The following is a 55,736-nucleotide window of genomic DNA, read 5'->3' as shown; positions in this document are numbered from 1 at the left end:
CTGTATTTCACAGTCAGGAGTGGTTTTGGGATTGTTTGAAACGGGTTGTGTCGTATTCGAATGCAGATGACGGCGCACGGCCTGCGCGTCGTCTCGGCCGCAACGGCCAGCGTCATATTCGCCAAATCGGCATAATCAAATCAATCATTTCGTCATCCTCAAAATTGCATGCGGAGAAGCACCGCGCATCTCGACCTGTCCGGCACTCTTTCGATCAGAACAATCGCGGCGTCCCCACCTGGACCAAAGCCGCTTCCTTGCTTCCGTTGTCGCTCCAGCCCTACGGCACCGTGGATCGAGAATGTGCCGAGTCGCCTGTTTGCTGCATCAATACCTTGCCTTCCAGCTCCGGCGAAACTTCACCGTCGATCACGCGAAGAAACTTGCCCCCTGCGCGGTGATTTCCGGGCGCGCCTTGGCCACGAGCACGCACTAGAGGATTCATTCGAACTGACGTCCTCCCGCCGTATTCATGATCCGGCGAACCGATGTGCCGAATCTGCGAAGCCGGACAACTCGAGCGGATCACCGCGCTCAGCCGAACCTTCCCCGATGGCATTTCGGAGCAGTCCGGCGTCGTCACGTCCAGCGCCCGTGCAATGCCTGCGAGCAAGGTCGGCGATGACGAAACCGGACCACGCTCCACCTGCTGCAAAAGACCGTCTGGACGTACCGGCCGCCATTGCAGGTTGCGTGAGCGTCCGGTTCAACCGCTGGCGAAGTACGCGAACCTAATCGCCGAGCACCAACGTGGCCGGATCGCGCTTAGCGAGTGCGAAAGACCATATCAGGAACATAATTTTGCGTCAAAAATTGTTTGATATAAGTTAATCTGGTTTGATAACGTTGCGCCATGCCGGACTTACCCTTATAGGAACTGGCCCGAGGACACCGCGTCAGCAAGATCCGCGCCGTGACGCTGATCCACGATCAGACGAAAACCCGGTGTCGAACGGGAGCGCTTACGCGCTGACGGCAGACGCTCCCTATCCGACGTCGGGCCGGGGCCAAAATGGCAGCGGTAAGCGAGGTATCCTGGCTCGCATCGCAGGGCACCAACCCGTTGAGACTGAAGCAGCGCGCCGTTCTCTCGAAGTGCTCGTTGCCGTCGAGGTTTCCGTCGCTTCCGCATCTGCTGCCCGGGCCTTGATGATTCCGTGACCGCGTACGACTCCTTTCCAGAAATGCGCCCCGCTGCTTCCGGTACCTGAATGAATTCATGCCCCGTTCGACTCCGTGAGCACGTGCCGTCCGACATCGAGCGATTTTGCGAATTGCAGATGAGCTCGCAAGTGGCCCGCTACGTGTCGTGGCTCCCGCGAACGAGAGCGCAATGTGAACATGCGTTGGCGGACGCGATCGCACAGCAACGATCGGCGACTCGGTTTCGGCTGATTGTGGCTGGTTTTTGTTGCCTGACTTTTGGGAAAAGGGCTACGCGGCTCATGCGATTCGTGCGCTGCTCGTTCTCGCGTTCGGCTCGGGCAGGATGACGAGCTTGACGGCGTCATGCGCTATCGAGAATCGAGCCTCTCTTCGCGTCGCCGAAAAATGCGGGTTTCGCCTGATAGCCGCGACAGGTGATCGATGCACCTTCGAAATCCACAAGGAAGAAGTCAATCGCCACAGCGTGAAGATGTGAACCTCTTGGTGACTTTGTAACCGCCAATCACGTGGCATCCGTGCTTACGATGAAATATCAAATAATTCCACAGTCGATTGATATTGATTCTGCACGCAATGAATTTATTCATACTTTCCCCGCATTCAAGGATGCAATTTTCATGTGCAAGCTTTACTCATTGAATAATCTTCCCTAAAAGAGACGGTATAAGACAGAATCGACGGCTCGCGACTGCGGACGTTGGAAATTTGTCAAAGCAGCGACCTTCTCGGTGCACATGGTTCACGTCACATTTGGTCTTTTGAGGGCGACATGGATGGAATAGCCAAGGCACTTGTACTGGCCGTGAGGCACATCGATCAACAGAGTAACTTGCATGCCGAGGACGACGACGTCAACGCACTTGAGGAGATCGCAACGGCACTTGCAGTTGCATCGACGACAGAGCAGGATGCCTTTGCCAGGATGGCAACGTCGCTTGGCTTCCCTGAGCTGGTGGAGCAACTCGGCCTGGATTCGCCGCGATGACCGCCTTGCAAGCCCGACGTTTCGTCTGAGCCAACGTTAAAGGCTGCGTGGTTTGGAGCATTCCTACTGACCGCATCGGGCGCCAGCCGGCCAAAAAGAGTCGACCATTGTGTCAAGATTGATAACACTGCGAACCATTCCAACCAAGGCAAAACAATGATGACTTCCGGCGACGGCCTGACCAGTCCCGCGCGGCTCCTGCGACTCGCCTCATGGGTAATCGCGATCATCTTCGCCGTCTTTCTGAACATGCTCGGCAGTCTCGTGATCCGCGACATGGCGTTTGCCCCGACGGGCGGCCCGCCCGTCATCGAGCAATTCGCCGATGCGCCGACGAAAGCGCGGCTGGACACAGCGCGGCGCAATCTGCAGGCGCAGCACAACGCGCTTGCCGACAAGGCCGACACCATGGAGGTCGCGCGTGGCCGCGCCGCGAAGGAGTATGCGGCCGAGAAGGAAAGCTTCCGCAACTGGCTGGCAACGCGCTCGGTGACCGGCGACAGTGCGCGGGACCCCGACATTCTCGCGAGAACTCGCAAGCTGGATTCGCTCCAGGCCGTGGTGGTCAACTGGCAGCATCAGATCGATGCGATCAACGACCAGCAACGGGCGCTGGCATCGCAGCAGACTCAAGTGGACACGCAAATCGCCGAAGCGGACGCGGCAGCCGAACGGCGCTTCGACGAAGCGACACGGCACTATGAGCTGCAAGTGTTCGGACTGCGGCTTGCGCTGACGCTGCCGATACTGCTGGTCGCGATCTGGTTGTTCATACGCTACCGCAAGATACGCTACTGGCCTTTCGTGTACGGTTTTGGCCTGTTTGCACTGAGCGCGTTCTTCATCGAACTGGTCCCGTACTTGCCGAATTTCGGCGGTTATGTCCGGGTCCTGGTGGGCATTGCGCTCACGGTGTTCGCCGGCCTTTACATGATGAAGGCCTTTCAGCGCTATGCCGAACGCAAACGGCTCGAATTGCAGCAGGATCAGGGAGAACGCGCGCGCACGATCGGCTACGAAAAAGCCGTTCGTTCGCTCGAAAAAAAGCGCTGCCCGTCATGCGACAAACAATGGAATCTCGGCGGCGACGACTCCACGTTCTGCGTGCATTGCGGATTACGACTCTTCAATGTCTGCGAATGCGGCGGCCGGAATTTTTTCTTCTTCCCGCATTGCCATCAATGCGGTGCGGCTCAGGGAAATGAGGTGCCGGCGTCATCCGATTGACGGGCGGCGTGTTTGCAACACGCACTGGTGTCGATAGCCTTTAGCGAACCGGGTCAGGTCAATCGCGGATTGTCGGAGCAGGCAGTGACCGGGTTCGGCGGCGAATTCAATCGGTAGTTCGGCACGAGCCGCTCGATCGTTCACAATCCTCGGCCCGTCGCCCCCGGCGCGTCGAATCCGCAACCATCCGCGAACGCCGCCGATGCCGTCACGCGAGCGTTTCAGCGACAGCTTCGCCCGGCTTCACTGCCATTCGCCGGGATGACAGACCACCCAACCCGGATGATAGCTGTCCATGTCCGTGTGCCCCCAGCACCAGCCGTGCTGGCGAATGGTTTTCATCATCAGCTCGCGTTGTGCGCACGCACTGCCCGGAGCATATTGCCCGTCAGGCAATAGTTTCGGTGCCGCGCCGTTCCTGCATTGGCCATCGACCACCTCTTCCTGACGCATCAGCTCCTGGACAGCGGGTGGAACGGTGCGGGCCAGCGTGGCCTTGTATTCGATGCAGGCGGCCGCCTTGGGGTCGTTGGATTTGCCGGCACATCGGGACTGGAGCTTGTCGATGTTTCTCGACACTTCCGGCGGATACGTCTCGGCGTGCGCCGCGGCAATACATCCCGCCAGCAACAGGCAGGCGGCGGCAAGAGATCTGATCAAAATCATTTCGTGAAGGACACGATGCGTCGGGTAGCCCAGGAACCGGCGAATTATGGCACGTGCGCGTTTTCAACGACTCGCCGGGCAACGGTGTCCGGACATCCACCGGCGACGCAACGGGACACTCACGAACACGGCCGGCGCCCCGCGGATTGCTCCAGTCGCGCGAGGTAAGCGTCGCCCCATTGCTTCATCGCGTCGAGCACCGGGGCGAGCGTTCTGCCGAATTCGGTCAACGTGTATTCGACGCGGGGCGGGACCTCGGCGAAAACCGTACGGGTCACGATGCCGTCCGATTCGAGCTCGCGAAGCTGCAACGTCAACGAGCGCTGGGTCACCGCTCCGATCAAGCCGCGCAACTCGCCGAACCTTTTGGTACCACCCAGCAGATAGTGCACGATCAGCGGCTTCCATTTCCCTCCCGCGACATCGACCGTCGCGGCGACCGAGCACGGATACGTGCTAACCGAAGATGTCATGCCGGCTCCCAATAGGATAATTTCTTTCCCTATATATCAAAGACGTGCCTTCTTGTGCAAAAGCGGCCGACCGCCGATAGTCGCGGCATCGTTACATCGGCCGCCGATAACCGGCGACCGGACTCATTCAAGGGACCAGATCGATGAAGGCCGCTTATTACGAACGTCAGGGCAATGCTTCGGAAGTGTTGAGGCTCGGAGATTTTCCGGTTCCGCAACCGGGTCCGGGCGAAGTCCGGGTGCGCATCCACGCATCGGGCCTGAATCCCAGCGATATCAAGGCGCGTACCGGCTTCTCCGGCCATTCCGCATTTCCGATGGTCATTCCGCATCAAGACGGCACGGGCGTGATCGACGCGGTCGGTGCCGGCGTTGCGCCGACACGGACAGGCGAACGGGTGTGGCTGTTCGAAGCGCAATATCGCCGCCCCTTCGGCACGGCCGCGGAATATACGGTCGTTCCGGAAGCACAGGCCGTTCCTTTGCCCGGCAACGTTTCGTTCGAGGTCGGCGCCTGCCTGGGCATTCCGGCACTCACGGCCCATCGATGTCTCTTCTCGGACGGCGACATCAACGGTCGCGCGATACTCGTCCAGGGCGGCGCGGGAGCAGTCGGAACCGCGGCAATCCTGCTTGCAAAATGGGCCGGCGCGTGGGTCGCGACCACCGTTTCAACGCCCGCGCAGGCAGACGCCGCACGGCGTGCGGGTGCAGACCTCGTGATCAATCGACGGCTGCAGGATGTGGTCGCGATCGTGAAATCGGCAACACGGCAGCGGGGAGTCGATCGTATCGTGGAAGTCAGTCTGCAAGACAACCTCGGCATCGATATGCGTTGCCTCGCCAACGGCGGCATCATCAGTTCGTATGCCGTAGGATCCGCTGCCGATCAGGTGCCGCTTCCCCTGCTCGACGCAATGATCGCAGGCTGTACATTCCGGTTCGTTTACATTTACACCGTCCCGGCGGCCGCCAAGTCCGCAGCCGTTTCGGCGATCTGCCGATGCCTCGAGGACGGCGCCTATGTGCCGACCATAGGCATGCAGGTCGCGCTCGACGCCATCGTTGAAGCCCACCAGGCTCAGGAATCTGGCCAGGTTATCGGCAAGATCATCGTCAGGCCACCGCTCGTCCGGTCGCATGAGCCGACGGACGTTCAGCCGAATGATTGATCACCGCAAGGACGTGTCGGCAAGCCAGCGTCCCCGCATTCGCAATGCCGGGCACTTCCGGCGAAGGACGGCCGGGATTCGTGAGGCCCCCTGCCGCGAGATCGAACCGACGACGCTCATGTTCGAACGTGTCGTGGTCAGCGTCACGAAGCCCCCTCGAGAATGACGAAGGTTCCGGTTGCCGCGCCGGCGCGGAGTGCCCTGGCCGTCTGGTATTCGGGGCTCTCATAAAAACGCCTGGCCTCGGCGAACGAATCGAACTCGAGGACCACATGCCGCTCATGGGCCTCGCCTTCGAGGTTTTCATACTGCCCCCAGGCCGCTATGACCTTGGGGCCGAAAGCCTTGATTGCATCACCCGCCGCTTCTGCATAAGCAGCATAGGCGGCCGGGTCCGAAACGCTGACGTGTGCGACTAGATAACCCTTCGGCATGTCGGTCTCTCTTTGGTAACGGGAACACGCGATTCAACGCGGGGTGGCGATCTTCAACGACTTGCGTCGCCTGGATTGAGGTGCGATAGCCGGTTCTATTCCGACGCGACACGCCGGAAAGGTTGAGGGCGCCTGCCCGCCTCCTGACGCTCGATCATCCAGCCGGGATAGCTGGCCGGCAAAGCGCTCACGGCATCGAGACGCGCAAGCTCGGTCTCGGTCAGGACGACATCGACCGCGCCGAGATTGTCTTCGAGCTGTTCGATCCGCTTGGCGCCGACAATCACGCTCGTGACGTGCGGCCTCGCAAGTAGCCACGCGAGCGCGATCCGGGCGACCGAGACATCGTGCGCATCGGCGATGGTGCGCATCTCTGCAACGCACGGCCAGGCTCGATCAAGATCGACCGGCGGAAAATCGAAATGGTTGCGCCGCGAACCGCTGTCGGTCGACGTACCGGGGCCGAACTTCCCCGACAGCAACCCGCCGGCGAGGGGCGACCAGACGAGCAGCCCCATCTGCTCCTCGACGACGAGTGGCACCAGCTCGCGCTCGACGTCACGTCCGACGATCGAATAGTAGGCCTGGAGCGTCTCGAAGCGCGTGGCGCGAAGCGCCGCACTCAGCCCGAGCGCCTTGCCGATCCTGCCCGCGCGCCAATTCGACACGCCGACATATCGGACCAGCCCCTGCCGCGTGAGATCGTCGAGAGCGCGCAGCGTCTCTTCGATCGGCGTGACAGGATCGTTGGCGTGAATCTGGTACAGATCGATATGGTCGACCTGAAGCCGTTCCAGGCTTCTCTGCACGGAATCCATGATGTGGCCGCGCGACGCCCCCTGTTCGTTGGGCTTCCGGCCCATCACGCCGGCCGTCTTGGTCGCGAGCACGATCTCGCTGCGCGGCACGCCGATGTCCCGGAGGGCCTGCCCGACGATGCGTTCGGACTGGCCAAAGGAGTAAATGTCGGCGGTATCGATGAAATTGATTCCGTCGGCAAGCGCGCGGGCGATCAGCTGGTTCGCCTCGTCCTGTTCGACGGCGCCGATCGCCTTCCACATGCCGGCATCGGCGTTGCCGCCCAGCGTCATCGTGCCGAGGCACAACTCGGAAACGTACAGGCCGGTGCGGCCCAGTTGCTTGTATTTCATCACCCTTCCCTTCAAACGTGGCTGGATGGCATGCGGCGGCGTCCGTTGCGTTGCGTCACGTCCCGTCGCGCATGCCGGGATTTCAGTTGCCTCGAGGTGTTCCGGACCGGAACTGTCCGGCGATCGTTGCGACACGCATGCCATGGCGGCGTGCCGTCTCGAGATCCCCCGATGACATTTCCTCGGGCGACGCATCGGCAGGCGTTTGCGCCATCGGCCCGATATAGGCGCCCATGCGATTCAGGTCGTCACGCATCGAGGCTTTCACGTTCGCCGGCTTGATGTCCATGCTGACCCAGATGCCGCCGTGCTGCCCGGCGAGCAGGAAGAAGTATTCGAGCGTGTTGAGCTTGTCGCCGTTGATGCTTGCGCTGTTGGTGAAGCCGCCAAAGATCTTGTTCCGCCATCCGCCTTCGAACCAGACCTTCGAGGATGCGTCGGCAAACTTCTTGAACTGCCATCTCGGGCCGCCCATGTAGGTCGGCGAGCCGAACAGGATCGCGTCCGCGCCGGCGAGCGTTTCCCAGGCATCCGCTGGAATGTTTCCCTCGCTGTCGATCGCGACGAGCACGGCGCGGGCACCTTCGGCGACAGCGTTAGCCATGCGCTCGGTATGCCCGTAGCCGGAATGGAATAAGACGACTGTGTTGACCAGAGAGGCGTGTGGTGTCATGGGTGCTTCCTTTCGTTCGCGTTGTCCGCCGTGGACGACATGGAAAGCCACTCTACCGAGCCACAACTGAGTTATAAACGATGACAAATTGAACGTTCTGTTACTCCCTGGGTGAACAATGCAAAACCTCGACGCGCTTTTGATCTTTGCCCGTGTCGCCGAAATGACGAGCTTCACGCGCGCGGCCGAAAGCCTCGGTATTCAGAAGGGACGTGTGTCGATGGTGATCCGTGAGCTGGAGCGGGATGTGGGCGTTGCACTCCTGCACCGGACCACGAGGCGCGTTCAGCTGACCGAAGACGGGCGCGCCTTTTATTCACGCGCGCGCGACCTGCTGGCCGAAGTACAGGAATTGCAATCGATGTTCTCCGGCAACGGCACACCGTTGCGGGGAAGGCTGCGCGTCGACATGCCCACCGAGCTCGCACGCAGCGTCGTGATTCCCGCACTCCCGCAACTGATGTCGGCGCATCCGGAACTGGAACTGGAACTTTCGAGCACCGATCGGCGTGTCGATCTCGTCCAGGAAGGATTCGATTGCGTGATCCGGCTCGGGCCGATCGTCGACGAGACGCTGATTGCCCGGCCGCTGGGAAAACTGCGGATGACCAATGCGGCGAGCCCGAGCTATCTGGCGCGGTACGGCACACCGCACACGCTCGATGATCTGCGCACGCAGGGACACCGGATGATCCACTACACGCTGACACTCGGTGCCAGGCATGCCGGATGGGAATACCCGGACGGCGACGGCTATGCGTCGCTTCCGTTGCCGAGCGCGATGCAGGTCAACAGTGTTCAGACCTATCATGCAGCCGGGCTGGCCGGCCTCGGGTTGATCCAGGCGGGATATCCGACGCTTGCGCATTACATCGAAAGCGGCGCGCTGGTGGAGGTGCTGCCCGACTTGCGTCCCGAGCCGCTCGCCGCGTCGCTTGTCGTGGCTCATCGGCGCAATCTGTCGCCTCGCGTCCGGGCCTTCATGGACTGGATCGAGGGGGTGTTGGAGCCTTATCTTGATTGAGCGGCGGGTGTGGTGGTTTATGTCCGGCGCGGGTCGTTCGGTCGTTCGGCGACACCTTCGTCGATCAGGTCTTGGATCGCGCTGGCGCTTGTGTGTTCGTCGAAGGTCGCTTACTGGAACGCAAGTCGAATGGTCGTGACAGATCGCAATGGCTTACCGTCCGCATCCCGCGGGCGAGAATCAGGACGCACCTTCGTCGTCGCTATCGACGCTGACAATGGCCTTGCCGAGATTGCCGCCCGAGAGCATCGCGAGAAACGCGTCGACGATGTTGTCGAAGCCCGTCGTGACGGTTTCGGGCGCAACGAGGTCGCGGCGCTGGAGGTGCGGGATCGCGAATGCCTCTAGTTCCTGCTGCAGGCTGGCGTAGTTCTTCACGAGAAAGCCCTGCAGCGTCAGGCTCTTGCCCACCGCGTCGAACAGATTGCGCGGCGCGGCGGGAGGCTGCAGCGCGCTGTACTGCGCGACCGCGCCGATCAGCGCCGCGCGCCCGTGGTCTTTCAGGACGGCGATGGCTGCCTCGAGCTGTTCGCCGCCGACGTTGTCCAGGTAGACGTCGACGCCTTCGGGAACCCTTTCGCGCAATTGCGCAGCGACTTGCCCGGGCCGGTAGACGAATGCGTCGGAATAGCCGAGGCCGTGCATCAGTTGCCGTGCCTTGCTTTCGTTGCTGGTGCTCCCGACGATCCGGCCCGCGCCGAGCAATTTCGCGAACTGGCCGGCCGCAGTGCCAACGCCGCCGGCCGCGGCGGACACATAAACGGATTCGCCGGGCTGCAGGCGGACGATGCGGGTCAGGGCGACCCAGGCAGTCAACCCGGTGCCGCCGAGGATGCTCAGCCACGCGGTGATCGGCACACACTCCGCGGGCCGGATCACCCGCAGCGCCTGCACCGGTACCTGGGCGTAGGTACGCCATCCCTGTCGATGGAATACCCAGTCGCCGGGCCGCAGCGCGGTGTCCGTGGAGCGCAGTACCCGGCCGATGGTCCGGCCTTCGAGCGGCGCATGCAGTGCCCAGTCGCCGTCCATACATTCGCGCATGTAGGGGTCGACTGAAAAATGCATGTTTCTCACCAGAGCTTCGCCGGGCGCCAATGGCGCCAGCGGCTGCCGGACGAAACGGAAATGCTCCCGCCGCGGTTCGCCGTGCGGACGTTCGACCTGATGAACCAGCGTATTGCGGGATGGAAGATATTCAAAATCCAATTCGCTCATTAACTATCCACGATGATTGATAAAGGCCGGGGTGTTGCCGTATTGAAGCAGCGATATTTACGCAATGGCGATCGAATCAATAATCCCGGGAATGGAAATTGACGTTCGATTCAGCTATTTTTTTACAAATCCACACAAATCGACAAAACGATGCATACCCGCTTCTGGCAAGGCTAGTTTGAATCGACTTGTTTTATACGCGTGTACATTCTGCACAACGGCAAGCACAATAAAAAACGGCAAATTTCGATTTTTTTGTTTCCTCTTTTATGCGACTGATCGACCGGTTTCATCGACTTAGCGAGTTTCTCGAAGAGCAGGGGAATCAGCCCGGCCTGCCGGCGCTGGCGCGCGCCCTGAACTGCACCGAACGCAACGTGCGGGGCCTGCTGCGCAAGATGGAAGCGCAAGGCTGGCTGCGCTGGGAGTCGGCGCGCGGCCGTGGCCACTTTTCGCGCCTGACTATCCTGGTGCCGCCGCAGCACGCGGTGCTCGACCGCCTGTCGGCCTTGCTGGCGGAAGGGGAACTGGAGCAGGCGTTTGCCAGCCTGGCAGACGAGCAGCGCCGACAGTTGCTGAAACGGCTGCCAGATTTCCTGGGCATCGATACGGAGGGTTCGCACAGCCACCGTCTGCGCATTCTCCTTTATCGGGCGGTGGATGAACTCGATCCCTATCGGGTGATCAGCCGGCTGGAAGCGCATCTGGTGCGGCAGATCTTTTCGCGACTGACCGAGTTCGACCGGCACACGCAGCGCGTCGCGCCGGCACTGGCGCATCACTGGGAATCGGAAGAGGACGGACTGGTTTGGCACTTCTGGCTCCGGCCGAACATCGTCTTCCACGACGGCACGCCGCTGGAACCGGAAGACGTGCGGTACACGCTGCTGCGCATGCGTGACGAGCCGAGCTATTTCCAGCGGCTATACCGTCATCTGCTCGACGTGGAAATCGGCGACGGCCGGCGAATCGTGTGCCGTCTGAGCGACGTCGATCATCTGTGGCCGCAGCGCCTCGCGGCGGCCAATGCCTCGATCGTGCCGCGGCACCGGAAGCCCGACTTCGCACGCATGCCGATCGGAACGGGGCCGTTCAGGCTGACGCGTCACAGCGAATACTGCATTACCCTGTCGGCCTTCGGCCATCATTACCGCGAGCGGGCCCTGCTCGACGAACTGGATCTCTGGTTTCCTCCCTCGACCGGCCTGGCGGACGGCTTCGACCTCCGCTTCGGCCACTCCGTTTCCCGCACGCAAGCCAACAAGGGCATCGTGCGGGTGCAGGCGGGCTGCACCTACGTGGTCTGCAACGCCACGCGCGACGGTTTTCGCCAGCGCGAACAGCGGCTCGCGCTGGCGGACTGGCTTGCGCCCGGCCGCCTGTTCGGGGCCGACGATCCCGCGCGACGGCCCGCGGCCGGCCTGTTACCGGCCTGGCAGCATCGCGTCGCGGCATCGGGCCCCGTGCCCTCCTTGCCCGCTCAAACAGAACTCACCCTGGTGACGGGGGAAACCCATGACGAACTCGCGCTGGCGCGCATCATCGAAGCCCGGCTGCGCGAGGCGGATATCCGGCTGCAGGTGATGGCGCTGCCTTATGCCGAGTTGATCCGGCGCGACTGGCTGGATGCGGCCGACCTGGTGCTGGGCAGCGAGATACTGCATGACGACGAGGATTTCGGATGCTACGAATGGTTTGCCGCCGACAGCATTTTTCGGCAGTGGATGCCGGCCGATGCGGTGCTTGAGCTGGATCGCGTGCTGCACGGGCTGCAGGCGCAAGCCGATGCGCGCGTGCGCATGACGGGCTACGAGGAGATCGGCCGGCAACTGGTCGAAGCGGGCTGGCTGATCCCGATCTCGCACGAGCATCAGCATATCGAGCTGGAGTCGCATGTTGCCGGTGTAGAGGCCGCCCCCCTGGGCTTCGTGCCGTTCGCAAATCTCTGGGTGCGGTGACGGCCTCCCCACGCGTCGGAAGACACGCGTGCGTCGCCCGTCTCGAGTGACCGCGCGAACAACGAGCACGCCAGCACATGAAAGGCTTGACCCAAACCCGAATCTCCTCCCTCTACTCCGCATGCTCACGATCGAACGCACGATTACTCGCCTCGATCGTCGCGAGCGCATTCTCCGCCCATGCCTTGAGATCGATGACGAGCGGAAGCAGCGTACCGGCCAGAGAACTCAGCGCGTACTCGACACGCAGCGGCAGCTCGTCGTAGACATTGCGCACCACCAGTCCGTCGCGCTCCATCGCGCGCAGCGTCTGGGTCAGCATCTTCTGCGAGACACCTTCCAGGCGGCGCTTGATGTCGCCAAAACGCATCGGCCCATCCTTCATCGCGACCATGGCCAGCACGGTCCACTTCTGCCCGATACGCGCGAGCACCGCGCGTGACGGACAGACTTTCAGGAACGCATCGGGCGGCAACTCGATCTTCTTCGTCATGGTTACCCTCGGGTACCTAATTGATTGCAGAAACCGGAATTGAAAGAATGATGCCACCCAATCAATCGTGAGGTGCATGCCATGAAGATCGCATTCCTGGGCGGTGGAAACTTTGGCGGGAATCTGGCCGAATTGCTGGTCGCGGCGGGACATGATGTGGTAGTCGGCTTGCGCAATCCCGCGAGGGCGCGCCCGGGCGCCCGGTACCGAATCGCGTCGCTGGAAGAGGCTGCGGCGCATGGTGATGTTGTCGTCATCGCCGTCCTCTATCAGGCGTGCGCCGAGGTACTTCCCTCCCTTGCGCATCAGCTGGCCGGCAAGATCGTTGTTGACGCAACGAATGCACTACAGGACGACTGGTCGCCACTTCCGCTGGGGGCCGACGGATCGGCAGCCGAGGCGATCGGCCACCTGCTGCCGGGCGCGCGTCTGGTGAAGTGCTTCAACACGGTGTTCGCCGACATCATGACGCCGGATCGCATCGATCGCGGTGGCCATGCCGTTACGGCATTCATCGCGGGCAACGACGTCCAGGCCAACACGACGGTCGCCGAGATCGCGGAAAGCGCGGGGTTCGCGCCCGTCGTGACCGGCCCCTTGAACAACGCCCGTTATCTCGAGGCGATGGCACACCTCAATATTCAGATCGCCGTAGGTCGGGGCGGCGGAACGAATGCCGGCTTCGTGTACCACCGCGTGCTCGTTTAGAAACCCGGGTGTTCAACTTCGACGCGGTCGCCAATGGAATCCCGGCCGCGCAGAAATGGCGCGGCGCCAGCGGGCGGCGATCGCTTCGGCTCACAAGTGTCACGCACCCGCAACACGTCGCTTCCTGTCGACATTCGATTCGCCACGAATCCCCGATCGCTACCTGCGTTCGACTTCAACGCCCCGCACCATGCTCGATCAAATGCTCGACGAAACGAGTCAGCTTCGGCAATGGTCGCCGATCGTGCCGATACACGACATGAACCGGATGCGGCGCCGGCAAGTACGCTTGCAACACCGGCACCAGCGCGCCCCTCGCCAGGTCGTGCGCCACCAGAACTTCAGGCTGCAGCAACAATCCCGCGCCCGCGATGGCGGCCATGCGCAGCCCGTTCCCGTCGTCGCACGTGAAGGCCGGATCCTGCGAAACCTGCGGCCCGTCCCACCCGCCGATCTTCCACCCGTTACGGCCGTTCCACACCGAGTGAGACAGGCAGTGATGCACGCCCAGATCCTGCGGCGTCTCCGGACGTCCATGCCGCGCGAGGTAACCGGGCGATGCGCAAATCACCATGCGATACATGGTCAACGGCTTTGCGATCAGATCGACGTCACCCAGTTCGCCAATTCGAACGGCGAGATCGAAACCCTCGTCCACCAGGTCGACGACGCGATTGCTCAACGCCAGCTCGATGCGCACGAGCGGATGCATCTGCTGGAACGTCGCGGCCAGCGGCGCGACGACGCATGCACCGAAGGTAATCGGCGCGCTGATCCGCAACGTGCCGGACGGCGACGCACGCAATCGCTCGACCGACGTCTCGGCGATCCGCACCTGTTCAAGCGCGCGCTTGGCATCTTCGTAGAACACGCGCCCCGCATCCGTCAGGCTCTGCCGTCGCGTGGTGCGCTCCAGCATGCGCGCGCCGAGGCGCTCTTCAAGTTCGCGCACGTACTTGCCGACCATGACCGCCGACATGCCAAGCCGCTGCGCCGCCTCGGTGAAGTTGCCCCCTTCCACGACGGCAACGAAGGTTTCCATTGAACGCAGCTTGTCCATATTGCGAACTGGCGATTAGTAGTGTCGGAAATTAGAGCACATTTATCTCAATATTGGTTCGAAGAACAATGGCTGCTCCAACCTGAAACCGAAAAGGAGTGGTTCCATGAAGATCGTTGTAATCGGCGCCGGCGGAGACGTCGGACGTGCCGTGGCAGATGAGCTTGCCCGTGACGGAAAACACGAAGTCGTTCGCGTGGGTCGCACCTCCGGTGACCATCAGGTCGACATCACCCGTGACGAGAGCGTGAGTGCGCTTTTCGAAAAGATCGGGCAAGTCGACGCAATCGTCGCCGCCGCGGGCAATGTCATCCTTGCCCCGATCGAGAAGATGACGGCGGCCGATTTCCACAAGGGATTGCAGGACAAGCTGCTGAGCCAGGTGCGTGTCGCACTGGTGGGCCAGCACTATCTGGTCGACGGCGGGTCGATCACGCTGACCTCGGGCATCGCGGTCGATGATCCGATGGCGCAAGGCGCCCATGCCGCCGCATCGAATGCCGGGATTGAAGGATTCGTGCGCGCAGCCGCGTGCGATTTTCCGCGCGGCATCCGGATCAACGTCGTGAGCCCGACGGTGCTGACGGAATCCATGGATCGGTTCGGTCCGTTTTTTCCCGGCTGCGAGAGCGTGCCGGCGGCACGTGTGGCCATGGCCTATCGACGCAGCGTGGAAGGCGTGCATAGCGGTCGCGTCTATCGGGTCGGTCATTGACGTTGAGGGCTCGCCCCGCGAGCCCGGATTCCTCGCGCCCCTGCCTGCCCCAGATTCCGCCACGCCATCACCGCACCGGCCACCAGCAACAGAACCGAAACGATCAACGCCCGCGCCATCCCGTGAACGAACGTCGCGCCGTCTGCCGCCCGAACGAAGAAACCAAACAGCGCGACGCCCAACACGCCGCCCACCTGCCGGGCCGTATTCAACAACCCGGACGCCACCCCTGACTGCGCGGCGCTCACCGCCGCGAGCGCCGCGTCCGTGATGGTCGGTATCGTCAGCGCGATGCCGCTGCCTGCCAGCAGCATCGGTATCGCGAGCAGCGCGTTGGAGTGCACGGCGATCGCCGGCCACATCGCGAGATACCCGACCGCGGAAATCGACAGGCCGGCCGTCGCCAGCGTGCGCGCACCGAGCCTGCCGGTGAGTCTGCCGGAAGCGATGCTCGTGGCCATCAGCACACCCATCGCCAGTGTTCATGGGCGACAACGATCCCGGGTTGCAGCGCCTGCCGTTCGACGGGGAACCGTACGCCCGGGATCTCTGGCTGGTCGTGCATGCCGACCTCAGACATGCACCGACGATTCGCGCGGCAATCGACTTCATCGTGGACGTGACGGGCAGGACGTTCGCGCCGGACGCCCGACCGTAGCGACGGCGACCACGGTCGCCCGATCGCGCTGGCCGAGCCGGCTGTCAGCGCGCCGCTTCAACGTCGGAAGCAGCCGGTCTCGCTCATCGTCGACCGCCCGTCCCCGGCATCCGCGCGCCGATCAGGCCACCGCCCTCAACCACGCAAGCACATCCGCCTGCGCACGGCCTGCCACCACCGGCTCCGGCGTCAATAGACAGTAATGCGAACCATCCTCGACGAACCCCATCGGCGCGACCAGCACGCCGCTTTCGATATCGTCGCGAACGAGATGCCACGGGCCGATGGCGACACCCAGCCCCGCAACCGCCGCCTGCAGGCTGAAGTAGAAATGGTCGAACACCTGCCCGCGCCCGCTCACGGCCGGCTGATGCGCGGCAACCGCCCATTCCTTCCATGCGTCCGGCCGTGTCCGCGTATGCAACTGCGGAACGTCCGTCTTCAACGAACGCTCGCCGCGACGAGCGGAAAACCACGCATCGACCTTGTCCGGCCGGCAAACCGGTCCCACCCGCTCCGCGAACAGACGCTCCGCGTGGTAACCCGCCGGCCACGCAAAGTCGTTGCGTCGAATCGCCATGTCGATGCCGCTGTCGAATGAAAACGGGCCACCCGCGGCCGCCAGGTGAACGTCGACGCCCGCATGTCGCGCCTGAAAATCCGGCCAGCGCGGAATCAGCCAGCGCATCAGAAGCGTCGGCTCGCACGACAGGACCCAGCGCCGCGCCCGGGCGGCCTCGGCGCGCAATTCCTGCGCGGCGTGACGCATCAGCCCCAGCCCGTCGTGGACCGCCTGCGCCAGCTTGCGGCCCGCGTCGGTCAGGAACACGCGCCGGCTGCGCCGCTGGAACAGCGCCACGCCCAGGTCGTCCTCGAGCAGCCGCACCGCGCGGCTGACCGCGCCATGGGTCAGGCACAGCTCGTCGGCAGCGCGGCTGAAATTTTCGTGACGCGCCGCCGCCTCGAAGCAACGCAGGGCCATCAGCGAAGGCAGGTTCGCACGTATCGATTGTGAATCCAGCTCACCATTCTGGTCAGAAATCATCGCTTTTCCGGCTGAAACATGACCCATAAGATTGCGCCATCAAGCCATCAATCGCAAGGACAGGACGATGACCGAATTGATAGTCGTAGTCACCATCACGTTGCTGGCCGTGATCAGCCCGGGCCCGGACTTCGCGATGGTCACGCGCAACAGCCTGATGCTGTCGCGCCGCTCGGGCGTGCTCACCGCGCTGGGTATCGGGCTGGGTGTGACGGTTCACGTGAGCTACACGCTGCTGGGCGTCGGCCTGCTGATCCGGCAATCGTTGTGGCTCTTCAATGCCGTCAAGCTGATCGGCGCAATCTATCTGGTCTACCTCGGCGTGAAGATGCTCATGACGAAGGCCGGCAACGGGCAGGCCGACGCGCCGGCCGCGCCGCTGTCGGACCTGGCCGCGCTGCGCACCGGCTTCCTGACCAATGCGCTGAACCCCAAGACCACGGTGTTCATCGTCAGCCTGTTCATGCAGGCCGTGCGGCCCGACACACCGTTGATCGTGCAGATCGGCTACGGTGCATTCATCGCGCTGGCGCACGCCGGCTGGTTCAGTCTGGTGGCCGTGTGCTTCTCCGCGACGGCCGTCCGCGATCGCCTGCTGTCGCTGCGGCACTGGATCGACCGCACCTTCGGATGCCTGCTCGTCGGCTTCGGCGTCGCGCTCGCCATCGCGCGCGGCGGGCGCTGATCCGGGCGTCCGCGCCGCACGCCGACACAAGCGCCGGGAGCACACCGCCGACGCGCCGGCGCACCGGATACGCTGCGCGGCAGCGTCAGAACCCGCGCGCGATCGATCGGGCTTCGTCGATCGCGCGGCTGCGATCGACCTTTCCGTCGGCACCGAACAACGTACGCTCGACGACGATGCCCGTGACGTCCGTCACGCCCACGAACCTGAGCCAGGTTTCCATGTACGGGCGCTGAAGATCGAACTCGGCGGCCGGCGTAAACGAACCCGGCGACTGATAACCGAGCCCGCGCGCGTAGACCACGGCCGCCTTTTTCCCGGCCAGCTTGCCGGTAAAGCCCGCGTCGTCGAACGTGAACAGCACGTCCTTCTGCGAGATCGCATCGATCAGGTGCTTGAGCTTGTACGGAATGCTGAAATTCCACAGCGGCACGCCGAACAGGAACTTGTCCGCTGCGTGGAACGGCGCTGCGAGCTGCTCGATCCGCTGCCATGCCGCCGCCTGCGACGGTGCCAACGCGGTACCGCTCAGCCCCGCATATTTCGCGGCCAGCGCGTCTTCGTCGAATTCGGGCATCGCCAGATCCCACACGTCGAGCTTCCGTATTTCATGATCGGGATGCGCGTGCCGGTACGCGTCGAGAAACGCATTGCACACTTCGATGGATGCGGAATATGCCTTGTTGGGTGAACCTTCGATATAGAGCACGCACGTCATGGAGCCGGTCCTTGCCAGGAGTGACGGCGACGCGCCGGATGCGCGGTCGCCCACTACGGTTCGCAGCGTATCGAGCCCGCTTATAATTTGGAAACGATATTAATTGATTGAATTAACCCGGATTTGTGATCAATGGAGAATCCTCTCGACACGGCGCTGCTTCAGACGTTCGTCGCCGTCGCCGACGTGCGGAGTTTCACCGGCGCCGGTCGCAGGCTGAATCTCAGCCAGTCCGCGGTCAGCGCCCAGATCGTTCGTCTCGAAGAACAGGTCGGCCAGGCGCTGCTCGTGCGCAATACGCGCAGCGTCACGCTCACCGCGCATGGCCAGACGCTGCTCGGTTACGCGCGCGCGATGCTCAATCTGAGTGGGGAAGCGAGGGCGCGGCTGGGAGCCGGCGACGCAGCCGATACCCGGCTGCGCATCGGCGCATCGGAGGATTTCGCGGAAGGCTGGCTGCCGGACGCGATGCGTCGCCACTCGGTCACGCGGCGCGGCTTGCGGCTGGATCTGACGGTCGACATCGGCGACAGCCTGTTTCGGCGGCATGCCGACGGCGAATTCGATCTCGTGATCGGCAGCCGGTGCGCGCACACGGATCAGGGCGCGACGCTGTGGCAAGAGCCGCTCGTCTGGGCATTTGCGCGCCACGAGCGGTTGCCGGAAGGCGAGGTGCCGCTCGCGTGCTTCCCCGATCCTTGCCCGTACCGGGGCGCCGCCCTCAAGGCACTCGCGCTGGCCGACCTGCGCTACCGGATCGCATGCGAAAGCCCGAGCGTCGCCGGCATCCGGACATGCGTGCGCGCCGGCATCGCCATCGCGCCGGTGCCGCGCAGCGCGATCGACGGCACGCTCCGGGAACTCGGCGTGGCCGACGGCTTGCCGGAACTGCCGGAAGTCGAATTCGTGCTGATGCATGACGCGCGGGTGCCGGCCGCGGTCGAATTCGCCGCGACGATCTTCGACGAAGCCGCCGTTCGCACGGGAGCGGGCAAGCGCACTACGCCCTAGCAGGCATCGTGCGGCCGCGTTCAGCGCTTGGCGCTCAATCCCGCGCGCACGCCCACCGGTTCCCGGCTCCGCCCGAGCAGCGCCGCCAGCGAGAGATCCGCGAGCTTGCCGAACGGCGCGCGCAGCAGGCTCGGCAGGTTCCAGCGCCCCTGCACGAACACGCCCTTCGCGTGGCTCATCGCGCGGAATCCCTCGATGCCGTGATACGCGCCCATCCCGCTCGGACCAACGCCACCGAACGGCAAGTCTTCCTGCGCGACATGCAGGAGCGTGTTGTTGATGCCGACATTGCCCGACGTGGTGCGCTTGAGCAGCGACTCGCAGTCGCCGTCCTGCGCACCGAAGTAATACAGCACGAGCGGACGCGGACGCGCATTCACGTAGTCGACGACTTCGTCGATCGTGCGATACGTGCGCACCGCCAGGATCGGCCCGAAGATTTCTTCCTGCATGACGGCCGTATCGTCGCCGGCGCCGACGATCAGCGTGGGGGCGAGCGTCCGCTTGCGGGTCGCCGCCTGCTGCGGGCTCACGCCCGCCTCGATCACGCGCGCGCCCTTGCTGCGCGCTTCGTCGACGAGCCCCTTCAGGCGGTCGTAATGCCGGTCGCTGACGATCGACGTGTAATCCGGGCTCGTCGGCCCGTCCGGATAGAAGCGCGCGACGGCCGCATCGTATTGCGTGACGAACGCGTCCAGGTCGTCTTCATGCACCAGCGCATAGTCGGGCGCCACGCAGGTCTGTCCGCCGTTCGACAGCTTGCCGAACACGATGCTCGACATCGTCCGGCCATCGACATGCCCCCGCGCGACGATCGCCGGGCTCTTGCCGCCGAGTTCGAGCGTCACCGGCACCAGGTTCTCGCTGGCCGCCTTCATGACCTTGCGGCCCACCTGCGTGCTTCCGGTGAACAGCAGATGGTCGAACGGCAGGCCGCTGAAGGCCGCGCCGACTTCCGGGCCGCCGAGCACGACCGCGACTTCTTCGCTCGGGAAGGTCTCCGCGAGCATCCGGCGCATCACCTCGCTGGTGCGCGGCGTCAGTTCCGACGGCTTGAGCATCGCGCGATTGCCCGCGGCCAGCGCGGTCGCCAGCGGAATGAAGGTAAGCGAGAACGGGTAATTCCACGGCGCCATCACGCCGATCACACCCAACGGCTGGTACTCCACGTGAGCCTGCCCGGCCCGATAGAAAATCCCGACGTGCCGGCGCTGCGGCTTCGTGAAGCGGCGCAGGTTGCGCGTCAGGTAGTCGATCGCCTGGATCACGCCGACCAGTTCCATGATCGCGGTCTCGTGCCGCGAGCGATTCCCGAAATCGGCGCTGATCGCCTCCTCCACTTCGCGGCGATACGCCAGCACCACGGCGCGCAGCCGCGCGAGCCGGGCCTTGCGCTGCGGCAAGGTCGGCGGCCCCTCGCTGACGAACGCGTTGCGCTGACGGGCCAGCAGCACCGCCGGGTCGAAGCTCGAGATGGATTCTGCGGAAACGGCCATGGTGCACCTCACGAGGTTGCGTCGATGTAGACACTGTCAACTTGCATGCGGCGGATCATAGGACCACAATGTGTCCCCTGTCAACATAGGAGCAACACGATGTCGTCGGATGAGGATGCGGACGCCGGGCAAAAGGCTTATCATCACGGGGATCTGCGTCGCGCGATCATCGAAACGGCGCTCGACACGCTGCAGGAGCAGCAGGGCTGGCAGTTCACGCTGCGCGAAATCGCGCGGCGCGCGAACGTCAGCCACTCCGCGCCGTACCGGCATTTCCCGGACAAGGCCGCGTTGCTGCACGAGCTCGCACTGATCGGCTTCGACCGCCTGCGCGACGAGCTCGCCGCGTCCATCGATCCCTCGGCGAGCGCACCGGACGTGCTGCTGGCCCTCGCGTATGCCCATCTCGCATTCGGGCAGCGCAACCCGGATCTCTATCGACTGATGTTTGCCGCGGATGCCGGGGAGCCCTCGGACATCCATCTCGATCCGCGCGTGCAGGCGCCTTTCCTGCTGGTCGTCGACATCCTGGAACACGGCCAGCGCGCCGGCACGATCCGCCCGCGCCCGGCGCTCGGTCAGGCGACCGCCTGCTGGGCGCATCTGCATGGCCTGACGATGCTGGCGATCGACCGGCGGCTGGTGCGCGAGAAGGTCGGCGATCACGCGATCGAAGATGCGCTAACAACCTTGCTGGACGGACTCATACTGCCCGCCAGCCCTGCGCGGGCAGCGAAGACGAAAACAGAAGCGAAAACGAAAGGGTCTTGACCCTCAACTTTGCTTGAAGGTTATGGTTCGCCTCGGCAGCGTATCGAGGTCATGGGTATGTGTACTGCCATCCGACAATCCGGCGGCAGCCTCGCCGCCCTCCGCCGCATTCCCCGGCGGGAGCCGCGACAGCAATCGTTTCGCATGGGTTGCACAATCGACCGACGCCGGTTTCGCCGCGATTTCGGCGATCAGCGACAAGTCCTGCGCCTTGCTGCGCGCCAGCCGCGCCTCCAGTGCCTCGATGTCCCGCACCTTGCGGTGCAGCGCCTCCAGCAACGAATCGCACGGCCACTGCGCGAGGCCGGCCGGAATCAGCGTGCGAATCTCGTCGAGACTGAAATCCGCCTTCTGCGCGGCCGTGATCAGATCGAGCACCGTCAACGCTTCCTGCGGATAGGAGCGGTAGCCGTTCGCTTCGCGCGCGACGAGCGTCAACAGACCGATGCGCTCGTAGAAGCGGATGCGCGAAGGCGTAAGGCCGGTGCGTTCCGCCAGTTCCCCGATCTTCATGTTCCGATACTCCTTCGCCGGATCGCATCCGGCCATCCGTCCCGTCGTGACTGCAGGTTGTCTCCTGAAATTGATTCGTTATCCGAGCTTTATCGGCTTCCTGTCGCAGGGCGAACGGCACGCACCGTCAAATCACGTCGAAACGCAGCCCCGCGTGGCGAACCAGGCGCTCGATGTAGCGCTCGTCGAACATCGTCGCGGGCGTCCAGAAGCCGCCGCCGCGGCCGGTCTTGACGCCGTCTCCGCCGTAATCCAGCGCGAGACCGATCGCGGCCTGGCCGAGCATCTTGCCGGTGGAGCCATAGCCCGGATCGCGGTCGCCGGTGACTTTCACGCGCAAGGTCCGCCCGTCGTCGGCACGACCGAAGAAACGCAAATCGTAACGGCCGGCCAGCTGGGCGGCCGCACTCGGCCCCTCGCCGGGCTTCGGCAGCAGGAAACGCTCCATCAGGCTGCGCACCGGCTTGATGAGGACACCGACCATGAACGCGCCGAGGCCGGCCACCATCGTCAGCGCCGTCAGGCGGCCCTTGAGGCCCGTGCCCGTCATCACCGCTTCGTCATACGTGAAGCGGCTGCCGTACGCGTTGCCGGCCAGCGCATTGGAACGATGCACGACACGCTCGTTGATCGCCGCCATCACGAATGGCGCGATCCATGCGTCGAAGTCGCGATCGAACGCCGCGGACCGCACCGCATGCTGGCGTACCGTGAAGCCGTGCCCCTTCGGGCACAGCGAATAAGGATCGAGCAGTTCCCTGCGCAACGCGGGATCGGCGGCCGCTTCGCGGACGACGTTGATCACGCTCGCCACCGTGCCGCCCGACGCGCCGCCCTTCAGTGTCCTGACGCGCATCTTCACCTGCGCGGCCGGCACGCCCCATCGCTGCCGCGCCTGCTGCTGCAGGAAGAACACGCCCATGTCCGACGGCACCGAATCGAAGCCGCAGCAATGGACGATGCGCGCGCCGGATTGCCGCGCCGCCGGCTCGTACCTGTCGATCATCCGTTTGATCCACTGCGTCTCGCCGGTGAGGTCGCAGTAGTCGGTGCCGGTTTCCGCGCAGACCCTGACCAGCGGCTCCCCGTAAAGCGCATAGGGGCCGACGGTGGACACGACCACGCGCGTCTGCGCGCAAAGTGCTCGAAGCTGCGCTTCGTCGGCCGCATCGGCAACGATGATCGGCACCGACTGCCCGGCCGCACCCAGCGTATCCCTGACCTGCCTGAGCTTCGCTTCGGAGCGGCCGGCGATGGCCCAGCGCAGCGTCTCGCCGGAGCCCAACAGGTACTCGGACAGGTAACGGGCCAGGATCTGCCCGACGAAACTGGTGGCGCCAAATACGACGAGATCGTAGGTCGGCCGGGTCATGGGCGGTTCCTCATGGGGGATTCCTTCGGCGCGGGGGTGCCGCGAACGGACGTGGCGTCAGCGTTGCTTTCCGGGTTCATCGAAGGCCTTCAGCGGGGTCGGCAGGTTCAGGACCAGTTGCGCGTCCTTCACCACGTCGAGACGCAGGATGGTGGACGCGCCCAGCCCGTCGAGCAGCTGGCTCAACGGGCCGCCGTGCCGCACGAGCTCGACGTTGCGCGGCAACAGGCGCTGGGCGAACGATAGCGCATTCGTCTGCACCGATGTCTGGTGCCATTCGCCGTCGATGCGATTGATCATCGTCGTCGAGCCCATGTGCGACTGCGATGCGACGTGGGTCAGTTCCGGCAGCGGCACGCTCAGGCTCAGGTCCGGCCGGCCACCCGGGCCGGCGATGCGTGCGCGGGCAGTGGCGCCGAGGTCCACGTCGATGTCGGCGAGCCACTTGGGCAACCGATAACCGTGCACGCCGCGCACTCGCGCGATTTCCGTGGTGACCGGCAACGCCAGCACGTGCGCGAAGAAGCTCCGGCGCCGCATCGAATCGATCAGCTCGCGCGCGTGCGACCCTGTCGCGCCGGGCCGGCGGATGACCACCGCGACGGACACTTCGTCATACGGATCGTTGTCGCACACCGAATACGAGAAGAAGGTCAACGCGACCAGCCCGTACCCGGGCAGCGCACGCAGCGGTTCGAGCGGCACCGGCAGCGTGGTCCGCAGGCGTTCGAGCGGCGCAAGGAACAGCAGCTGGATGCTGCTGGAACGGTAGTAGAAATTCGGCGCCCAGGTCGGGCCGACCCGCGAAGCGACCTGACGCTTCGGAATCCGACGGAAAAAATCGATGTTCCCCGCGGCGGGATCGCGCGCCACCTCATCGAGGTCGGGATTCATCCGGAACCGGTCGTAGTACCCGCCTTCGGGCACGTCGACCGTGTGCGGCCCGAATTCGACCTGTGTAAACCGCCTGTCCATGTTCGTCGCCTCTCGTCGATGATCGACCGTGGCAGGCAACACCCGAAGCCCGCTGACTCACCGCCGTCAGCAAGCACTCTAGGATTGAAGTCAACTTCAAGGTCAAGGACCGAAATAGAGGGGCGCGTCGGATCGCGTCGGGACGGCCGCCCCGTTCTACGGCTACAACCGCGATGGCGCCAGACCGTCGCAAGGCGTCATCCGGAACGGGTGGCGGCAGGGCATGATGGGCAGCGCGAAGGCCCACTATGACGGCATCGTCGCGTTCTCGCAGACCGACTTCACCGAACACCTGAAAAGCACCACGATTCCCGTTCTCGTGATGCATGGCGACGACGACCAGATCGTCCCGTATGCCGATTCCGGTCTCCTGTCGGCGAAGCTGGCGAGGAACAGCACGCTGAAGACGTACAAGGGCCTCCCGCACGGCATGCCCACGTCCAACGCCGACACGATCAACGCCGACCTGCTCGCGTTCATCCGCGGCTGAACACGGAAAGCGCCGACGCGGCCTTCAGCGGCAATCGTCGTCGAAGGCCGTCGTCCCCCGTCTGTCCGCTCCCGACAGCAGCGAATCAAGCCCGCGAAGAAAATCGGGAACCGCTTCTCCGATCGAGGCGAGATACCCGGCCATCGCACCGGCGACCTTGCGCACGGCGGGACGTGCGGTCATCCGCTCACGCCACGCGAGCAGGCGCGGCGTTTCATCCGTCATCGGTGCGCCCTTGCGCGCACCGAACAACTGCGCCATGTAGAACGCGATGTCGGCGTACGAATACGCGCCGGCCAGAAACTCGCGATCCGCCAGCACGCGCTCCATGCGCCGATAGTACCGGGCCGCTTCGTCACGCGCGGCCGGATCAGATCTCGTCTGCAAACTCGTCGAGAAAACGCTGCAACCGGTCGCGACGAACGATCGCCATCCGGGTACCGGTGGCGGTCTGGAAACCGGTTGAAAGCCTCAGCAGTTTCGTGCGGAAGTGATCGATCGCGAAACGCGTGTCGTCGAGTTCCCGTTCCGATGCGTGCGGATCGGCCGGGTCGTACAGCGCGCTGCCCATCCGCCCCGCGACATAAAAGCACCGCGCGACGCCCACCATGCCGATCGCATCGAGCCGGTCGGCGTCCTGCAACACCTTTGCTTCGAGCGTCGTCGGCGCGACACAGGCCGAGAAACTGTGCGCCTCGACCGCGTGAGCAACGGCGTCGATCTTCGCGTCCGGCCAATCCAGCGACTTCAGCACCTGCCGGGCCTTTTGCGCCGACAGCCGCGATGCCTGCGCGCGAAGCGGGGAATCTTTCTCCACCGCCACGCAGTCGTGCAGCAACGTCGCGGCGAACAGCACCTCGGCATCGCCGCCCTCCTTCGCCTGGATCGCGGCCGCGTTCTTCCACACGCGTTGCAGATGCGAAGTGTCGTGGGAACCGTCGCCGTCGGCGCCGCTCCAGTGAGCCAGCAGGGCCTTGGCCAGATCCTGAAAGGGTGCGAACGCAGGGAGGGACATGAGGGGCGGCAGTCGAGGTCGGGATGCCGATTATCGCCGCAAGTGCCGCACGGCACACGATCGACAACCCGATCCGCCGTTGATCCCGGCGCCTGCGCGTCGAACGCAGTGCCGGGTTCGCCACACGATCGTGTGGATGCATCAGACCGCGGCGGCTCGCTCAGTCATCGCCGGGCGAAGCAGCCACGATCGCAACGGATTCAATTCCACGCATGGCGCGCCGGGCGCACGCCGTTCAGGTAGTAGTTGCCGACGAGGTGATATTTCCAGCGCACCGGATCGTGCAGCGTATGCGTGCGTGCATTGCGCCAGTGCCGGTCGAGGTTGTGCTCGGAAAGCGTCGCCTGCGTGCCGGCCAACTCGAACAGCTTCTCGCCCGCGAGCAGCGCGATCTCCGTCGTCAGCACCTTCGCCTCGCCCACCGCCACCGACGCGCGCGCAACGTCGTCCTCGGTCACGTCGCCGCGCGCCGCGATCTCGTCGAGCGTGCGCGCCGCGCGCTCGAGCAACGCCTCCGCCGCATGCAGTTGAATGTGCAGATGGCCGATCTCGCGGATCGTCAACGGATCGTCCGCCGCGCGCTCGACGCCACTGTCGACCCACGGCCGCGTGCGTGTGCGCACGAACGCCAGCGTATCGTCGAGCGCGGCCCTGGCGATGCCCGCGTCGATCGCGGCCTGGATGATCTGCGACAGCGGGCCGTTCAGCGTCGGCAGGTCCGACACGCGCTGCGCCGGCAGCACGTGCGACGCAGGCACGCGCACGTTATCGAGCACGACCGTGCCGCTCGCGGTGGTCCGCTGCCCGAATCCCGACCAGTCGTCGATCACGGTCAGCCCCGGCGCCGGCTGGCGGATGTATGCGAGCCACGCGCGGCGCTCGTCGTCGAGGCCGAGCACCGGCACGTAATGCGCGAACAGCGCCCCGGTCGAATAGAACTTGGTGCCGTCGACGACGTAATCGTCGCCGTCCCGGCGCACGCGCGTCTTCAGGTCGAGCACGTGTTTCGTGCCCTTCTCCGAAAAGCCGTTGCCGAACCGCTTGCCGCTCAGCACTTCCGAGAAGAAGAGACGCTTCTGCGCGTCGGTGCCGGTCAGCGCGATCACGTCGACCAGCCCGAAATGATTCTGCGGCAACTGCCCGAGCGACGGATCGGCCGCCGCGACGATCTTCACCACCTCCGTCAGCGTCACATGCGAGACGCCCGCACCGCCATAAGCCTTCGGCACCGTGATGGCCCACAGCCCCGACTGCGAGAACCATTCGATCTCGTCGCGCGGTAACCGGCGCTCCCGGTCGCGCTCGGCCGCGCCTTGCGCGAGCCGTTGCGCAAGCGCGTGCGCGGCCGCGATGGCCTGTGCGTCGTCGGCGATCACGCTGGCCGCCTGCGGTTGCGTATCGGCCGGTCGTTCCTGGATCGTGGCGCTCGTCTCTGACATCGGGCTCTCCTGCTGGTTGACGGAAACGTTCAATCTAGCAGCGCCCCGAGCGCCGGCAAACCGAGCGATTCGCACAACGATATTCCTTTGAACGGCAAACGATGCGGCACACCGCGCGCAAAAAACCGCGCGTCAGCAGCGATATCGACACCCCGGCATCGATGCCGCGGCGCGTCGCCCGCGTAATGCCCGGCAGCGATAAGGATGTACGAATCCGTTATTGGATCGTCCGCATCGTGCTTCCTATACTGGCCTGCCGGCATCGACGGCCCCCGCCTTTCAAGGACCACCGCATGACTTCATCTCCCGCCGCAACCGAACTTTCCACCGGCACCGACTATGACGCGCTTGCCAGCCGCTTCAGGCCGATCTTCGAACGCATCGCGGCCGGCACCGCGGAACGCGAACGCCGCCGCGAACTGCCGCACGAGGCGATCGGCTGGCTGAAGGCCGTCGGCTTCGGCGCCGTCCGGCTGCCGGTGCGCGACGGCGGCGCCGGCGCATCGCTGCCGCAGCTGTTCCAGTTGCTGACCGAGCTCGCCGCCGCCGATTCCAATCTGCCGCAGGCCTTGCGCGGGCACTTCGCGTTCGTCGAGGACTGGCTGAACGCGCCGCCCGGCGCCGATCGACAGACGTGGTTCGACCGCTTCGCGAGCGGCCAGCTCGTCGGCAATGCATGGACCGAGACCGGCGACGTGTCGCTCGGCCAGACCATCACGAAGGTGTCGGAAAAGAACGGCCGGCTCGTGCTGAACGGCCGGAAGTTCTACAGCACCGGCAGCCTGTTTGCCGACTGGATCGACGTGTTCGCGCAACGCGCGAGCGACGGCAGCGACGTGATCGTCGCCGTCGCGACCGCGCAGCCCGGCGTGATCCGCGAAGACGACTGGGACGGCTTCGGCCAGACGACGACCGGCAGCGGCACCACGCGCTTCGAGGACGCGACGGTCGACGCACGGGACGTGATCGACTTCGCGCGACGCTTCAAGTACCAGACCGCGTTCTACCAGCTCTTCCACGTCGCGACGCTGGCCGGCATCGGCCACGCGATTGTGCGCGACGCCGGCGAACTGGTGCGCCACCGCACCCGCGTGTACAGCCACGGCAACGCGCCGCGTGCCGGCGACGACGCGCAGCTGCAGCAGGTGGTCGGCGAGATCGCGTCGTGGGCCTACGCGGCCGACGCGCTCGCGCAGCGCGCCGCGCAGCCGCTGCAACGAGCCTACGAAGCGCACTTCGGCGGCGACGCGGCGGCCGAGCACGATGCGAACGTCGCGGCCGAGATCGAATCCGCGCAGAGCCAGCTCGTCGTGTCGGAACTCGTATTGCGTGCGGCGACGCACCTGTTCGACGCGCTCGGTGCGTCCGCCACCCGCAGCACGACGGCGCTCGACCGCCACTGGCGCAACGCGCGCACCGTGTCGTCGCACAATCCGCTCGTCTACAAGGCGCGGATCGTCGGCGACTGGGTCATCAACGGGCGCACGCCGCCGTTCGTCTGGCAGGTCGGCAACGGCGCGGGCACGCAAGCAGAAACCGGAGCCGCCCAATGAGCAAGACCGGCAAGACCATCCGCTTCAACGCGTTCGAGATGAACTGCGTCGGCCACCAGTCGCCCGGGCTGTGGGCCCATCCGCGCGACCGGTCGTGGCAGTACAAGGATCTCGACTACTGGACCGACCTCGCCCGCGTGCTCGAGCGCGGGATCTTCGACGCGATCTTCATCGCGGACGTGATCGGCTACTACGACGTCTACAAGGGCAGCAACTATCACGCGCTGCACCAGGCCGCGCAGATCCCGGTCAACGATCCGCTGCAGCTCGCCGCGCCGATCGCGATGGCGACCGAGCATCTCGGCATCGGCATCACCGCGTCGACGACGTTCGAACACCCGTACACGTTCGCGCGCCGGCTGTCGACCGCCGATCATCACACGAAGGGCCGGCTCGCGTGGAACATCGTCACGTCCTACCTCGAAAGCGGCGCGAAGAACATCGGTGACCACGGCCTGCGCACGCACGACGACCGTTATGCGGTCGCGGCCGAATACGTCGAGGTGCTGTACAAGCTGTTCGAAGGGAGCTGGGAAGACGGCGCGGTAGTGCGCGACCGCGACGGCCGCGTGTTCACGCATCCGGAGAAGGTGCACGAGATCGGCCACAAGGGCCGCTTCTTCGACGTGCCCGGCTACCACCTGTGCGAACCGTCGCCGCAACGCACGCCGGTGCTGTTCCAGGCCGGCGCGTCCGGCCCCGGCAAGGCGTTCGCCGCGCAGCACGCCGAATGCGTGTTCGTCGCCGCGCCGACCCGCGCGCAACTCGCGCGCTACGTGGCCGACGTGCGCGCGCAGGCCACCGCCGCGGGGCGCGATGCGAGCAAGGTATTGATCTACAACCTCGTCACCGTGATCGTCGACGAAACCGACGAGAAGGCGCAGGCCAAGTTCGACGAATATCGCAAGTACGTGTCGTACGACGGCTCGCTGGTATTCATGTCGGGCTGGACCGGCATCGACTTCGGCCAGTACGCGCCGAACGATCCCGTCCGGCGCGTCGAGACGAATGCGATCGTATCGGCGGTCGAGCATCTGTCGGGCGGCGACACCGCCTGGACGATCGAGGAACTGGCGGCCTGGGGCGGCATCGGCGGCCTGGGCCCGGTGTTCGTCGGCTCGGCGGCGACCGTCGCGGACATCCTGCAGGAATGGGTTGCCGCCACGGACGTGGACGGCTTCAACCTCGCGTATGCGGTCGCGCACGAAACCTTCGAGGACGTCGTGCGTCATCTCGTCCCCGAACTGCAGCGGCGCGGCGTGTATCCGACCGGCTATGCGCCGGGCACGCTGCGCGAGAAACTGTTCGGCGGGTCGGCGCGGCTGCCGGACGAACACCCGGCCGCGCAGTTCCGCGACATCGAGCAGGTCAAGCGCGATGCCGAGCGGGTAGCGGCCTGAGCGGACGGCATCGCGGCGGCTGGTCGGCCCGTGTGCGGGCCGGCCGGCTTCACGACAGGCAGCAACCGGTGCGTCGGGCCGCTCGCCCGACACCTCGCCCGATCGCTGCTCTCCCCCCCTCACTCTAAGAAGCCCGGTGCAGCCCCGCTGCGCGTTCTGCCTGCGCACTCGCGCATCGACAGCAATGCAGACATCTCGGTAACGACGACGCGCGCACTGATGAAAGCGCGCGCGTTTTCCAGCCGACGAACGATCCCGACCACCTTCACTCTGCGCCGTCGTCGTCGATGTCCCGCGCCGTCGGCTCGTAACGTACGATCAGCAGGAACACGATCGGCGTCGCGGCGCTGATCGCGACGACCCAGAACATGTCCGTGCCGAGACGCGCCTGCAGGATCGGCAGCACGAACAGCGCCAGCGCCTGGCCGATGCCGCACAGCGACCGCCCGAAGCCGACACCGGTGCCGCGGATCGACGCCGGATACGACAGCGTCGGGTAGATCATCATCTGCGCGCCGGGCCCGAAACCTTCGGCGAACAGCCAGGTGCCGAGCATCAGCAGCACGAAGCCGATCGCGAGTGCGCCATGCGGATGCCCGGCCAGCGCGAGCGCCACGAGCGCGACGAACTGGAGCGCGAAACCGGCGATCGCGACATGGCGCGACGCATGGCGATGGGCCAGGCGCATGCCCAGCAAACCGCCGGTGAACGCAAACAGCACGTTCAGCGCCAGCGACGCCGCGATCGTTTCGAACACGCCCGCACCGAGAAACTGCGACAGGATCGACGGCAGGAAGAATGCGATCGCCGTGTATTCGAACGGGATGCACAGGTTCATCACGCTGGCGACGATCGTGCGCCCCAGGTACGGGCGCTGGAACAGCACGCGAATGCGCACGGGCGGCTGGCTCGGCGCGCGTCGTGCGTCCTCCGCCTCGTGTGCGTGAATCCCGTACGACTCGCGCAGGATCCTCGCGGCATTGGCCAGGTCGCCCTGGTTCGCGGCCCACAGCGGCGACTCGTTCATGAAGCGGTTCCTGAACAGGATGATGACGAGGGCCGGCACCGCGCCGAAGATCAGCGATGCGCGCCAAAGCCATCCCGCGTGCTCGGCAGGCAGCAGGAAATACAGCCCGAAGATCAGCAGGAAGCAGGCCGACGACGCCACGTACCACATCGGGCACCACGCGGCGAGCCGCGACGCCTTGTTGCCGCGACCGTTGAACTTCGAGAATTCCGCGAGAAACGCCATCGCGACGGGCAGGTCGATGCCGACACCGAGCCCCATCACGAAGCGCGCGGCGATCAGCACCCATACATTGGGCGCAAGACCGGCCGCGATCGCCGCGACCACGAAAAACAGCATGTCGGCCATGAACACCTGATAACGGCCGATCCTGTCGGTCAGCCATCCGCCGATCAGGCTTCCGAAGATCGTCCCGATCATGATCGCCGACCCGACCAGCCCGGTCAGCGCGGGTGCCAGGCCGAATTCGCGCGCCACGTCGTCGATCCCGTAGGACAGCGTCGTCAGGTCGTATGCATCGAGAAAGACGCCGCCGAGCGCCAGCAGCACGATCATCCGGGCATGGCTGACGGAGCTGTCCACCGTGTTGATCAGGCGCGCGACGTCGCTTGCCGAGCGAATGGGGGAGGAAGCCGGGGTGACGGCATTCAGGTCGATCGAACTCATCGCACTCCTTTGTTTTCCGCCGACGGGCCGGCGATGTCCGCATGAAGCCGGAAGTCGTGCGTGTTCAATCGCGGCCGGTAACGACCCTTCGCAACTGCACGCCTCTCGACACGCAACGCCGTCGAGCTCCGGCAGCAGGCATTCTGTTCTTCCGATCCGGTTCTCCCAAGCGATATAAACCGATAAATTAATCGACCCGCGTCATAAAGTTGCCCGCCGCCCGCGCTTATCAGCAACGCGCATGTTCAATCGCGGATTTCTTCGTTACCGAAACCCCGCGGCTTCGCTACATTAGCCGGTCACCCTGCCTGTCCCCGGCTCGTTGCCGTTCTTCCGGAGAATCCCCGATGAAGCTGTCCTGGTCCCGCGCATGGCAATCCGCGGCCCTCGTCGTTGCCGCGTTCGCCGGCCTCGTGTCGGTGCACGCACGCGCGGCGACGCCCGCGGAAATCCGCGTCGACTACGCGTACTACTCGCCGGAGAGCCTGGTGATCCGCCACTTCGGCTGGCTCGAGGACGAATTCAAGGCCGACCGCACGTCGATTCGCTGGGTGCTGAGCCTGGGCAGCAATCGCGCGCTCGAATACCTGAACAGCGGCGCGGTCGACTTCGGTTCCGCCGCGGGTCTCGCGTCGGTGCTCGCACGCGCGAACGGCAACCCGATCCATACCGTCTACGTGTTCTCGCGCCCCGAGTGGACCGCGCTCGTGGTCCGCAAGGATTCGCCGATCCGCTCGCTCGCGGACCTGAAGGGCAAGAAAATCGCCGCGACGCGCGGCACCGATCCGTTCCTGTTCACGCTGCGCGCACTGCACACGGTGGGCCTGACCCGCGACGACGTCGAGATCGTCAACCTGCAGCATCCCGACGGGCGCACCGCGCTCGCGAACGGCCAGGTCGATGCGTGGGCCGGGCTCGATCCGCACATGGCCGCGGCGCAGCTCGACGACGGCGCCCGCCTCCTCTACCGCAACGTCGCGTTCAATACCTACGGTTTCCTGAACGTCCGCGACGCGTTCGCCAGCCAGTACCCGCAAGCGGTCACGCGCGTACTGAAGGTCTACGATCGCGCGCGGCAGTGGATCGTCGCGCATCCGGCCGACACCGCGCAGATCGTCGCCGACGAATCGAAGGTGTCGCTGCCGGTGGCGAAACTGCAGCTTCAGCGCAACGACTTCAGCGACCCCGCACCCGGCGAAACGCAGCGCGCGGCACTGAAGGCGGCCGCGCCGGTGCTGACGGCCGAGCAGTTGACCAAGCCCGGTGTCGATCCCGCGAAGATCGTCGATACGCTGATCGATCCGGCGTTCGTGCGCCCGCTCGTCGCCGCTTCGCACTGAGCCTGCCGCCCATGACGAACAGCGCTGCCCGCGACGACACGCTCGCGGCTCGCCGCCCCGCGTCGCCACGCGCCGGCCGGAGCGATCCGCTTCGCCGGTGGCGGCTCGCGGGCCTCGCGCTGCCGTTCGCGGTGCTCGCGTTGCTGGAGGTCGTCGTGCGCCAGGGCTGGCTGCCGGCCCATCTCGTTCCGGCGCCGAGCGAGATTCTCGCCACGCTCGCCGGCATGGGCGTCACGCGCGTGGCGCGCCACGTCGGCGTGAGTACGCTGCGGGTCGCGGCGGGTTTCGCGGCCGGCGCCGTACTCGCGCTCGCCGTCGGCGCGGCGATGGGCCTGAGCCGACGGATCGACGCGCTGCTCGAACCGACGTTCCAGGCGCTGCGCGCGATTCCGTCGCTCGCGTGGGTGCCGGTGCTGTTGCTGTGGCTCGGCATCGATGAAGCACCGAAAATCACGCTGATCGCCATCGGCGCATTCTTCCCCGTCCACCTCGCGGTGGTCGCCGGCATTCGCGACGTCGACCGCAAGCTCGTCGAGCTTGGCGCCGTGTACCGGCTCGGCCCGCTCGCACTGTTCCGGCGAATCCTGCTGCCGGCCGCGCTGCCGCAGATCGTCACCGGCCTGCGTACCGGCCTCAGCCTCGCGTGGATGTTCATGGTCGCCGCGGAGCTGATCGCGGCCACGCGCGGCCTCGGCTTCCTGCTGAGCGACGGCCGCGAGACCGGGCGGCCCGATCTCGTGTTCGGCGCGATCCTGCTGCTGGCGTTGCTCGGCAAGCTGACCGACGGCGCGATGGCACGCATCGAGTCGCACTGGCTCGGCTGGCGCGACGCATTCGATCACGCGAAACGCAAGGTGTCGACATGAGCACGCGCGCTTCCGCACACACGGCAGCGGACGCGGCAACACCGCTGCTCGACCTGCGCATCACCCGCAAGTATTACGGCGACCGCACGATCCTCGCCGACGTCCCGCTGCAGGTCACGCGCGGCGAGATCGTCTGCGTGGTCGGCCCGAGCGGATGCGGGAAGAGCACGCTGCTGCGAATCGTCGCCGGCCTCGACACGGATTTCCGCGGCAGCGTGAAGCTGGGAGGCGTCGCGCTCGACGGCCCCTCCCCGCGCGTCGGCGTGATCTTCCAGGAGCCGCGACTGCTGCCGTGGTTATCGATCGCGGACAACGTCGGCTTTGCGGCCGGCCCGCGAGGCGGGCGCGCGCCGGCCGTCGCCCGGCTGCTCGACGAAGTCGGCCTTGCCGGCGTCGCCCGGCAACTGCCGGCCACGTTGTCGGGCGGGATGGCCCAGCGCGCCGCGATCGCGCGCGGGCTGTTCGGCGAACCGGACCTGCTGCTGCTCGACGAACCGTTCAGCGCGGTCGACGCGATGACCCGGATGCGGTTGCAGACGCTGCTGCTCGATGTCGTCGCGCGGCACCGGATGGCCGCGATCGTCGTCACGCACGATCTCGACGAAGCACTGTACCTGGGCGATCGCGTGCTGATGCTCGCGCCCGACCCGGGCCGCATCGACGACGAGATCCATGTCGAGGCCGCACGACCGCGCGACCGCCGCGACCCGTCGCTGGCCGTGCTGCGCGCGCGGCTGCTGGACGCGTTCCAGCATCTTCAGGATCGTGCCGGTGGAGCGAAGCGTTTGACGCACGGCAACCCGCGTGAGGAATCCGGAATTCGCGCGGGCTGATTCCGGGCTGATTCATCACCGATTCGTCGCCGGCATCTCCCGACCCCGATCCGGCACACGTTCAACGCCAGGGCAACGCATCCGCAGTGTCACGCGCGTGCGGCGAGCATCGCCGTCGTATCGGCGCCCCAACAGGGTGCGCGGGAGATCGAGCGTGCCCGCTCACGTCGCAGCCCCATGCAAGGCCGCGACGCGCCGGTGCACCGACGCACATCAACCGTGCTCAACCGTGCGTATGCCGCAATTCGCCGTCGATCGTCTGCGGCAGCGTCAACAGGTTGAAGATCGGGCACACGGCCTCGACCGCCTGATGCAATGCCCGAATCGTCTCCGGCGATTCGGGCGACACGATATCGAGCGTGTAGCGGAGGTTGTGCGGGAACACCGGCACATGCTCGAAGCCCGGCTGCTGCGCGAGCGGATGCTGGTCGCCGGTCACCTCGACTTCGATCGAGTCGATCTTCAGGCCGCGCTCCGCGGCCTGGATCAGCGTGATGTGCGTCAGGCAGCTGCCCAGCACGCCGAGCTGCAACTCAGGCGACGCCGGCCCGAGGTTGTAGCCGGCAAAATCGGGCGGACTGTCGCTGATCACCTGGAAATCGCGAATGCGGATCTCGCGCACGCCGCTGCGGCCCAGTGCACGCACGGTCGCTTTCAGCGGCGTCGCCTTGAATTCCGGATCGTTGCGCGCGGCATCCTTTTTCGCGAGCCAGGCGTCGCGCTTCTGTTCGAGATAGTCGTTCAGTGTCGTCATGGTCGGGCCGGTACGGTCGCAATCATCGGCCTCGCATGCGACGGCCGGTTGAGGGGAGTCGTCATGCTATTCCGATCCGCCTCGGCCACTAAACGATCTTTCCAGCAAAGCAATTCGCGCCGCGCGATGTCACATTGCAACCTCCGCGTTCAGGAACGCGTCGGCAGTTATGCACCGTCCTCCGACTTATCCACAATTTCCGTGCATAACCCTGTGGAGAACCTGGCGGCAATCGCGCTGCCTCCCTTGCCGACAGGCGTCGCCGCACCGCCGTCGCCGCATCGCGGGCACGGAACGCGAACAGCGGCGCATCGGGTTCGACGCTCGCCCGGATCCGGTTCCTCATCGTGCCGGCGCATCGGTTGCGTCAATATCGGCGGTCAGGATGTCCGCACCAGAAGTGTGCTGCTTCGACGACGTCCACACCGTGTCGTGCCGCGATCGCGGCCTGGCGATCCGGTGCCCGCCTCGATGCATCACGCAAGCGCGTCGTCACGCAGACGGAACTGCGCGACCGCCGCGCTCAGCCGCGCGCCTTGTTCGTCAAGCGACAGCGCCGCGGCCGCGGCCTCCTCGACCAGCGCGGCATTGCGCTGCATCGCCTGCTCCATCTGGATGACCGCGGCGTTCACCTGCTCGATGCCCGACGATTGCTCTTCGAACGCGTGGCTGGTGTCGCTCATGATCGTGTTGACGCGCTCGACCGCGGCGACGAGCTCGGCCATCGCCGAGCCGGCCAGGGCGACGAGACCGCTGCCGTCCTCGACGCGCTGCGCGGAATGGCCGATCAGCTCGCGGATTTCCTTCGCCGCCGACGCGCAGCGCTGCGCGAGCCCGCGCACTTCGGTCGCGACGACCGCGAAGCCGCGCCCTTGCTCGCCCGCGCGCGCGGCTTCGACGGCAGCGTTCAATGCGAGGATGTTGGTCTGGAATGCGATGCTCTCGATCACGCCGACGATCCCGGAGATCTTCGCGGAACTGTGCGAAATCGCCGACATCGTCTCGACGACGCGCTGCATCGCGTCGCCGCCGCGCGACGCGATGCCCGCCGCGCCCTCGACGTAGGTGCGGGCATCGCGCGCGTTGTCCGCGTTCTGGCGCACGGCCGCCGTCAGCTGCTCGACGCTCGCCGCCGCCTGCTGCAGCGAAACGGCCTGCTGCTCGGTACGCGCCGACAAGTCGACGTTGCCGCTCGCGATCGTGCGGACGTCGCCGACGATCGTCTCCGTACTCGTGCGCACCTGGTTCACGGTGTCGACGAGGCCGTCCTGCATCCGCTTCAGCGCATGCAGCAGATACGCCATCTCGTTCTCGCCGGGCACGACGACCGTGCCGGTCAGGTCGCCCTTCGAGATCTTTTCGAACTGGCCGACCGCGAGCCTGATCGGCTCGATGATCGCCTTCGCGAGCACGCGCTGCGCCACGAAGCCGACGACGAGCGCGAGCACCGCGACCGCGACCATCCCCCACACGATCCGGTGGAAAAGGACACCGGCCGCCTCGTAGCGCGCCTTTTCACGCGCGACCTGGAACGATTCGAGCGCATCGATCGCCTCCTGGTACACGGTGAACAGGGCGGGCGGCGCGGTGCGCTGCGTGTCGAGGAAGCCGAACGCGTCGTCGCCGTCGAGTTGCGCGAGCGCCTTCAGGAACACGCCGTCGAGCAGGGCACGACGGCGATTCTGCAGCGTGTCGAACAGCGCCTGTTCGTCGGCGCTGCGCGCGTGCAGGCGCGCGTAGGCATCCAGTTCGTCGTTGCTCTGCTTGAGGAGCGCGTGGACTTTCGCGACCTCCTCCTTCGCCGACCGGCCGGCGCTGATGACCTGCGCGACGTCGCTCATCCGTTCGCGCAGCACGAGCATGCGCTCGGAGCTGGTCTTCAGGTGCAGCAGCGACGCGGTGTCGTCGCGGTACATCGCCTCGAGCGAACCGTTGCCCATATAGAGGGCCGCGATGCATGCGCCGACCACCAGCACGAGCAGCACGGTATAGCCCGCGATGGTCGCGACGAGACCACCACGGATAGTGAGTTGTTTTCGCATGACGTTCCCTTGCGCCGGCCGGGCGCGGCCAGCGGCGGATGTGGATTCCGGATCACGAAAGACGCGCGCCGTGTCGCAACACGCGGCGCATGGGCTGCGAACGGGTTAACGGCGGGTGGAACCGGGAGGTTTTATCCGCACGCGACGCGAATCTTGACGATTGCGACAGGTGTCGGTCTCGCCACGCCGGCTTCAGTCACGCGCCACGCGGCGGACGGCGGCCAGCGCGTCCGCGCCCTGGCCACGGAAACGACGCCGACGTTCTGGGTTGCCGGCCGCACGATCGCGTGTCCGGATAGCAGGCAACGATGGAGAAAAGCGCGCTATTCCGCACTCTGGAATGACCGGCGTATTTCAATCCGCTTACTCGCGGCAAATCTGAATAACCACGCCGAAAGTGCACGCTGGCGAATCTGACTGTGTCCTCTATGGGAATGGAAGTTGAGCCATGCGAATGTATATCGGGGCGCGTTCCGGCGGCTGACCGAAGCCCTCAAAAGATTGTTGCCAGGTGCTAGGATGAGAAACCTGTCGGCGTCCCCGATACATTCGGCCCTGATCAATTTCAAAGGCTCGCCATGAAGCTTCGGACGGTATATTTGAAAGTCATCGACATGGAGACATCCGTCTCGTTTTGGCGACGATTACTCGGACACGAGCCGCACAAGCAGTCCGGGAAGTGGACGGAATTCATGATCGGTGAAAACCGGCTAGGTCTTCTGCTAAACGACTTTGGCGACGAATTCAACGGCAGCGGTTCGGTTCCGGTCTTCGAATTCGAGAAAGAGGCTCTTCACGAGTTCGTGCAGCGGGCATTGGAAAACGGTGCCTCCGTGGTCATGGACGGATTGAAGATTGAATCGATGAAAAGCATCGTCCTGAGCAGCCCCGACGGACACGAGTTCGAGCTATGCATGTGTCACGCCTAGGCACCGCCGGGATCGCCTGCCGGATTGGCATCCGAAGCGTGGCGCCTTACGTCACCGCATGAGCGAAAAGGGGTTCGAGAAGCGCCGTGCGCTCTCTCGCACCCGTCGATGCACGTGCCACGCGAACCGCACCGGGCTCCACGATCAACCGTTGCCGCCGCTACGTAACGGTAACCGTCCGCCCTGGCTGCGAGTGGGTCCCCACCGGTTTCCCCCAGTCCTGCGCATTTCGCAATCTGATGCCGCTGGCATGCAGCGTCGTTTGCCAGACGCCTTTCAATGGCGTGAGCCTGTCCACGACACGTAACGCGATACCTCTCGACGCCAGTTCGCCCACCAGATCATCCAGCGCGTCAACCCGGGTGGGAACGACTGGCGTACGCGAGACATGCATCCCGACATCGCCGATATCCTCGAACGGTTCGACAGGCAGATGGTAGCGATAGATGCGGGCTGTCTTGAAACGGTCGAGCCACGCATGCTCGATATGCGCGATCGCGCGAAACGACGTTCCACCGAACCATGCAGCCCGATCCTCGATGCTCGTGGACGGTGTCGGCCAGACGACGATGCGCGGACACTCCCTGGGAAACAGGTACAGCAGTTCGTGCGCCTCATCCGTCGACCATACCAATGGCCCATTCAACCATTCTTGTCCGGCCGGGCGCTCAACCGCAACACGCACGGGCCTTGGATGAAATTTCACGATCGTCGAATCGTCGCTGAAATGAAAAAGACGGATTGTCATGTCGCATGCCCCCGAGCTGCTCGAACGTCACGATCTTGCTGACCATCAGGGCCAGCGAGCTGGCCGCCGCTGCCCCCATCAGGAATCCAACGACTACCAGGCGCTGCGTCCCCGGAAGATGCCTGCCGGTCATTGACGTTTCATGCAGCACTGAAACGACGTGGTCCCGATCATAGTGAAAATGGCGTGTCGAAATTCCTCTCCGAATATCATGGAAACCCGCAGCATCAGCCTTCCTGTTTTGTACTTCGGCACACCTGTTGCACTCGTTTCCAGCCTGAGTCCGGACGGAACCACGAATCTTAGCCCTATCTCATCCTATTGGGCACTGTCCGATACGTTACTGATCGGCCTGAGCGAAACGGGTCAATGCAGTCGCAATCTGCAACGATGCAAGGAGTTGGTACTCAATTTGCCGGATGCGTCGTTGTGGACGAACGTCGAGGCCATCGCAGCAACGTCCGGGGCGGAAGCCATGCCCGATGCGAAGAGGACGATGGGCTACAGGTTCGAACGTGACAAGTTCAAGTGCGCCGGCCTTACGGCGAAAGCGAGTGAATGCGTTGCTCCAATGCGAGCCGCTGAATGCCCGATCCAGATCGAAGCAGGCGTGGTTCGCACCCATCAGATCGGCAAGGAAGCAGATGCCTTGATCGCCGTCGAGGTGAAGGCGCTGCGCATCCATGTCCATTCCGAACTGCTTACCGTCTCGGATCGAATCCAACTCGATCGATGGCATCCGCTGTACTACGTCTTCCGTCAATACTTCTCGCTTGGGCAGCATCTGGGGAAAAATTTCAGAGCGTAGCTCAGCGTTGTCTCGCCGATAGGCGCGCTGACTCCAAAGGACGTCATGGATGGATCGCATACGTTCAATGCCATGCAGACGAGTTTGAACGCGGCTTCCCCCTTCGCCAAACCACGCATGCTGAATTGCCCGAAGCCCAGGACGGCCTTGATCCGACCGTCGGGCGGTTCGACGATCGATTTACGTGCGGATATGCGTGCCGGCTTTCCTCGCTGTTCAGCGCGTCATGCGGGGCTGCCGTGCGCGGATATTGTCCGGCATCGACTCGCGCCGCCTGCTTGCCCTCCCGTCCCAGCGTCACGATCAGCTCGGCGCCACAGGCATTCAGTTGTTCGAATACGATTTCGTCATCGCATACCCGTCGCCCGCTTGCTGTTGAAAAACGTTCTGCCGCGCGGACGCCTAACCGCCGCCGGCCAGCCGTGAACGGATCTCGTCAACCGAGAGATCGCGCAGATGCGTGGCGATCTGCCATGTATTTCCCCAGCGGTCTTTCACCATAGCCCGCCTGTCGCCATACGGCATGTCGGCCGGCGCTTCGAGCGGAATCGCGTGTGCCGCGAGCGCCCGCCGATAGGTCAGGTCGGCATCCTCGACATAGACATACAGAAACGCGGGCATCGGATCGCGCAGGCCGTCCTCGCCGCTGATCATCACGACGGAATCGCCGATCCGGATTTCCGCGGGCAACCCGGGTCGAAACGCGCCCTGGGCGTGAAACACCGATCGCATGAATTCGATCAGGTGTTCCGGATCCGGCACCACGATGCGGGGCGTGACGGTATGCCATCCGTCGGGCTGGAATCGGGCCATGTCGGGCAGCCTCCGAAGAGATTTCCGCGGGTATTCTCCTCCGGCTCCGGCGCGCTGCAAAGGGCACGCCGCCGTGTGCCGAAACGCCCTTGGTTCAATCGACGATGAGCGGTTTCGCGCCCGTCCCGGTGGACGATCGACGGGCCTCCCTTACGAACCCGGCCTGACGACGCCGGCTTCGTCATAAGCGACGATGTTCAACCCTTCCGTCGCCGCCGGCGCGACGAAGTACCGCGTCATCCTGTCGAACTCGGCGTCCGATGCCTGGAACGGATGGTCGCCTCGCGCGTTGCGCGCGCGCAGCCGCGCCTTGCAAACGGCATCGCTGACGTCGACGTAATGCAGCCGATGGCCGCAGCCGGCGGCCTGCGAAACGGCGAGCCCCCATGCGCGCGCGGCGACGGTATTGAACGGCACATCCAGCACCACCGACACGCCGGCCTGCAGCACCGCGCGGGCCTGATCCGCGATCACGTTGCCGACGCGCCGTGCACACCGGACGTAGTCGTCGATCGACAGGATCTCGCCCGGATAAAGATGCGCGAGCCACGCGTCTTCGCTGATCGCAACGACCGGCCCGGCGCTCGCGAGCCGCGCGACGAGCGTCGATTTTCCGGAAGCGATCTTGCCGCATACCATGTGGAGCAACACGGCATCGTCCGATGCCGTCGCGTGAAGTGACTTCGTCTGCATTTCCAGGTTCTCCGTCGAATGCCCGGAAAGCAAAAACCCGCCTTCCAGGCGGGTTGTGACGATATCCATTCAGTCGATCGCTACCCCGCCGGCAATATCGCGGCGCGAATAATCGAACGGATTGGCGAATGGGTCATGCGCGTCAGAATAACCAGCGGCCCGATTGCGAGCAAGCGAATTGGAAACGGCATACTTCAACCCGCAGGCTTAAAACTGATACCCTTGCCGGAAAACAGATATGGAGTTCCGTGGCGGCCCGCGCCACCTCCATTCAGAAAACAGAAAACCAAAGAGAGGGCATTCCGAAATGAAACGTGGTTTTGTATTTGCCGGCCTGCTGGCAATGTCGTTATTCGCCGCGCAGGCGGCACGGGCGCAGGAAAAGGCCGCGCCGCCTGTTTATACGTGGCTGTCCGAGCGTTTCCCCGATTACACCCGCTACGATTCCCCGGTATTGACCATCAGCGATTCGGGTTTATCGGCCGACCAGGGCATCGTCGACGCGCAACTGACGCTGGTCCAGTCTCCGCAAGGCGTCGATTCCGTACTGGGGCTGGCCGTCGCCTTCCATACGAAGCAGAAGTGGAATTTCAATACCGTGCGCGACTACGGGAAATTCGGCACCCGCTACCGGCAGCCGGACCTCCCCGTCGCGATTCCGACGCTGAACGGCGGCGGCTACAACGACACCGGATACTGGAACACGGCAGCCGATGGCGGCAAGACCTGGCCCGTCAACGGCGGCATCTTCATCCTGCTGGACCGCCTCAACCTGAAGACCTACGAGATCAGCGGGACCGACCTCGTGCTCAGCCTCTCGGACTACGACGCGACCGACAAGGTCTTCAGGATCCGGATTCCGGCCGCGTACCTGTCGCGCTTTCTCGCCGGCATTCCGAACGACCGCCGTCTGGTGCCGGAAGAGCTGAGGGGCCGCCCGATGGGCTTCGGCGTGCATTTCGTCGACCTCGACGAGCGGGTACAGGCGGGCATGAAGCTCCCCGGCGGCGCGATGCAGATCCTCGGTGTGCTGCCCGGCACCGTCGCCGATCGCGCCGGCCTGAAGAACTACGATGTGCTGATCCGGTTCGGCGATCGCCCGCTCAAGACGATGGCCGATCTGGCCGACGCCGTGCATGCGACCGCCAAGGGCACCGTGGTGCCGCTGACCGTCTGGCGCGATGCCAGGGCGGTCACGCTGCAGGCGCAGTTCTGATCGCGCCGCCGGGCTGGTGCGCGAACGCGGCCTGACGCCGCGGCGCATGCGTCACGCGTCACGCGTCACGCGGCCCCGTCGTGCCCCTTCGGAAACGCGCCGTGGCTCATCGCGTCGAGTTGCCGCTCGATCTCCGCGCGCAATTCGGCGGAGATCTCGACGCTGTCGAGCAACTGCGAAATCCATAGCCCGTCGGCAGCGAGCCGGCAGATCATCAGCGTCGCGGCCTGCTCGAGCGGCACCGGGTCGGGGCGCGTCCATTCCCGCATCGGCACCGACCATCGTTCGCGCGTGTCCTGGTCGGTAATCATCGACGCGACGAGCACGCGCAGCACGTCTGTACTCGCGACCGGCTGCGACTCGTCGAGCACCGCGTGCATGTAGGCCCGCGCCGCCGCACCGGCGCCGCCGGCATCCGCCGCCACCCGCTCGGCCATCTGCGCGGCGAACCGCCCGGTCGCCTGACCGAACAGCGCATCCAGCAGCCCCTGCTTGTTCGCGAAGTGATACTGCAACGCGCCCTTCGTCACGCCGGCGCGCTCGGCCACCGCATCGAGCGTCAATGCGGCCACGCCGTGATGTGTCGCGATTTCCGATGCGGCCGCCAGCAGCTGCGCGCGCACCTGGTCCGGTGCTTTTTTCCGACGCACGCCGGCGGTGGCGACGGCCGGCGCCGACGATGCTTCAGGCGCCCGCGCACCGGCCACGGCAGCCGGTTCGACAGGCTCGGCCACATCGTGCGGCGCGGGTTCGAGGTGCTTTTTCATGATGCGGATGTTAGCACCGGGCGTCTCGATATAAACATTCCGGCTGGATGGTATGATCCGCCGCATGACTCGATCCCCCCCCTCCCCCTGGTCCGCGCTCGACACCGCCATCGCCCGTGGACGCGACGCCCTCGTGCGTCTCCAGCAGCCCGACGGCAGCTGGTGTTTCGAACTCGAATCCGACGCGACGATCACCGCGGAATACATCCTGATGATGCATTTCATGGACAAGATCGACGACCTCCGCCAGGAGCGGATGGCGCGCTACCTGCGCGCGAACCAGCGGCTCGACACGCACGGCGGCTGGGCACTGTACGTCGACGGCGATCCGGACGTGTCGTGCAGCGTGAAGGCGTACTTCGCGCTGAAGGCGGCCGGCGACAGCGAACACGCGCCGCACATGGTCCGCGCGCGCGACGCGATCCTGAAGCTCGGCGGCGCGGCACGCTCGAACGTGTTCACGCGCATCCTGCTCGCGACGTTCGGCCAGGTGCCGTGGCGCGCGGCGCCGTTCATGCCGATCGAATTCGTGCTGTTCCCGAAGTGGGTGCCGATCTCGATGTACAAGGTCGCGTACTGGGCGCGCACGACGATGGTGCCGCTGCTCGTGCTGTGCTCGCTGAAGGCGCGCGCCCGCAATCCGCGCAACGTCTCGATCCGCGAGCTGTTCGTCACGCCGCCGGATGAGGAACGCCGGTACTTCCCGCCCGCGCGCGGCATGCGCAAGCTGTTCCTCGCGCTCGACCGCACGGTGCGTCATGTCGAGCCGCTGATGCCGAAGGGCCTGCGGCAGCGCGCGATCCGCCACGCCGAAGCGTGGTGCGCGGAGCGCATGAACGGCGAGGACGGGCTCGGCGGGATCTTCCCGCCGATCGTGTACAGCTACCAGATGATGCAGGTGCTCGGCTACCCGGACGATCATCCGCTGCGGCGCGATTGCGAGAACGCGCTGGAAAAGCTGCTGGTCACGCGGCCGGACGGCAGCATGTATTGCCAGCCCTGCCTGTCGCCGGTGTGGGATACCGCGTGGAGCACGATGGCGCTCGAGCAGGCGCGCGGCGTGGCGGTGCCGGAAGACGGCGAGCCGGACGACGCGCGGCGCGCACTCGACGCACGCATCGCGCGCGCGTACGACTGGCTGGCCGAACGCCAGGTGAACGACCTGCGCGGCGACTGGATCGAGAACGCGCCGGCCGACGTCCAGCCGGGCGGATGGGCGTTCCAGTACGCGAACCCGTACTACCCCGACATCGACGACACCGCGGTCGTCACCGCGATGCTCGATCGCCGCGGCCGCACGCATTGCAACGCGGACGGCACGAACCCGTATGCGCCGCGCGTCGCGCGCGCGCTCGACTGGATGCGCGGGCTGCAATCGCGCAACGGCGGCTTCGCGGCGTTCGACGCCGACTGCGACCGCATGTACCTGAACGCGATCCCGTTCGCCGATCACGGCGCCCTGCTCGATCCGCCGACCGAGGACGTGTCGGGCCGCGTGCTGCTGTGCTTCGGCGTGACGAAACGCGCGGACGAACGCGCGTCGCTCGCGCGCTGCATCGAATACGTGAAGCGCACGCAGCAGCCCGACGGCAGCTGGTGGGGCCGCTGGGGCACGAACTACATCTACGGTACGTGGAGCGTGCTGGCCGGCCTCGCGCTCGCCGGCGAGGACAAGTCGCAGCCGTATATCGCACGCGCGATCGAATGGCTGCGTTCAAGGCAGCATGCGGATGGCGGCTGGGGCGAGACGAACGACAGCTATATCGACCCGAAGCTGGGCGGCACCAATGGCGGCGAGAGCACGTCGAACTTCACCGCGTGGGCGCTGCTCGCGCAGATGGCGTTCGGCGACTGCGAATCCGATTCGGTGAAGCGCGGCATCGCGTATCTGCAGTCGGTGCAGCAGGAAGACGGTTTCTGGTGGCATCGTTCCCACAATGCGCCCGGCTTCCCGCGCATCTTCTACCTGAAGTATCACGGCTATACCGCGTACTTCCCGCTGTGGGCGCTCGCGCGTTACCGGCGGCTGGCGGGCGCGGCGGCGGCTGCGCCCGCGGCAGTCGATGCGGCCGACACGGCCGTCGCCTGAACGATCGCGCGCCGCCCGGCGCTCAGCGATCGATCGGCAGCGGCGCATCGGCCGCGACGAGCTGCTGCTCGCGCATCTCGCGCCAGAAATCGGCGGGGATATCGAACGTCAGTGCCGCTGAATCTTCCGCGATCCGCTCGGGCCGGCTCGCGCCCGGAATCACCGCGGCCGTCGCCGGATGCGCGAGCACGAACTGCAGCGCGGCCGCCTTGACCGGCACGTCGTAGCGCGCCGCGATCGCGCGGATGCGCTCGACCTTCGCGACGATGTCGGGCGGCGCCTTCCGGTATTCGAAGTGCGCGCCGCCGACGAGCACCCCCGAGCTGTACGGGCCACCGACGACGATCCCGACGTTGCGGGCCGCAGCCGCCGGCATCACGCGCTGCAGCGCGCGTTCGTGGTCGAGCAGCGTGTAGCGGCCGGCCAGCAGCATGCCGTCCGGTTGCGGTTCGGCCAGATCCAGCACCAGTTCGATCGGCTCGACGCGGTTCACGCCGAGGCCCCATGCACCGATCACGCCTTCTTCGCGCAGCTTGCCCAGCACGCGGAACGCGCCCTTGCGCGCGGCCTCGAACTGCGCGAGCCATTCGTCGCCATGGATGTCCTGCGCGATGTCGTGCACCCAGACAATGTCGAGGCGGTCGGTGCGCAGGCGCTTCAGGCTGTCCTCGATCGAGCGCAGCGTCGCGTCGGCCGAGTAGTCGCTCACCAGCCGGTTCGCGCGGCCATGCGCGAAGATCCCGCTCTTTTCGCCGTAGTCGCGGGTCTTCGCGTCTTCCATTTCGTCGAGCACGAGGCGGCCGACCTTCGTGCTGATGACGTAGTCGTCACGGCGATGGCCGGCGAGCGCGTCGCCGAGGCGCGCTTCGGCCAGGCCGGCGCCGTAAGACGGCGCGGTATCGAAGTAGCGGATACCGCGCGCCCACGCGGCTTCGACGGTGGCGATCGCTTCAGCGTCGTGAATGTCGCGGAACATGTTGCCGAGCGGCGCCGCGCCGAAACCGAGCCGGTTGTCGGCCGGCAGCGTGTCTTTGAGACTCATCAGTTGCTCCGGGTCTGACAGGAAAGTGAACCCAGTCTAGGTTGCACACATAAGTCTGTCCAAGACATAATTCGTCAAACTTGAGTCCCCGAAGGTCTTATATGCTCGACATCCGCCAGCTTCAGTATTTCATCGCGGTCGCGGAAGAGGAACACGTCGGCCGCGCGGCCGAACGCCTGCACATTTCGCAATCGCCGCTCAGCCGCCAGATCGCGCAGCTCGAGGAAAAGCTCGGGCTGACGCTGTTCGAACGCAGCCAGCAGCGCATTCGTCTGACGCGTGACGGCCGCACGTTCCTCAGTGAAACGCACGCGTTCCTGCGTCACGCGAACCGGCTCGAATCGCTCGCGCGCCGGCTCGGCCGCGGCGACGAAGGCGGCCTGTGCATCGGCTACCTCGAAACGGCCACGCACTCGGGCGTGCTGCCGCGCGCGCTGAAGACGTTGCGTGCCGATCGCCCGTCCGTTCACATCGCTCTGTATAACTATCAATCCGCCGCGCAGCTCGAAGGCTTGCGCGAACGCAGCCTCGACATCGCGCTCGTCACCGAGCCGCCTGCACCCGACGATCCCGAACTCGATTCGATGCGGGTGCTGAACGATCCGATGCTGCTCGCGATGCCCGACGGGCACCCGCTCGCGAAGAAGAAGACACTCGTCGCCGACGATCTCGCCGCGCAGGCGTGGATCGGCGTCACGCAGCACGAAAGCGCGCCGCGTCACGGCGCGTTCGTCGCGGCGTGCGCGAAAGCCGGCTTTTCGCCGGACATTTCGGTGGAAGCGACCGAGCCGCTCGCGGCGCTCGGGCTCGTCGCCGCCGGGCTCGGCGTGACGATGATCCAGCAGAGCCTGCGTCACCAGGTGCCGGAAGGCGTCGTGCTGCGCGAGCTGCCGTGGTTCAGTTACCGCACGCCGCTGTGGGCCGCGTGGCACAAGGTCAACCTGCGGCCGCTGGTCGGCATCTTCCGCGAAATCCTGACCGGCGAAGAGGTCGTCGCGGTGGCCGGAAAGTAACGCTGCGGATGGCCGGGGGGGCCTGCACATCGGTGCGGTCGCGCATGCGAAGCAAACATGGCAACGCCTTCGGCAAGAGCCTGAACCCGCGACGAAGGCGCTGACGGAGCCCGATATCGCCGGGCTCCTGCTCACGCGATGCGATGCGATGCGTCGAGTCGCGCTGCCGTCAGGCCGCCGCGAACCGCTTCGCCAGTTCCGCGAGGCCGTCTTCGTAGATCCCGCGGAACAGCTTGACGGTGTCGTCGTCGGTCGCGCCGTGCGGCGTGAACGTGCCCGACCATTCGACGGTCGACGCGTTCGGGCCGTTTTCGCGCACGCGCAGCGTCGAGCGATAGTTCACGACCGGGAACGGCGCTTCGAGGATCGCGTACGTGTAGCTGCGTTGCGCTTCGTCGAACGCGACCAGCCGCTCGACGATCGCCTCGCCGGCCGGGTTCGCGAGACGCCGCACGCGCCCGCCTTCGCTCAGCTCGCTGGCCGGAATGTACGACAGCCAGTCGGGCAGCGACCCGAAGCCGCCGATCAGTTGCCAGACCGTCCCGGCCGAAGCCGGGAGTTCGATGCTTGCATTGGCCTGTGCCATGTCATCACCTTTCAGGATTGACGTCAGGATCAACGACCGGCCGGCAGCGGCGCGTTGGCCGCGATCAGACCTTGTTCACGCATTTCGCGCCAGAAGTCGGCCGGGATCACCACGTTCAGCGCTGCCTGGTCTTCCGCGATCCGCTCCGGGCGGCTCGCGCCCGGAATCACCGCGACGGTGGCCGGATGCGACATCGAGAACTGCAGCGCGGCGGCCTTGATCGGCACGTCGTAGCGCGTGGCGATCGCCTTGATCCGCTCGACCTTCGCGAGAATGTCCGGCGAAGCCTTCTGGTATTCGAAATGCGTGCCGCCCGCGAGCACGCCCGAGCTGTACGGGCCGCCGACGACGATCCCGACGTTCTGCGCGGCAGCCGCCGGCATCACGCGTTGCAGCGCGCGCTCGTGGTCGAGCAGCGTGTAGCGGCCGGCCAGCAGCATGCCGTCCGGTTGCGGTTCGGCGAGGTCCAGCACCAGTTCGATCGGCTCGACGCGGTTCACGCCGAGACCCCATGCCTTGATCACGCCTTCTTCGCGCAGCTTGCTCAGCACGCGGAACGCACCCTTGCGCGCGACTTCGAACTGCGCGAGCCATTCGTCGCCGTAGAAGTCCTGCGCGATGTCGTGCACCCAGACGATGTCGAGGCGGTCGGTGCGCAGGCGCTTCAGGCTGTCCTCGATCGAACGCAGCGTCGCGTCGGCCGTGTAGTCGTTGACGATGCGGTTCGGCCGGCCGTGTTCGAACAGGCCGCCTTTTTCGCCGAGATCGCGCGCCGACACGTCTTCGATTTCGTCGAGGATCACGCGGCCGACCTTGGTGCTCAGGACATATTCGTCGCGCGGGTGGTTCGCCAGCGCATCGCCGAGGCGGATTTCCGCCAGGCCCGCGCCGTAGAACGGAGCCGAATCGAAATAACGGATGCCGTGTTGCCATGCCGCTTCGACGGTGGCCGCGGCTTCCGCGTCGGGGATGTTGCGGAACATGTTGCCGAGCGGGGCCGTACCGAAACCAAGGATCTTGTTACCGGGCAGCTTGTCTTTGAGACTCATGATCTTCTCCAGGGAATGAGGGAAAGCGGGTTCAGTCTAGGTACGTCGGTTAAGTCTGTCCAAGACGGAATTCGACACACTTGAGTCCCCGGAGGTCTGAATGGCCGTTTCAAGGCCTGCCTCGATGCCCCGCCCCGATACCCGGTTCCGGCAGGACGCCCGACCGGCAAGGCTTTCGACCGAATCCACACCCGATTCGTGATTCCAGATCAAAAATCATTTGGGCCGGCAGCCGTTTTTCCCGGGCGCCGCGATACCTATATTGGCTGCACTCGCAACGACATCGACGTGGTTGCGGTTCACTCGACCCGACAGGTATCCATGATGAAAACGCTGATTTCTTCCACGCTTGCCGCACTGATCCTTTCCGCACCGGCGCTGTCGTTCGCGCAGCAGGCCGACCATCAACTGACCCGCGCCGAAGTGAAGGCCGAAATGGCGCGTCTCGCGGCCGTCGGCTACACCCCGGCGCTGGACCACAACCAGTATCCGGTCGCGATCCTCGCCGCCGAAAAGCGCGTGCGGGAAAACGCCGTCGCACAAAACGCGCCGGGCACCGCACCGGCCGCCGCGACGTCCGGTTACGGCAGCGAAGCGCGCACCGCCGGCGAATCCGGCCGCGTGACGACGATCAACGGCCGCGACTCGATCTATCGCGGCCATTGAGCCGCGCCGACGCGCAAGCGCGCCCGCCTCCCGATACGCGCCACCCTTCGTCCCGCCCTTCCGCATGGCCGGCCCGAATCGCCTGAACGGGCATTCGGGCCGCGTGTCGTCGCCGCATTTTTTCTCCCCCGCCCTGCCCCGCGAAACCCGCTCGCACATCGTCACCGCGTACGCCGATTCGTGACTTCGCAGTACAAGTTCTTATGCCGCTTCATCCGTTTATCCGCCGCGCGCCGCGCCGGATACTGCGCACCATCCGGTGCCAGGCGCCCCACTCGATATTTCGCACACACGTATGAATCGATATCCAGGATTGAAGCGCATCGCGCGACCAGCCGTGCTGGCCGCCATTCCACTGGCCGCGCTCGTCGCGTTGTCCGGCTGCCGGTCGGATGACAAGGCGCCGGCCGCGACGCCGAACGTGATCGTCAGCGCGCCCGTCGCGCGCGACGTCAACGACGTCGACGTCTATACGGGCCGCTTCGAAGCGGTCGACACCGTCGACGTGCGCCCGCGCGTGAGCGGTTATCTCGACAAGGTCGCGTTCCAGGACGGCGCGACCGTCCGCAAGGGCGACCTGCTGTTCGCCATCGACCCGCGCCCGTATCAAGCGGCCGTCACGGCCGCGCAAGGCACGCTCGAACGCGCGCAGTCGCAACTGAAGCTGAGCCGGCAGGATTTCGAACGCGCCAGCATCCTGATCAGGACGGACACGATCGCGCAGAGCCTCTACGACCAGCGCAGGCAGGCCGTGCAAAGTGCGCAGGCCGAGGTGACGAGCGCGCAAGGTGCGCTCGAACGCGCGCGGCTCGACCTGTCGTTCACGCGCATCGTCGCGCCGATGTCCGGCCGCATCAGCCGCAAGCGCGTCAGCGAGGGCAACCTCGTGAAAGGCGGCGACAGCGACGCCACCGTGCTGACGACGATCGTGTCGCAGGACCCGATCGACATCTACTTCGATGTCGACGAGGCAAGCTACCTGCGCTATACGCGCGAGGCGCAAAAAAGCGGCGGCAGCGCGTCGTCGCGGCAGGTCGCGATCGCGCTGCCGGGCGATGCGCAGCCGTCGCTGACGGGCACGATGGATTTCGTCGACAACCGCCTCGACGACTCGACCGGCACGCTGCGGCAACGCGCGCGCGTCGCGAATCCGGACCGGCGCCTGAGCCCCGGCCAGTTCGGCCGCGTCTATCTGTCGAGCCGCGTCGCGCATCACGCGCTGCTCGTGCCGGATGCGGCCGTCGCGACCGATGCGACGCGCCGCGTGCTGTATTTCGTCGACGCGAACGGCACCGTCGCGATTCGCCCCGTGACGCCCGGCCGCCTGTACGGCAACCTGCGCGAGATCGACGCGGGGCTGAACGCGGGCGACCGCGTGATCGTCGACGGCTTCCAGCGCGTGCAGGCCGGCGACAAGGTCAAGGCCGTGCCGCGCGCGATCGAAGCCGCCGCGTTGGCCCGCGCGGCGAGCGGCACGACCGGGAGCGCGCAATGAACCTCGGCCGTCTGTCCGTCCAGCAACCGGTGCTCGCGATCGTCCTGTCCATCGTGCTGACCATCGCCGGTGCGCTGGCCTATTTCTCGCTTGCGGTGTCCGAGTATCCGGACATCGCGCCGCCGACCGTCGTGATCCAGGCGACCTATCCGGGCGCGTCCGCGGAAACGGTGTCGCAAACGGTGTCGACGCCGATCGAACTCGAAGTGAACGGCGTGGAAGACATGCTGTACATGTACAGCCAGGCGACGTCCGACGGCAGCCTGAACATCACCGTGACGTTCAAGCCCGGCACCGACGTCGACAAGGCGCAGGTGCTCGTGCAGAACCGCGTCGCGCTCGCGACGCCGCGCCTGCCGGAGCCCGTGCAGCGCAGCGGCGTATCGGTGCGCAAGTCGTCGCCGACGCAGCTCGGCACGATCTTCCTGTACTCGCCGGACCAGCGCTACGATCCGCTGTACGTGTCGAACTACGCGATCCGCAACGTCGCGGACGTGCTGAAGCGGATCGAGGGCGTCGGCGACATCAACCCGCTCGGCGCGCGCGAATACTCGATGCGCATCTGGCTCGATCCCGAGCGCGTCGCGTCGTTCGGCCTGAGCCCCGGCGACCTGATCGCCGCGGTGCGGGCGCAGAACACGCAGCTCGCGGGCGGCGTGGTCGCGCAGGCGCCGATCACGAACCAGGCGTTCCAGCCGAACCTGATCTTCGAAGGGCGGCTCAAGCGTCCCGAGGATTTCAGCGACATCGTCGTCAAGCAGGGCAAGGACGGGCGGCTCGTGCGGCTGAAGGATGTCGCGCGCGTCGAGGTCGGTGCACTCGCGTATGCGACCGACAGCTACATGCTGCGCCACCCGACGATCGCGTTGCAGGTGCTGCAGCAGCCCGGCGCGAACGCGGTCGCGACGATGGATGCGGTCGAGAAGAAGATGGCCGAACTGGCCAGGGACTTCCCGAAGGGCATCGTCTACAACATCGGCTACAACCCGACCGCCTTCATCGGCGACAGCATCCACGAACTCGTCAAGACCATCTACGAAGCCGTCGTGCTCGTCGTGTTCGTCGTGCTGCTGTTCCTGCAGGGCTGGCGGCCGTCGATCATCCCGATCCTGTCGATTCCGGTGTCGCTCGTCGGCACGTTCGCGGCGATGGCCGCGCTCGGCTACTCGATCAACAACCTGACGCTGTTCGGCCTCGTGCTCGCGGTGGGGATCGTCGTCGACAACGCGATCGTCGTGGTCGAGAACGTCGAGCGGCACCTGTCGGCCGGTGCCGCGCCGCGCGACGCGACGCTGCTGACGATGAAGGAAGTCGGCGGCGCGCTGTTCGCGATCACGCTCGTGCTGTGCGCGGTGTTCGTGCCGACCTCGTTCATTCCGGGTATCTCGGGCCAGTTCTTCCGCCAGTTCGGCGTGACGATCGCCGTGTCGACCGCGATCTCGTTCTTCACGTCGGTGACGCTCGCGCCCGCACTCTCCGCGATGATGCTGAAAGCGCACGCCCGCGATCACGACGTGCCCGCTCCGGCATCGCGCATGGCCGCGCCGTTCGCGCCGGCGATGCGCGTCGCGCGGCGCTTCTCGAACGCGTTCAACCGCGTGTTCCAGCGCCTGTCCGATGCGTATGGCCGGCTCGTCAGGAAGGTCGTGCGGATCATCCCGGCGATGGGCGTGCTGTACGTGGTGCTGATCGCCGCGACCGGCTACCTGCTCGTGTCGAGCCCGAAGGGCTTCATTCCCGCGCAGGACCGCGGCTACCTCGTCGTGCTCGTGCGGATGCCCGACGGCGCGACGCTCGAACGCACGAGCGCCGTCGCACGCAAGATCGAGGACATCGCGCTGTCGGTGCCCGGTGTCGCACGCGTGCCGGTGTTCTCCGGCGTGAACGCGGCGACCGGCACGAACTCGGCGAACAGCGCCGGCCTGTTCCCGGTGTTCCAGCCCTGGCCCGAACGCAAGGCGCGCGGCCTGACGATCGACACGATCGCCGCCGAGATGCGCAAGCGGCTCGCGGCCGTCACCGAGGCGTCGATCGTCGTCGCGATGCCGCCGCCGGTGCAGGGCCTCGGCAGCACGGGCGGTTTCGCGATGCGGCTCGAAGACCGCAACGGCCTCGGCACCGCCGCGCTCGCGAAGGCGACGCAGGATCTGGTGGCGGCCGCGAACCGCACGCCCGGCATGGTCGGCGTCTATACGCCCTACTCCGCGACGAGCCCGCAGGTGCACGTCGAGCTCGACCGCGAGAAGGCCGAGATGCTCGGCGTGCCGAGCCAGGCCATCAACGACGCGGTCGAGACGTATTTCGGCTCGACCTACATCAACGACTTCAACATCGTCGGGCGCACCTATCGCGTGACCGCGCAGGCCGACCTGCCGTTCCGCGTCGGCGCTTCCGATCTCGCGCGGCTGAAGGTGCGCAACCGCGACGGCGAGATGGTGCCGATTGGCAGCGTCACGCGCATCGACGACACGCTCGGCGTCGATCGCGCGCCGCGCTACAACCTGTATCCGGCCACCGAGATCAACGGCGATACGGCACCGGGCCTCGGTTCCGGCTTCGCGATCAAGACGATGGAATCGCTCGCGAAACAGGTGCTGCCGCCCAGCATTTCGTTCGAATGGACCGATCTGTCGTATCAGCAGACCACGGCCGGCAACACGGGGCTGCTCGTGTTCCCGCTGTGCGTGCTGCTCGTCTACCTGGTGCTCGCCGCGCAGTACGGCAGCTGGAGCCTGCCCGTGTCGATCCTGCTGATCGTGCCGATGTGCCTGCTCGCCGCATCGCTCGGCGTGCGCGCGCTCGGCCAGGACGTGAACATCCTCACGCAGATCGGCTTCATCGTGCTGGTCGGGCTCGCCGCGAAGAACGCGATCCTGATCGTCGAGGTCGCGCGGCAGCTGGAGGCCGACGGCACCCAACTCGTCGAGGCCGTCGTCGAAGCCTGCGTGCAGCGGCTGCGCCCGATCGTGATGACGTCGCTCGCGTTCATCCTCGGCGTGTTGCCGCTCGTGATCTCCGAAGGCGCCGGCGCGGAAATGCGCCAGGCGGTCGGCGCGGCCGTGTTCTTCGGGATGATCGGCGTGACGTTCTTCGGGCTGCTGTTTACGCCCGTGTTCTATGTGATGGTTCGCCGGCTCGCGTTGCGCAAGACCGCTGTCGCGACCGTCGCGACGGAGGTGGTGCAATGAAGTTCGTTCGACTCGTGGCCGCGCTGTCCGCGGCGGCCGTCCTGACCGCGTGCACGAGCGCGCCGGTCGCCACCGTCACGCCGCCGCCGCTGGCCGCGACCTATGCGAACGCGGATCTCGCGGCCGGCGGCCCGGCCGCCGACACCGGCGCGTGGTGGCACGCTTTCCACGACCCGATCCTCGACCGGCTGGTCGACACGGCGCTCGCGAACAACCTCGACCTGCAGGCCGCAGTCGCACGCATCGACGCGGCGCGCGCGGTGCGGATCGGCGCGGCGTCGCAGTGGTTCCCTTCGGTCGACCTGAACGCGGGCGCCGGCCGCCAGCGGCTCTCCGCCTCGCAGGCATTCCCGACCGATACGCCGACGACCGGCAACGCGTTCGACCTGAATGCGAGCCTCGCGTGGGAAATCGACATCTTCGGGCGCATCCGCCAGGGCGTGTCGGCCGCCGACGCGGATATCGCGTCCGCGCAGAACGATGCGGCGGCCGTGCGGATCGCGACGATCGACGAAACCGTGCGCACCTACGTGACGGTGCGCGGGCTCGAGCAGCGGCTCGCGCTGGTCGAGGCCAACGCGTCGAGCCAGCGCAGCACCGAGGAATCGACGCGGCGCCTGTTCGACGCGGGCGTCGTGCCGGTGGCCGACGTGGACCGCGCCGCCGCGCAGACGGAAACGACGCTGGCCGAGCTGCCCGCGCTGCAACTTCAGCGGCAGGCCGCGATCCACCGGCTGTCGATCATCACCGCATCCACGCCGCAGGCCATCTACGCGCGCGTCGATCCGCCCGCGCCGGAACCGGTGTGGACGGCCGCCGCGCCGGGCGTCGGCACGCCGGC

Annotated in this window: 55 protein-coding genes and 1 pseudogene; 28 read left to right on the top strand and 28 right to left on the bottom strand. The window is 65.6% G+C overall.

Annotated elements, in window-relative coordinates; all coding sequences use genetic code 11:
• The first annotated feature begins 1,372 nt into the window (after positions 1-1,372).
• From ABY44_RS33145 to ABY44_RS33135, 3 genes are all read left to right on the top strand, one after another.
• The gene (locus ABY44_RS33145; RefSeq protein ID WP_081072713.1) at positions 1,373-1,642 is read left to right on the top strand and encodes a GNAT family N-acetyltransferase; all 270 of its coding nucleotides are present in this window, start codon (positions 1,373-1,375) and stop codon (positions 1,640-1,642) included.
• A gap of 294 nt (positions 1,643-1,936) precedes the next feature.
• Positions 1,937-2,152, top strand: a complete 216-nt coding sequence (locus ABY44_RS33140; protein WP_060170231.1) for a hypothetical protein — start codon at positions 1,937-1,939, stop codon at positions 2,150-2,152.
• Between the two features lie 159 nt (positions 2,153-2,311).
• Positions 2,312-3,379 carry a hypothetical protein gene (locus ABY44_RS33135; RefSeq protein WP_060170313.1) on the top strand — a complete coding sequence of 356 codons (1,068 nt, stop codon included), beginning with the start codon at positions 2,312-2,314 and terminating at the stop codon, positions 3,377-3,379.
• A gap of 243 nt (positions 3,380-3,622) precedes the next feature.
• On the opposite strand, the gene ABY44_RS33130 is transcribed toward ABY44_RS33135, so the two are convergent.
• Positions 3,623-4,045, bottom strand: a complete 423-nt coding sequence (locus tag ABY44_RS33130) for a hypothetical protein (RefSeq protein ID WP_060170228.1) — start codon at positions 4,043-4,045, stop codon at positions 3,623-3,625.
• A gap of 119 nt (positions 4,046-4,164) precedes the next feature.
• On the bottom strand, positions 4,165-4,518 hold the full coding sequence (locus ABY44_RS33125) for a winged helix-turn-helix transcriptional regulator (RefSeq protein ID WP_059585989.1): 354 nt from the start codon (positions 4,516-4,518) through the stop codon (positions 4,165-4,167).
• 143 nt (positions 4,519-4,661) lie between these two features.
• Here ABY44_RS33125 and ABY44_RS33120 point away from each other — a divergent pair, with 143 nt between their 5' ends.
• Complete coding sequence (locus tag ABY44_RS33120; RefSeq protein ID WP_431643344.1) at positions 4,662-5,690, top strand: NADPH:quinone reductase; 1,029 nt, start codon at positions 4,662-4,664, stop codon at positions 5,688-5,690.
• Positions 5,691-5,833: 143 nt separating this feature from the next.
• Here ABY44_RS33120 and ABY44_RS33115 read toward each other — a convergent pair whose 3' ends face one another.
• The 3 genes from ABY44_RS33115 to ABY44_RS33105 form a co-directional block, all read right to left on the bottom strand.
• Positions 5,834-6,124 carry a DUF1330 domain-containing protein gene (locus tag ABY44_RS33115; protein WP_060170224.1) on the bottom strand — a complete coding sequence of 97 codons (291 nt, stop codon included), beginning with the start codon at positions 6,122-6,124 and terminating at the stop codon, positions 5,834-5,836.
• A 95-nt stretch (positions 6,125-6,219) separates the two neighbouring features.
• The gene (locus ABY44_RS33110; protein ID WP_060170222.1) at positions 6,220-7,275 is read right to left on the bottom strand and encodes an aldo/keto reductase; all 1,056 of its coding nucleotides are present in this window, start codon (positions 7,273-7,275) and stop codon (positions 6,220-6,222) included.
• Positions 7,276-7,357: 82 nt separating this feature from the next.
• Positions 7,358-7,948, bottom strand: a complete 591-nt coding sequence (locus tag ABY44_RS33105) for a flavodoxin family protein (RefSeq protein ID WP_060170220.1) — start codon at positions 7,946-7,948, stop codon at positions 7,358-7,360.
• Positions 7,949-8,066: 118 nt separating this feature from the next.
• On the opposite strand from ABY44_RS33105, the gene ABY44_RS33100 reads away from it, so the two are divergent.
• A complete protein-coding gene (locus tag ABY44_RS33100; RefSeq protein WP_060170218.1) occupies positions 8,067-8,972 on the top strand; it encodes a LysR family transcriptional regulator in 906 nt (301 codons plus the stop codon).
• Between the two features lie 180 nt (positions 8,973-9,152).
• Here ABY44_RS33100 and ABY44_RS33095 read toward each other — a convergent pair whose 3' ends face one another.
• A complete protein-coding gene (locus ABY44_RS33095) occupies positions 9,153-10,190 on the bottom strand; it encodes an MDR family NADP-dependent oxidoreductase (RefSeq protein ID WP_060170216.1) in 1,038 nt (345 codons plus the stop codon).
• Positions 10,191-10,459: 269 nt separating this feature from the next.
• Between ABY44_RS33095 and ABY44_RS33090 the strand changes: the two genes are divergently transcribed.
• A complete protein-coding gene (locus ABY44_RS33090; RefSeq protein WP_060170214.1) occupies positions 10,460-12,148 on the top strand; it encodes an SgrR family transcriptional regulator in 1,689 nt (562 codons plus the stop codon).
• A 112-nt stretch (positions 12,149-12,260) separates the two neighbouring features.
• On the opposite strand, the gene ABY44_RS33085 is transcribed toward ABY44_RS33090, so the two are convergent.
• On the bottom strand, positions 12,261-12,641 hold the full coding sequence (locus ABY44_RS33085; protein WP_034196196.1) for a winged helix-turn-helix transcriptional regulator: 381 nt from the start codon (positions 12,639-12,641) through the stop codon (positions 12,261-12,263).
• Between the two features lie 81 nt (positions 12,642-12,722).
• Between ABY44_RS33085 and ABY44_RS33080 the strand changes: the two genes are divergently transcribed.
• A complete protein-coding gene (locus ABY44_RS33080) occupies positions 12,723-13,349 on the top strand; it encodes an NADPH-dependent F420 reductase (protein WP_060170212.1) in 627 nt (208 codons plus the stop codon).
• 175 nt (positions 13,350-13,524) lie between these two features.
• Here ABY44_RS33080 and ABY44_RS33075 read toward each other — a convergent pair whose 3' ends face one another.
• On the bottom strand, positions 13,525-14,409 hold the full coding sequence (locus ABY44_RS33075; RefSeq protein ID WP_060170210.1) for a LysR family transcriptional regulator: 885 nt from the start codon (positions 14,407-14,409) through the stop codon (positions 13,525-13,527).
• A 106-nt stretch (positions 14,410-14,515) separates the two neighbouring features.
• Between ABY44_RS33075 and ABY44_RS33070 the strand changes: the two genes are divergently transcribed.
• Positions 14,516-15,124 carry a short chain dehydrogenase gene (locus tag ABY44_RS33070; protein ID WP_060170208.1) on the top strand — a complete coding sequence of 203 codons (609 nt, stop codon included), beginning with the start codon at positions 14,516-14,518 and terminating at the stop codon, positions 15,122-15,124.
• On the opposite strand, the gene ABY44_RS33065 is transcribed toward ABY44_RS33070, so the two are convergent.
• Positions 15,118-15,597 carry an MFS transporter gene (locus ABY44_RS33065; RefSeq protein ID WP_060170206.1) on the bottom strand — a complete coding sequence of 160 codons (480 nt, stop codon included), beginning with the start codon at positions 15,595-15,597 and terminating at the stop codon, positions 15,118-15,120. The two genes, ABY44_RS33070 and ABY44_RS33065, sit on opposite strands and share 7 nt — an antisense overlap.
• An 11-nt stretch (positions 15,598-15,608) precedes the next feature.
• On the opposite strand from ABY44_RS33065, the gene ABY44_RS33060 reads away from it, so the two are divergent.
• Complete coding sequence (locus ABY44_RS33060; protein ID WP_176114724.1) at positions 15,609-15,782, top strand: hypothetical protein; 174 nt, start codon at positions 15,609-15,611, stop codon at positions 15,780-15,782.
• 121 nt (positions 15,783-15,903) lie between these two features.
• Here ABY44_RS33060 and ABY44_RS33055 read toward each other — a convergent pair whose 3' ends face one another.
• Positions 15,904-16,827: a LysR family transcriptional regulator gene (locus ABY44_RS33055; protein ID WP_060170204.1), complete on the bottom strand. Its 924-nt coding sequence runs from the start codon at positions 16,825-16,827 to the stop codon at positions 15,904-15,906.
• Between the two features lie 67 nt (positions 16,828-16,894).
• Between ABY44_RS33055 and ABY44_RS33050 the strand changes: the two genes are divergently transcribed.
• Positions 16,895-17,512, top strand: coding sequence for a LysE family translocator (locus tag ABY44_RS33050; RefSeq protein ID WP_059492539.1), 618 nt, complete (start codon positions 16,895-16,897; stop codon positions 17,510-17,512).
• A gap of 85 nt (positions 17,513-17,597) precedes the next feature.
• Here ABY44_RS33050 and ABY44_RS33045 read toward each other — a convergent pair whose 3' ends face one another.
• Positions 17,598-18,230, bottom strand: a complete 633-nt coding sequence (locus ABY44_RS33045; protein WP_060170202.1) for an FMN-dependent NADH-azoreductase — start codon at positions 18,228-18,230, stop codon at positions 17,598-17,600.
• 132 nt (positions 18,231-18,362) lie between these two features.
• Between ABY44_RS33045 and ABY44_RS33040 the strand changes: the two genes are divergently transcribed.
• The gene (locus tag ABY44_RS33040; protein WP_060170200.1) at positions 18,363-19,241 is read left to right on the top strand and encodes a LysR substrate-binding domain-containing protein; all 879 of its coding nucleotides are present in this window, start codon (positions 18,363-18,365) and stop codon (positions 19,239-19,241) included.
• 20 nt (positions 19,242-19,261) lie between these two features.
• On the opposite strand, the gene ABY44_RS33035 is transcribed toward ABY44_RS33040, so the two are convergent.
• Entirely contained in the window at positions 19,262-20,737 is a 1,476-nt protein-coding gene (locus tag ABY44_RS33035; RefSeq protein ID WP_060170198.1) for a coniferyl aldehyde dehydrogenase, read from the bottom strand.
• Between the two features lie 99 nt (positions 20,738-20,836).
• Between ABY44_RS33035 and ABY44_RS33030 the strand changes: the two genes are divergently transcribed.
• A complete protein-coding gene (locus ABY44_RS33030; RefSeq protein ID WP_060170197.1) occupies positions 20,837-21,508 on the top strand; it encodes a TetR/AcrR family transcriptional regulator in 672 nt (223 codons plus the stop codon).
• Between the two features lie 3 nt (positions 21,509-21,511).
• Here ABY44_RS33030 and ABY44_RS33025 read toward each other — a convergent pair whose 3' ends face one another.
• The 3 genes from ABY44_RS33025 to ABY44_RS33015 all read right to left on the bottom strand — a co-directional run bounded on the left by ABY44_RS33025 (position 21,512) and on the right by ABY44_RS33015 (position 24,368).
• A complete protein-coding gene (locus ABY44_RS33025; RefSeq protein WP_060170311.1) occupies positions 21,512-22,021 on the bottom strand; it encodes a MerR family transcriptional regulator in 510 nt (169 codons plus the stop codon).
• Between the two features lie 127 nt (positions 22,022-22,148).
• Positions 22,149-23,393: a saccharopine dehydrogenase family protein gene (locus tag ABY44_RS33020; RefSeq protein WP_060170195.1), complete on the bottom strand. Its 1,245-nt coding sequence runs from the start codon at positions 23,391-23,393 to the stop codon at positions 22,149-22,151.
• Between the two features lie 57 nt (positions 23,394-23,450).
• Positions 23,451-24,368, bottom strand: a complete 918-nt coding sequence (locus ABY44_RS33015) for an acetoacetate decarboxylase family protein (RefSeq protein ID WP_060170193.1) — start codon at positions 24,366-24,368, stop codon at positions 23,451-23,453.
• Positions 24,369-24,513: 145 nt separating this feature from the next.
• Between ABY44_RS33015 and ABY44_RS33010 the strand changes: the two are divergent.
• A pseudogene (locus ABY44_RS33010) lies at positions 24,514-24,858 on the top strand (alpha/beta fold hydrolase); the annotation flags it as partial.
• A 24-nt stretch (positions 24,859-24,882) separates the two neighbouring features.
• Here ABY44_RS33010 and ABY44_RS33005 read toward each other — a convergent pair.
• The 3 genes from ABY44_RS33005 to ABY44_RS32995 form a co-directional block, all read right to left on the bottom strand.
• On the bottom strand, positions 24,883-25,245 hold the full coding sequence (locus tag ABY44_RS33005) for a glutathione S-transferase family protein (RefSeq protein WP_414143090.1): 363 nt from the start codon (positions 25,243-25,245) through the stop codon (positions 24,883-24,885).
• Positions 25,229-25,873, bottom strand: a complete 645-nt coding sequence (locus tag ABY44_RS33000) for an HD domain-containing protein (protein WP_060170191.1) — start codon at positions 25,871-25,873, stop codon at positions 25,229-25,231. Before ABY44_RS33000 ends, ABY44_RS33005 begins: the two co-directional genes overlap by 17 nt.
• 200 nt (positions 25,874-26,073) lie before the next feature.
• Complete coding sequence (locus ABY44_RS32995) at positions 26,074-27,312, bottom strand: SfnB family sulfur acquisition oxidoreductase (RefSeq protein ID WP_034196241.1); 1,239 nt, start codon at positions 27,310-27,312, stop codon at positions 26,074-26,076.
• Between the two features lie 293 nt (positions 27,313-27,605).
• On the opposite strand from ABY44_RS32995, the gene ABY44_RS32990 reads away from it, so the two are divergent.
• Positions 27,606-28,865 (top strand): acyl-CoA dehydrogenase family protein, encoded by a 1,260-nt coding sequence (locus tag ABY44_RS32990; protein WP_060170189.1) that lies wholly within the window; start codon positions 27,606-27,608, stop codon positions 28,863-28,865.
• Positions 28,862-30,265, top strand: a complete 1,404-nt coding sequence (locus ABY44_RS32985; protein WP_059693568.1) for an LLM class flavin-dependent oxidoreductase — start codon at positions 28,862-28,864, stop codon at positions 30,263-30,265. Before ABY44_RS32990 ends, ABY44_RS32985 begins: the two co-directional genes overlap by 4 nt.
• A 265-nt stretch (positions 30,266-30,530) precedes the next feature.
• Here ABY44_RS32985 and ABY44_RS32980 read toward each other — a convergent pair whose 3' ends face one another.
• Positions 30,531-31,958, bottom strand: coding sequence for an MFS transporter (locus ABY44_RS32980; RefSeq protein ID WP_060170186.1), 1,428 nt, complete (start codon positions 31,956-31,958; stop codon positions 30,531-30,533).
• Between the two features lie 347 nt (positions 31,959-32,305).
• Between ABY44_RS32980 and ABY44_RS32975 the strand changes: the two genes are divergently transcribed.
• The 3 genes from ABY44_RS32975 to ABY44_RS32965 are packed head-to-tail and all read left to right on the top strand — an operon-like array spanning position 32,306 to position 34,997.
• On the top strand, positions 32,306-33,298 hold the full coding sequence (locus ABY44_RS32975) for an aliphatic sulfonate ABC transporter substrate-binding protein (protein ID WP_060170184.1): 993 nt from the start codon (positions 32,306-32,308) through the stop codon (positions 33,296-33,298).
• A gap of 11 nt (positions 33,299-33,309) precedes the next feature.
• Positions 33,310-34,164, top strand: a complete 855-nt coding sequence (locus ABY44_RS32970) for an ABC transporter permease (RefSeq protein WP_060170182.1) — start codon at positions 33,310-33,312, stop codon at positions 34,162-34,164.
• Positions 34,161-34,997, top strand: a complete 837-nt coding sequence (locus ABY44_RS32965) for an ABC transporter ATP-binding protein (RefSeq protein ID WP_060170181.1) — start codon at positions 34,161-34,163, stop codon at positions 34,995-34,997. Before ABY44_RS32970 ends, ABY44_RS32965 begins: the two co-directional genes overlap by 4 nt.
• A 223-nt stretch (positions 34,998-35,220) precedes the next feature.
• Here the strand turns inward: ABY44_RS32965 and ABY44_RS32960 are convergent, their stop codons facing one another.
• Together ABY44_RS32960 and ABY44_RS32955 are read right to left on the bottom strand one after the other, a co-directional pair.
• Positions 35,221-35,751 (bottom strand): OsmC family protein, encoded by a 531-nt coding sequence (locus tag ABY44_RS32960; protein ID WP_060085909.1) that lies wholly within the window; start codon positions 35,749-35,751, stop codon positions 35,221-35,223.
• 476 nt (positions 35,752-36,227) lie between these two features.
• Complete coding sequence (locus ABY44_RS32955; protein WP_060170179.1) at positions 36,228-37,793, bottom strand: methyl-accepting chemotaxis protein; 1,566 nt, start codon at positions 37,791-37,793, stop codon at positions 36,228-36,230.
• 153 nt (positions 37,794-37,946) lie between these two features.
• Between ABY44_RS32955 and ABY44_RS32950 the strand changes: the two genes are divergently transcribed.
• Positions 37,947-38,210, top strand: coding sequence for a hypothetical protein (locus ABY44_RS32950; protein WP_155637826.1), 264 nt, complete (start codon positions 37,947-37,949; stop codon positions 38,208-38,210).
• Between the two features lie 182 nt (positions 38,211-38,392).
• Positions 38,393-38,722 (top strand): VOC family protein, encoded by a 330-nt coding sequence (locus ABY44_RS32945; protein WP_230948789.1) that lies wholly within the window; start codon positions 38,393-38,395, stop codon positions 38,720-38,722.
• Positions 38,723-38,882: 160 nt separating this feature from the next.
• Here the strand turns inward: ABY44_RS32945 and ABY44_RS32940 are convergent, their stop codons facing one another.
• Positions 38,883-39,470, bottom strand: a complete 588-nt coding sequence (locus tag ABY44_RS32940) for a DUF6886 family protein (protein WP_196487961.1) — start codon at positions 39,468-39,470, stop codon at positions 38,883-38,885.
• Between the two features lie 211 nt (positions 39,471-39,681).
• On the opposite strand from ABY44_RS32940, the gene ABY44_RS32935 reads away from it, so the two are divergent.
• Positions 39,682-40,278, top strand: a complete 597-nt coding sequence (locus ABY44_RS32935) for a flavin reductase family protein (protein WP_063812534.1) — start codon at positions 39,682-39,684, stop codon at positions 40,276-40,278.
• 402 nt (positions 40,279-40,680) lie between these two features.
• Here ABY44_RS32935 and ABY44_RS32930 read toward each other — a convergent pair whose 3' ends face one another.
• Together ABY44_RS32930 and ABY44_RS32925 are read right to left on the bottom strand one after the other, a co-directional pair.
• A complete protein-coding gene (locus tag ABY44_RS32930; protein ID WP_230948790.1) occupies positions 40,681-41,151 on the bottom strand; it encodes a VOC family protein in 471 nt (156 codons plus the stop codon).
• 90 nt (positions 41,152-41,241) lie between these two features.
• Positions 41,242-41,784: an AAA family ATPase gene (locus tag ABY44_RS32925; RefSeq protein ID WP_059693580.1), complete on the bottom strand. Its 543-nt coding sequence runs from the start codon at positions 41,782-41,784 to the stop codon at positions 41,242-41,244.
• 238 nt (positions 41,785-42,022) lie between these two features.
• Between ABY44_RS32925 and ABY44_RS32920 the strand changes: the two genes are divergently transcribed.
• The gene (locus tag ABY44_RS32920) at positions 42,023-43,000 is read left to right on the top strand and encodes a PDZ domain-containing protein (protein WP_081072715.1); all 978 of its coding nucleotides are present in this window, start codon (positions 42,023-42,025) and stop codon (positions 42,998-43,000) included.
• A 65-nt stretch (positions 43,001-43,065) separates the two neighbouring features.
• Here the strand turns inward: ABY44_RS32920 and ABY44_RS32915 are convergent, their stop codons facing one another.
• A complete protein-coding gene (locus ABY44_RS32915; RefSeq protein ID WP_060170171.1) occupies positions 43,066-43,767 on the bottom strand; it encodes a TetR/AcrR family transcriptional regulator in 702 nt (233 codons plus the stop codon).
• Positions 43,768-43,819: 52 nt separating this feature from the next.
• Between ABY44_RS32915 and shc the strand changes: the two genes are divergently transcribed.
• Complete coding sequence (gene shc / locus ABY44_RS32910; protein ID WP_060170169.1) at positions 43,820-45,856, top strand: squalene--hopene cyclase; 2,037 nt, start codon at positions 43,820-43,822, stop codon at positions 45,854-45,856.
• Positions 45,857-45,878: 22 nt separating this feature from the next.
• On the opposite strand, the gene ABY44_RS32905 is transcribed toward shc, so the two are convergent.
• Positions 45,879-46,898: an aldo/keto reductase gene (locus tag ABY44_RS32905; RefSeq protein WP_060170167.1), complete on the bottom strand. Its 1,020-nt coding sequence runs from the start codon at positions 46,896-46,898 to the stop codon at positions 45,879-45,881.
• A 101-nt stretch (positions 46,899-46,999) separates the two neighbouring features.
• Here ABY44_RS32905 and ABY44_RS32900 point away from each other — a divergent pair, with 101 nt between their 5' ends.
• On the top strand, positions 47,000-47,911 hold the full coding sequence (locus ABY44_RS32900) for a LysR family transcriptional regulator (RefSeq protein WP_021160208.1): 912 nt from the start codon (positions 47,000-47,002) through the stop codon (positions 47,909-47,911).
• A 169-nt stretch (positions 47,912-48,080) separates the two neighbouring features.
• Here the strand turns inward: ABY44_RS32900 and ABY44_RS32895 are convergent, their stop codons facing one another.
• Positions 48,081-48,497: an SRPBCC family protein gene (locus ABY44_RS32895; protein ID WP_027792096.1), complete on the bottom strand. Its 417-nt coding sequence runs from the start codon at positions 48,495-48,497 to the stop codon at positions 48,081-48,083.
• A gap of 29 nt (positions 48,498-48,526) precedes the next feature.
• On the bottom strand, positions 48,527-49,546 hold the full coding sequence (locus tag ABY44_RS32890; protein WP_060170165.1) for an aldo/keto reductase: 1,020 nt from the start codon (positions 49,544-49,546) through the stop codon (positions 48,527-48,529).
• Positions 49,547-49,867: 321 nt separating this feature from the next.
• Here ABY44_RS32890 and ABY44_RS32885 point away from each other — a divergent pair, with 321 nt between their 5' ends.
• From ABY44_RS32885 to ABY44_RS32870, 4 genes are all read left to right on the top strand, one after another.
• On the top strand, positions 49,868-50,212 hold the full coding sequence (locus ABY44_RS32885) for a DUF4148 domain-containing protein (protein ID WP_175810758.1): 345 nt from the start codon (positions 49,868-49,870) through the stop codon (positions 50,210-50,212).
• A 295-nt stretch (positions 50,213-50,507) separates the two neighbouring features.
• The gene (locus ABY44_RS32880; protein WP_060170163.1) at positions 50,508-51,707 is read left to right on the top strand and encodes an efflux RND transporter periplasmic adaptor subunit; all 1,200 of its coding nucleotides are present in this window, start codon (positions 50,508-50,510) and stop codon (positions 51,705-51,707) included.
• Positions 51,704-54,895 carry an efflux RND transporter permease subunit gene (locus ABY44_RS32875; protein ID WP_060170161.1) on the top strand — a complete coding sequence of 1,064 codons (3,192 nt, stop codon included), beginning with the start codon at positions 51,704-51,706 and terminating at the stop codon, positions 54,893-54,895. Before ABY44_RS32880 ends, ABY44_RS32875 begins: the two co-directional genes overlap by 4 nt.
• Positions 54,892-55,736, top strand: an 845-nt coding sequence (locus ABY44_RS32870) for a TolC family protein (RefSeq protein WP_431643329.1), incomplete at its 3' end; no start/stop codon positions are given. The genes ABY44_RS32875 and ABY44_RS32870, both read left to right, overlap by 4 nt.

Origin of the sequence: Burkholderia sp. ZZQ-2 (assembly GCF_050768715.1) — a bacterium.
Lineage (GTDB): Bacteria > Pseudomonadota > Gammaproteobacteria > Burkholderiales > Burkholderiaceae > Burkholderia > Burkholderia cepacia.
This window is presented reverse-complemented; position numbering and strand designations above follow the sequence as displayed.

Excerpts from the sequence above, each read along its gene's own strand:
- shc (WP_060170169.1), top strand. The coding sequence starts at position 43,820 with ATGATCCGCCGCATGACTCGATCCCCCCCCTCCCCCTGGTCCGCGCTC.
- ABY44_RS32985 (WP_059693568.1), top strand. The coding sequence starts at position 28,862 with ATGAGCAAGACCGGCAAGACCATCCGCTTCAACGCGTTCGAGATGAAC.
- ABY44_RS33085 (WP_034196196.1), bottom strand. The coding sequence starts at position 12,641 with ATGACGAAGAAGATCGAGTTGCCGCCCGATGCGTTCCTGAAAGTCTGT.
- ABY44_RS32880 (WP_060170163.1), top strand. The coding sequence starts at position 50,508 with ATGAATCGATATCCAGGATTGAAGCGCATCGCGCGACCAGCCGTGCTG.
- ABY44_RS32990 (WP_060170189.1), top strand. The coding sequence starts at position 27,606 with ATGACTTCATCTCCCGCCGCAACCGAACTTTCCACCGGCACCGACTAT.
- ABY44_RS32965 (WP_060170181.1), top strand. The coding sequence starts at position 34,161 with ATGAGCACGCGCGCTTCCGCACACACGGCAGCGGACGCGGCAACACCG.
- ABY44_RS33025 (WP_060170311.1), bottom strand. The coding sequence starts at position 22,021 with ATGAAGATCGGGGAACTGGCGGAACGCACCGGCCTTACGCCTTCGCGC.
- ABY44_RS32875 (WP_060170161.1), top strand. The coding sequence starts at position 51,704 with ATGAACCTCGGCCGTCTGTCCGTCCAGCAACCGGTGCTCGCGATCGTC.
- ABY44_RS33075 (WP_060170210.1), bottom strand. The coding sequence starts at position 14,409 with ATGGACAAGCTGCGTTCAATGGAAACCTTCGTTGCCGTCGTGGAAGGG.
- ABY44_RS33105 (WP_060170220.1), bottom strand. The coding sequence starts at position 7,948 with ATGACACCACACGCCTCTCTGGTCAACACAGTCGTCTTATTCCATTCC.
- ABY44_RS33130 (WP_060170228.1), bottom strand. The coding sequence starts at position 4,045 with ATGATTTTGATCAGATCTCTTGCCGCCGCCTGCCTGTTGCTGGCGGGA.
- ABY44_RS33140 (WP_060170231.1), top strand. The coding sequence starts at position 1,937 with ATGGATGGAATAGCCAAGGCACTTGTACTGGCCGTGAGGCACATCGAT.
- ABY44_RS32960 (WP_060085909.1), bottom strand. The coding sequence starts at position 35,751 with ATGACGACACTGAACGACTATCTCGAACAGAAGCGCGACGCCTGGCTC.
- ABY44_RS33125 (WP_059585989.1), bottom strand. The coding sequence starts at position 4,518 with ATGACATCTTCGGTTAGCACGTATCCGTGCTCGGTCGCCGCGACGGTC.
- ABY44_RS32885 (WP_175810758.1), top strand. The coding sequence starts at position 49,868 with ATGATGAAAACGCTGATTTCTTCCACGCTTGCCGCACTGATCCTTTCC.
- ABY44_RS32935 (WP_063812534.1), top strand. The coding sequence starts at position 39,682 with ATGGAAACCCGCAGCATCAGCCTTCCTGTTTTGTACTTCGGCACACCT.
- ABY44_RS33135 (WP_060170313.1), top strand. The coding sequence starts at position 2,312 with ATGACTTCCGGCGACGGCCTGACCAGTCCCGCGCGGCTCCTGCGACTC.
- ABY44_RS32975 (WP_060170184.1), top strand. The coding sequence starts at position 32,306 with ATGAAGCTGTCCTGGTCCCGCGCATGGCAATCCGCGGCCCTCGTCGTT.
- ABY44_RS33000 (WP_060170191.1), bottom strand. The coding sequence starts at position 25,873 with ATGTCCCTCCCTGCGTTCGCACCCTTTCAGGATCTGGCCAAGGCCCTG.
- ABY44_RS33055 (WP_060170204.1), bottom strand. The coding sequence starts at position 16,827 with ATGATTTCTGACCAGAATGGTGAGCTGGATTCACAATCGATACGTGCG.
- ABY44_RS32895 (WP_027792096.1), bottom strand. The coding sequence starts at position 48,497 with ATGGCACAGGCCAATGCAAGCATCGAACTCCCGGCTTCGGCCGGGACG.
- ABY44_RS33110 (WP_060170222.1), bottom strand. The coding sequence starts at position 7,275 with ATGAAATACAAGCAACTGGGCCGCACCGGCCTGTACGTTTCCGAGTTG.
- ABY44_RS32995 (WP_034196241.1), bottom strand. The coding sequence starts at position 27,312 with ATGTCAGAGACGAGCGCCACGATCCAGGAACGACCGGCCGATACGCAA.
- ABY44_RS33060 (WP_176114724.1), top strand. The coding sequence starts at position 15,609 with ATGGGCGACAACGATCCCGGGTTGCAGCGCCTGCCGTTCGACGGGGAA.
- ABY44_RS33035 (WP_060170198.1), bottom strand. The coding sequence starts at position 20,737 with ATGGCCGTTTCCGCAGAATCCATCTCGAGCTTCGACCCGGCGGTGCTG.
- ABY44_RS33095 (WP_060170216.1), bottom strand. The coding sequence starts at position 10,190 with ATGAGCGAATTGGATTTTGAATATCTTCCATCCCGCAATACGCTGGTT.
- ABY44_RS33120 (WP_431643344.1), top strand. The coding sequence starts at position 4,662 with ATGAAGGCCGCTTATTACGAACGTCAGGGCAATGCTTCGGAAGTGTTG.
- ABY44_RS33080 (WP_060170212.1), top strand. The coding sequence starts at position 12,723 with ATGAAGATCGCATTCCTGGGCGGTGGAAACTTTGGCGGGAATCTGGCC.
- ABY44_RS33030 (WP_060170197.1), top strand. The coding sequence starts at position 20,837 with ATGTCGTCGGATGAGGATGCGGACGCCGGGCAAAAGGCTTATCATCAC.
- ABY44_RS33065 (WP_060170206.1), bottom strand. The coding sequence starts at position 15,597 with ATGGGTGTGCTGATGGCCACGAGCATCGCTTCCGGCAGACTCACCGGC.
- ABY44_RS33045 (WP_060170202.1), bottom strand. The coding sequence starts at position 18,230 with ATGACGTGCGTGCTCTATATCGAAGGTTCACCCAACAAGGCATATTCC.
- ABY44_RS33015 (WP_060170193.1), bottom strand. The coding sequence starts at position 24,368 with ATGGACAGGCGGTTTACACAGGTCGAATTCGGGCCGCACACGGTCGAC.
- ABY44_RS32940 (WP_196487961.1), bottom strand. The coding sequence starts at position 39,470 with ATGACAATCCGTCTTTTTCATTTCAGCGACGATTCGACGATCGTGAAA.
- ABY44_RS32925 (WP_059693580.1), bottom strand. The coding sequence starts at position 41,784 with ATGCAGACGAAGTCACTTCACGCGACGGCATCGGACGATGCCGTGTTG.
- ABY44_RS32890 (WP_060170165.1), bottom strand. The coding sequence starts at position 49,546 with ATGAGTCTCAAAGACAAGCTGCCCGGTAACAAGATCCTTGGTTTCGGT.
- ABY44_RS32915 (WP_060170171.1), bottom strand. The coding sequence starts at position 43,767 with ATGAAAAAGCACCTCGAACCCGCGCCGCACGATGTGGCCGAGCCTGTC.
- ABY44_RS33100 (WP_060170218.1), top strand. The coding sequence starts at position 8,067 with ATGCAAAACCTCGACGCGCTTTTGATCTTTGCCCGTGTCGCCGAAATG.
- ABY44_RS32900 (WP_021160208.1), top strand. The coding sequence starts at position 47,000 with ATGCTCGACATCCGCCAGCTTCAGTATTTCATCGCGGTCGCGGAAGAG.
- ABY44_RS33020 (WP_060170195.1), bottom strand. The coding sequence starts at position 23,393 with ATGACCCGGCCGACCTACGATCTCGTCGTATTTGGCGCCACCAGTTTC.
- ABY44_RS32905 (WP_060170167.1), bottom strand. The coding sequence starts at position 46,898 with ATGAGTCTCAAAGACACGCTGCCGGCCGACAACCGGCTCGGTTTCGGC.
- ABY44_RS32980 (WP_060170186.1), bottom strand. The coding sequence starts at position 31,958 with ATGAGTTCGATCGACCTGAATGCCGTCACCCCGGCTTCCTCCCCCATT.
- ABY44_RS32920 (WP_081072715.1), top strand. The coding sequence starts at position 42,023 with ATGGAGTTCCGTGGCGGCCCGCGCCACCTCCATTCAGAAAACAGAAAA.
- ABY44_RS32955 (WP_060170179.1), bottom strand. The coding sequence starts at position 37,793 with ATGCGAAAACAACTCACTATCCGTGGTGGTCTCGTCGCGACCATCGCG.
- ABY44_RS33050 (WP_059492539.1), top strand. The coding sequence starts at position 16,895 with ATGACCGAATTGATAGTCGTAGTCACCATCACGTTGCTGGCCGTGATC.
- ABY44_RS33115 (WP_060170224.1), bottom strand. The coding sequence starts at position 6,124 with ATGCCGAAGGGTTATCTAGTCGCACACGTCAGCGTTTCGGACCCGGCC.
- ABY44_RS33040 (WP_060170200.1), top strand. The coding sequence starts at position 18,363 with ATGGAGAATCCTCTCGACACGGCGCTGCTTCAGACGTTCGTCGCCGTC.
- ABY44_RS32970 (WP_060170182.1), top strand. The coding sequence starts at position 33,310 with ATGACGAACAGCGCTGCCCGCGACGACACGCTCGCGGCTCGCCGCCCC.
- ABY44_RS33090 (WP_060170214.1), top strand. The coding sequence starts at position 10,460 with ATGCGACTGATCGACCGGTTTCATCGACTTAGCGAGTTTCTCGAAGAG.
- ABY44_RS33070 (WP_060170208.1), top strand. The coding sequence starts at position 14,516 with ATGAAGATCGTTGTAATCGGCGCCGGCGGAGACGTCGGACGTGCCGTG.